The 55363-nt window shown below is 58.2% G+C and carries 54 protein-coding genes and 1 riboswitch (2 of these 55 running past the window's edge); of the genes, 32 read left to right on the top strand and 22 right to left on the bottom strand.

Features of this window, described 5'->3' with window-relative positions:
• Window positions 1-27, top strand: partial view of a DUF294 nucleotidyltransferase-like domain-containing protein gene (locus C5F52_RS17005; RefSeq protein ID WP_104799541.1) — the 3' end only. Its footprint begins 1794 nt before the window's first position; the window shows 27 of its 1821 coding nt (coding positions 1795-1821); its start codon lies beyond the left edge, outside the window; it ends in the stop codon at window positions 25-27.
• On the top strand, window positions 27-683 hold the full coding sequence (locus C5F52_RS17000) for a 3'-5' exonuclease (protein ID WP_104799540.1): 657 nt from the start codon (window positions 27-29) through the stop codon (window positions 681-683). The genes C5F52_RS17005 and C5F52_RS17000 overlap by 1 nt, the downstream gene beginning before the upstream one ends.
• 91 nt (window positions 684-774) lie before the next feature.
• On the opposite strand, the gene C5F52_RS16995 is transcribed toward C5F52_RS17000, so the two are convergent.
• Both C5F52_RS16995 and C5F52_RS16990 read right to left on the bottom strand, forming a co-directional pair.
• Window positions 775-2502, bottom strand: coding sequence for a cation acetate symporter (locus tag C5F52_RS16995; protein WP_104799539.1), 1728 nt, complete (start codon window positions 2500-2502; stop codon window positions 775-777).
• Window positions 2499-2807, bottom strand: a complete 309-nt coding sequence (locus tag C5F52_RS16990) for a DUF485 domain-containing protein (RefSeq protein ID WP_104799538.1) — start codon at window positions 2805-2807, stop codon at window positions 2499-2501. The genes C5F52_RS16995 and C5F52_RS16990 overlap by 4 nt, the downstream gene beginning before the upstream one ends.
• A gap of 392 nt (window positions 2808-3199) precedes the next feature.
• Between C5F52_RS16990 and C5F52_RS16985 the strand changes: the two genes are divergently transcribed.
• From C5F52_RS16985 to C5F52_RS16975, 3 genes are all read left to right on the top strand, one after another.
• Entirely contained in the window at window positions 3200-4858 is a 1659-nt protein-coding gene (locus C5F52_RS16985) for an MFS transporter (protein ID WP_104799537.1), read from the top strand.
• Window positions 4859-4944: 86 nt separating this feature from the next.
• Entirely contained in the window at window positions 4945-5127 is a 183-nt protein-coding gene (locus C5F52_RS16980) for a hypothetical protein (RefSeq protein WP_104799536.1), read from the top strand.
• A 154-nt stretch (window positions 5128-5281) separates the two neighbouring features.
• Window positions 5282-11185: an excinuclease ABC subunit UvrA gene (locus tag C5F52_RS16975; RefSeq protein WP_104799535.1), complete on the top strand. Its 5904-nt coding sequence runs from the start codon at window positions 5282-5284 to the stop codon at window positions 11183-11185.
• Between the two features lie 50 nt (window positions 11186-11235).
• Here C5F52_RS16975 and C5F52_RS16970 read toward each other — a convergent pair whose 3' ends face one another.
• The gene (locus tag C5F52_RS16970; protein ID WP_104799534.1) at window positions 11236-12867 is read right to left on the bottom strand and encodes a peptide chain release factor 3; all 1632 of its coding nucleotides are present in this window, start codon (window positions 12865-12867) and stop codon (window positions 11236-11238) included.
• A gap of 39 nt (window positions 12868-12906) precedes the next feature.
• The gene (locus tag C5F52_RS16965) at window positions 12907-14751 is read right to left on the bottom strand and encodes an ATP-binding protein (RefSeq protein WP_161499719.1); all 1845 of its coding nucleotides are present in this window, start codon (window positions 14749-14751) and stop codon (window positions 12907-12909) included.
• Between the two features lie 63 nt (window positions 14752-14814).
• A riboswitch (S-adenosyl-L-homocysteine riboswitch) is annotated at window positions 14815-14941 on the top strand.
• A 95-nt stretch (window positions 14942-15036) separates the two neighbouring features.
• Here C5F52_RS16965 and ahcY point away from each other — a divergent pair.
• From ahcY to C5F52_RS16945, 4 genes are all read left to right on the top strand, one after another.
• Window positions 15037-16470, top strand: a complete 1434-nt coding sequence (ahcY, locus tag C5F52_RS16960; RefSeq protein WP_104799594.1) for an adenosylhomocysteinase — start codon at window positions 15037-15039, stop codon at window positions 16468-16470.
• A gap of 18 nt (window positions 16471-16488) precedes the next feature.
• Window positions 16489-17244, top strand: coding sequence for a TlyA family RNA methyltransferase (locus C5F52_RS16955; protein ID WP_104799532.1), 756 nt, complete (start codon window positions 16489-16491; stop codon window positions 17242-17244).
• Between the two features lie 22 nt (window positions 17245-17266).
• Complete coding sequence (metF, locus tag C5F52_RS16950) at window positions 17267-18106, top strand: methylenetetrahydrofolate reductase [NAD(P)H] (RefSeq protein WP_104799531.1); 840 nt, start codon at window positions 17267-17269, stop codon at window positions 18104-18106.
• Window positions 18107-18232: 126 nt separating this feature from the next.
• Entirely contained in the window at window positions 18233-18826 is a 594-nt protein-coding gene (locus C5F52_RS16945) for an OmpW family protein (protein ID WP_104799530.1), read from the top strand.
• A 79-nt stretch (window positions 18827-18905) separates the two neighbouring features.
• Here the strand turns inward: C5F52_RS16945 and paaE are convergent, their stop codons facing one another.
• From paaE to paaA, 5 genes are read right to left on the bottom strand one after another with little or no spacing between them, the layout of a single operon-like run.
• Entirely contained in the window at window positions 18906-19994 is a 1089-nt protein-coding gene (gene paaE, locus C5F52_RS16940; RefSeq protein ID WP_104799529.1) for a 1,2-phenylacetyl-CoA epoxidase subunit PaaE, read from the bottom strand.
• Window positions 19995-20014: 20 nt separating this feature from the next.
• Window positions 20015-20593: a 1,2-phenylacetyl-CoA epoxidase subunit PaaD gene (paaD, locus tag C5F52_RS16935; protein ID WP_104799593.1), complete on the bottom strand. Its 579-nt coding sequence runs from the start codon at window positions 20591-20593 to the stop codon at window positions 20015-20017.
• A 38-nt stretch (window positions 20594-20631) separates the two neighbouring features.
• Complete coding sequence (gene paaC, locus C5F52_RS16930) at window positions 20632-21414, bottom strand: 1,2-phenylacetyl-CoA epoxidase subunit PaaC (protein ID WP_104799528.1); 783 nt, start codon at window positions 21412-21414, stop codon at window positions 20632-20634.
• A complete protein-coding gene (gene paaB / locus C5F52_RS16925; protein ID WP_104799527.1) occupies window positions 21414-21719 on the bottom strand; it encodes a 1,2-phenylacetyl-CoA epoxidase subunit PaaB in 306 nt (101 codons plus the stop codon). Before paaB ends, paaC begins: the two co-directional genes overlap by 1 nt.
• A complete protein-coding gene (gene paaA / locus C5F52_RS16920) occupies window positions 21716-22747 on the bottom strand; it encodes a 1,2-phenylacetyl-CoA epoxidase subunit PaaA (RefSeq protein ID WP_104799592.1) in 1032 nt (343 codons plus the stop codon). The genes paaB and paaA overlap by 4 nt, the downstream gene beginning before the upstream one ends.
• A 140-nt stretch (window positions 22748-22887) precedes the next feature.
• Between paaA and C5F52_RS16915 the strand changes: the two genes are divergently transcribed.
• Window positions 22888-23589 carry a haloacid dehalogenase type II gene (locus C5F52_RS16915; RefSeq protein ID WP_104799526.1) on the top strand — a complete coding sequence of 234 codons (702 nt, stop codon included), beginning with the start codon at window positions 22888-22890 and terminating at the stop codon, window positions 23587-23589.
• A 43-nt stretch (window positions 23590-23632) separates the two neighbouring features.
• Here the strand turns inward: C5F52_RS16915 and C5F52_RS16910 are convergent, their stop codons facing one another.
• Window positions 23633-24520 carry a 23S rRNA (adenine(2030)-N(6))-methyltransferase RlmJ gene (locus tag C5F52_RS16910; RefSeq protein WP_104799525.1) on the bottom strand — a complete coding sequence of 296 codons (888 nt, stop codon included), beginning with the start codon at window positions 24518-24520 and terminating at the stop codon, window positions 23633-23635.
• Between the two features lie 209 nt (window positions 24521-24729).
• Here C5F52_RS16910 and rplM point away from each other — a divergent pair, with 209 nt between their 5' ends.
• The 3 genes from rplM (at window position 24730) to erpA (ending at window position 26100) form a co-directional block, all read left to right on the top strand.
• A complete protein-coding gene (gene rplM / locus C5F52_RS16905; RefSeq protein WP_104799524.1) occupies window positions 24730-25158 on the top strand; it encodes a 50S ribosomal protein L13 in 429 nt (142 codons plus the stop codon).
• Window positions 25159-25167: 9 nt separating this feature from the next.
• Window positions 25168-25560, top strand: a complete 393-nt coding sequence (rpsI, locus tag C5F52_RS16900) for a 30S ribosomal protein S9 (protein ID WP_100131730.1) — start codon at window positions 25168-25170, stop codon at window positions 25558-25560.
• A gap of 174 nt (window positions 25561-25734) precedes the next feature.
• Window positions 25735-26100, top strand: coding sequence for an iron-sulfur cluster insertion protein ErpA (gene erpA, locus C5F52_RS16895; RefSeq protein ID WP_104799523.1), 366 nt, complete (start codon window positions 25735-25737; stop codon window positions 26098-26100).
• Window positions 26101-26125: 25 nt separating this feature from the next.
• Here erpA and C5F52_RS16890 read toward each other — a convergent pair whose 3' ends face one another.
• The gene (locus tag C5F52_RS16890) at window positions 26126-27241 is read right to left on the bottom strand and encodes an anhydro-N-acetylmuramic acid kinase (RefSeq protein WP_104799522.1); all 1116 of its coding nucleotides are present in this window, start codon (window positions 27239-27241) and stop codon (window positions 26126-26128) included.
• Entirely contained in the window at window positions 27242-28510 is a 1269-nt protein-coding gene (locus tag C5F52_RS16885) for a M23 family metallopeptidase (RefSeq protein WP_104799521.1), read from the bottom strand. It abuts the gene before it with no gap.
• A 190-nt stretch (window positions 28511-28700) separates the two neighbouring features.
• Between C5F52_RS16885 and tyrS the strand changes: the two genes are divergently transcribed.
• From tyrS to dbpA, 4 genes are read left to right on the top strand one after another with little or no spacing between them, the layout of a single operon-like run.
• Window positions 28701-29933, top strand: coding sequence for a tyrosine--tRNA ligase (gene tyrS, locus C5F52_RS16880; protein WP_104799520.1), 1233 nt, complete (start codon window positions 28701-28703; stop codon window positions 29931-29933).
• A gap of 9 nt (window positions 29934-29942) precedes the next feature.
• Window positions 29943-30902 (top strand): cation diffusion facilitator family transporter, encoded by a 960-nt coding sequence (locus tag C5F52_RS16875; protein ID WP_104799519.1) that lies wholly within the window; start codon window positions 29943-29945, stop codon window positions 30900-30902.
• A gap of 34 nt (window positions 30903-30936) precedes the next feature.
• Window positions 30937-31383, top strand: coding sequence for a D-aminoacyl-tRNA deacylase (gene dtd / locus C5F52_RS16870; protein WP_104799518.1), 447 nt, complete (start codon window positions 30937-30939; stop codon window positions 31381-31383).
• Window positions 31380-32792 carry an ATP-dependent RNA helicase DbpA gene (gene dbpA, locus C5F52_RS16865; protein ID WP_104799517.1) on the top strand — a complete coding sequence of 471 codons (1413 nt, stop codon included), beginning with the start codon at window positions 31380-31382 and terminating at the stop codon, window positions 32790-32792. The genes dtd and dbpA overlap by 4 nt, the downstream gene beginning before the upstream one ends.
• Window positions 32793-32855: 63 nt before the next feature.
• Here the strand turns inward: dbpA and ybeY are convergent, their stop codons facing one another.
• Together ybeY and C5F52_RS16855 are read right to left on the bottom strand one after the other, a co-directional pair.
• On the bottom strand, window positions 32856-33314 hold the full coding sequence (gene ybeY / locus C5F52_RS16860) for an rRNA maturation RNase YbeY (RefSeq protein ID WP_104799516.1): 459 nt from the start codon (window positions 33312-33314) through the stop codon (window positions 32856-32858).
• Window positions 33315-33381: 67 nt separating this feature from the next.
• A complete protein-coding gene (locus tag C5F52_RS16855) occupies window positions 33382-34341 on the bottom strand; it encodes a PhoH family protein (protein ID WP_104799515.1) in 960 nt (319 codons plus the stop codon).
• 27 nt (window positions 34342-34368) lie between these two features.
• Here C5F52_RS16855 and ruvA point away from each other — a divergent pair, with 27 nt between their 5' ends.
• Both ruvA and ruvB read left to right on the top strand, forming a co-directional pair.
• Window positions 34369-34941: a Holliday junction branch migration protein RuvA gene (gene ruvA / locus C5F52_RS16850; RefSeq protein WP_104799514.1), complete on the top strand. Its 573-nt coding sequence runs from the start codon at window positions 34369-34371 to the stop codon at window positions 34939-34941.
• 3 nt (window positions 34942-34944) lie between these two features.
• Window positions 34945-36006 carry a Holliday junction branch migration DNA helicase RuvB gene (gene ruvB / locus C5F52_RS16845; protein ID WP_104799513.1) on the top strand — a complete coding sequence of 354 codons (1062 nt, stop codon included), beginning with the start codon at window positions 34945-34947 and terminating at the stop codon, window positions 36004-36006.
• Window positions 36007-36044: 38 nt separating this feature from the next.
• On the opposite strand, the gene C5F52_RS16840 is transcribed toward ruvB, so the two are convergent.
• Window positions 36045-36722: a histidine phosphatase family protein gene (locus tag C5F52_RS16840; protein WP_104799512.1), complete on the bottom strand. Its 678-nt coding sequence runs from the start codon at window positions 36720-36722 to the stop codon at window positions 36045-36047.
• A 56-nt stretch (window positions 36723-36778) separates the two neighbouring features.
• Between C5F52_RS16840 and C5F52_RS16835 the strand changes: the two genes are divergently transcribed.
• From C5F52_RS16835 to C5F52_RS16815, 5 genes are read left to right on the top strand one after another with little or no spacing between them, the layout of a single operon-like run.
• Window positions 36779-37492 carry a TetR/AcrR family transcriptional regulator gene (locus C5F52_RS16835; protein ID WP_104799511.1) on the top strand — a complete coding sequence of 238 codons (714 nt, stop codon included), beginning with the start codon at window positions 36779-36781 and terminating at the stop codon, window positions 37490-37492.
• 10 nt (window positions 37493-37502) lie between these two features.
• A complete protein-coding gene (locus tag C5F52_RS16830; RefSeq protein WP_104799510.1) occupies window positions 37503-39299 on the top strand; it encodes an acyl-CoA dehydrogenase C-terminal domain-containing protein in 1797 nt (598 codons plus the stop codon).
• Window positions 39300-39336: 37 nt separating this feature from the next.
• Entirely contained in the window at window positions 39337-39786 is a 450-nt protein-coding gene (locus tag C5F52_RS16825) for a DUF2147 domain-containing protein (RefSeq protein ID WP_104799509.1), read from the top strand.
• 11 nt (window positions 39787-39797) lie between these two features.
• Window positions 39798-40562, top strand: a complete 765-nt coding sequence (locus tag C5F52_RS16820) for an enoyl-CoA hydratase (protein ID WP_104799508.1) — start codon at window positions 39798-39800, stop codon at window positions 40560-40562.
• A 31-nt stretch (window positions 40563-40593) separates the two neighbouring features.
• A complete protein-coding gene (locus tag C5F52_RS16815; protein ID WP_104799507.1) occupies window positions 40594-41076 on the top strand; it encodes a thioesterase family protein in 483 nt (160 codons plus the stop codon).
• A gap of 3 nt (window positions 41077-41079) precedes the next feature.
• Here the strand turns inward: C5F52_RS16815 and C5F52_RS16810 are convergent, their stop codons facing one another.
• Window positions 41080-41490: an acyl-CoA thioesterase gene (locus tag C5F52_RS16810; RefSeq protein WP_104799506.1), complete on the bottom strand. Its 411-nt coding sequence runs from the start codon at window positions 41488-41490 to the stop codon at window positions 41080-41082.
• A gap of 38 nt (window positions 41491-41528) precedes the next feature.
• Between C5F52_RS16810 and C5F52_RS16805 the strand changes: the two genes are divergently transcribed.
• Window positions 41529-43343: an ABC transporter ATP-binding protein/permease gene (locus tag C5F52_RS16805; protein ID WP_104799505.1), complete on the top strand. Its 1815-nt coding sequence runs from the start codon at window positions 41529-41531 to the stop codon at window positions 43341-43343.
• Between the two features lie 66 nt (window positions 43344-43409).
• On the opposite strand, the gene metK is transcribed toward C5F52_RS16805, so the two are convergent.
• The gene (gene metK / locus C5F52_RS16800; RefSeq protein ID WP_104799504.1) at window positions 43410-44594 is read right to left on the bottom strand and encodes a methionine adenosyltransferase; all 1185 of its coding nucleotides are present in this window, start codon (window positions 44592-44594) and stop codon (window positions 43410-43412) included.
• 187 nt (window positions 44595-44781) lie between these two features.
• Between metK and C5F52_RS16795 the strand changes: the two genes are divergently transcribed.
• Window positions 44782-45648 (top strand): lysophospholipid acyltransferase family protein, encoded by an 867-nt coding sequence (locus C5F52_RS16795; RefSeq protein WP_369952799.1) that lies wholly within the window; start codon window positions 44782-44784, stop codon window positions 45646-45648.
• Window positions 45649-45651: 3 nt separating this feature from the next.
• Entirely contained in the window at window positions 45652-46518 is an 867-nt protein-coding gene (locus tag C5F52_RS16790) for a lysophospholipid acyltransferase family protein (protein ID WP_104799503.1), read from the top strand.
• A 1-nt stretch (window position 46519) separates the two neighbouring features.
• Here the strand turns inward: C5F52_RS16790 and C5F52_RS16785 are convergent, their stop codons facing one another.
• Both C5F52_RS16785 and yihA read right to left on the bottom strand, forming a co-directional pair.
• A complete protein-coding gene (locus C5F52_RS16785; protein ID WP_236657896.1) occupies window positions 46520-47527 on the bottom strand; it encodes an alpha/beta fold hydrolase in 1008 nt (335 codons plus the stop codon).
• On the bottom strand, window positions 47524-48126 hold the full coding sequence (gene yihA / locus C5F52_RS16780) for a ribosome biogenesis GTP-binding protein YihA/YsxC (RefSeq protein WP_104799589.1): 603 nt from the start codon (window positions 48124-48126) through the stop codon (window positions 47524-47526). The genes C5F52_RS16785 and yihA overlap by 4 nt, the downstream gene beginning before the upstream one ends.
• Before the next feature lie 216 nt (window positions 48127-48342).
• Here yihA and C5F52_RS16775 point away from each other — a divergent pair, with 216 nt between their 5' ends.
• From C5F52_RS16775 to C5F52_RS16765, 3 genes are all read left to right on the top strand, one after another.
• Window positions 48343-48972, top strand: a complete 630-nt coding sequence (locus C5F52_RS16775; protein WP_104799502.1) for a cytochrome c — start codon at window positions 48343-48345, stop codon at window positions 48970-48972.
• A gap of 172 nt (window positions 48973-49144) precedes the next feature.
• Complete coding sequence (msrP, locus tag C5F52_RS16770; protein ID WP_104799501.1) at window positions 49145-50167, top strand: protein-methionine-sulfoxide reductase catalytic subunit MsrP; 1023 nt, start codon at window positions 49145-49147, stop codon at window positions 50165-50167.
• 49 nt (window positions 50168-50216) lie between these two features.
• On the top strand, window positions 50217-50783 hold the full coding sequence (locus C5F52_RS16765; protein ID WP_104799588.1) for a sulfite oxidase heme-binding subunit YedZ: 567 nt from the start codon (window positions 50217-50219) through the stop codon (window positions 50781-50783).
• A 22-nt stretch (window positions 50784-50805) separates the two neighbouring features.
• Here C5F52_RS16765 and lysA read toward each other — a convergent pair whose 3' ends face one another.
• Both lysA and C5F52_RS16755 read right to left on the bottom strand, forming a co-directional pair.
• A complete protein-coding gene (gene lysA / locus C5F52_RS16760) occupies window positions 50806-52083 on the bottom strand; it encodes a diaminopimelate decarboxylase (protein ID WP_104799500.1) in 1278 nt (425 codons plus the stop codon).
• 29 nt (window positions 52084-52112) lie between these two features.
• Complete coding sequence (locus C5F52_RS16755) at window positions 52113-52373, bottom strand: lipoprotein (protein WP_104799499.1); 261 nt, start codon at window positions 52371-52373, stop codon at window positions 52113-52115.
• Window positions 52374-52386: 13 nt separating this feature from the next.
• Between C5F52_RS16755 and cyaY the strand changes: the two genes are divergently transcribed.
• A complete protein-coding gene (gene cyaY, locus C5F52_RS16750; RefSeq protein ID WP_104799587.1) occupies window positions 52387-52716 on the top strand; it encodes an iron donor protein CyaY in 330 nt (109 codons plus the stop codon).
• A 62-nt stretch (window positions 52717-52778) separates the two neighbouring features.
• Here cyaY and C5F52_RS16745 read toward each other — a convergent pair whose 3' ends face one another.
• Window positions 52779-55151 carry a penicillin-binding protein 1A gene (locus C5F52_RS16745; protein WP_104799498.1) on the bottom strand — a complete coding sequence of 791 codons (2373 nt, stop codon included), beginning with the start codon at window positions 55149-55151 and terminating at the stop codon, window positions 52779-52781.
• Between the two features lie 125 nt (window positions 55152-55276).
• On the opposite strand from C5F52_RS16745, the gene C5F52_RS16740 reads away from it, so the two are divergent.
• A protein-coding gene (locus C5F52_RS16740) for a PilN domain-containing protein (RefSeq protein ID WP_146100103.1) crosses the window boundary here: on the top strand, window positions 55277-55363 show its beginning. 1149 nt of this gene lie beyond the right edge of the window; only the first 87 of its 1236 coding nucleotides appear in the window; its start codon is at window positions 55277-55279; its stop codon lies off the right edge, out of view.

Below are 55363 nucleotides of genomic sequence, written 5' to 3'. Positions count from 1 at the left end.
AGCCGCTTCAAGTTGGACGCCCTGTGATGCTGTCGGTGTTGTCTCCGCAGCATTGGTGGGGGGCGCTCAAGCGCGAGTGGCTGATTTACCACTTGGGCTTGCCCGAGTTTCGTTTCATGTTCGACGCACCACCGCCCAACGAGTGGGTGTCTCTGGATTGCGAAACCACAGGCTTGAACGTGGGCACGGACGAGATCATTTCGATTGGTGCGGTGCGCATTGTGGGCAACCGCATCATGACCAGCGAGCGCTTGGAGTTGTTGGTGCGTCCCGAACGCGGGGTGTCCGCGGACAGCGTGCGCATTCACCGGTTGCGTGAACAAGATGTGGCGCAAGGCTTGCCTTTGGATGAGGCCATGAAGCAACTCATGCGCTTCATTGGCAGTCGTCCGTTGGTGGGCTATTTTTTAGAGTTCGATGTGGCCATGCTCAACCGCGCCATTTGGCCTTTGCTGGGGCAGGGCTTGCCGCAAACCAAGATCGAAGTGTCGGGCTTGTATTACGAACACAAGTTTCGCCAAATGCTGCCTTATGAGCAGCAAACCAACCCCGACATTGATTTGCGTTTTGCCACGCTGATGGCCGATTTGAAGTTGCCCGTGCGTGATGCGCATGATGCGTTGAACGATGCGGTGATGGCCGCCATGGCCTTCATCAAGCTCAGGCAGTTGCGCGGCGATTGAGATTTGTTGAGACGAAAAAAACCGGGCATGAAGCCCGGTTTTTTGTGTCCCCCATTGCGTCGTCAAGCGCGCTGGGGTTGCACGGTTTGGATCAGTGACCCGAAGCGCCCGAGGCGCCAAAACCTGTTTCCGAACGCACTTGCTGAGCCGCAAATGCGGCACGCTCGTTCTTGGCGTCGTCGCTGCGATCGAGGATCGAGAACAACCAGATGCCCACGAAACCAATGGTCATCGAGAACAACGCAGGCGAGGCGTAAGGGAACAAGGCCGAGCCTTTGGGGTTGCCCAGCGTGGCTTCCCACACCGAAGGCGACACCACGGTCAAAGCGACCGAAGAGATCAGGCCCAAGAAGCCACCAATCACTGCGCCGCGTGTGGTGCAGTCTTTCCACAGCACCGACATGAACAACACAGGGAAGTTGGCAGACGCCGCAATCGCGAAGGCCAAGGCCACCATGAAGGCGATGTTTTGCTTCTCGAACGCAATGCCCAAGGCCACAGCGATGACGCCCAAGGCCAAGGTGGTCATGCGTGACACGCGCAACTCAGCAGCGCTGTCGGCGTTGCCCTTCTTGAACACCGTGGCGTACAAGTCGTGCGACACCGCAGATGCGCCCGACAAGGTCAAGCCAGCCACCACCGCCAAGATCGTGGCGAAAGCCACTGCAGAGATGAAGCCGTAGAACACGTCGCCACCGACCGACTTGGCCACCAACACAGCAGCCATGTTGGCCGTACCCGCGCCGCCTTTGATAACGCCTTTGGCGACATCAGCCATTTCGGGGTTGGTCAAGACCAAGGTGATTGCGCCGAAACCGATGATGAAAATCAGCACGTAGAAGTAGCCAATCCATGTGGTCGCCCAGAACACCGATTTGCGAGCTTCTTTGGCGTCAGGCACCGTGAAGAAGCGCATCAAGATGTGTGGCAAGCCAGCGGTACCAAACATCAAAGCCATGCCGAAAGAGATGGCAGAGATGGGGTCTTTGATGAAGCCGCCAGGTCCCATCAAAGCCAAGCCAACGGCTTGTGCTTCTTCAGGGGTTTTGCCGCCTGCTTCAGCGATGGCAGCTTTCACAGCCACGCCTTGTGCAAACAGGGCTTCAGGGCTGAAGTGGAATTGCGCCAAGACCATGAAGGCCATGAACGTCACGCCAGCGAGCAACAAGCACGCCTTGATGATCTGCACCCATGTGGTGGCGGTCATGCCGCCAAACAACACGTACACCATCATCAGCGCGCCGACGATGACCACGGCCATCCAGTAGTCCAAACCAAACAACAACTTAATGAGTTGACCGGCGCCGACCATCTGAGCGATCAGATAGAACGCGACCACGACCAAGGTGCCAGACGCTGCAAACGCGCGAATGGGCGTTTGCTTGAAGCGGTAACCGGCCACGTCGGCGAAGGTGAACTTGCCCAAGTTACGCAGACGTTCAGCCATCAAGAACGTGATGACGGGCCAGCCCACCAAAAAGCCGATGGAGTAGATCAGGCCGTCGTAGCCCGATGCCATCACGGCCGCGGAAATACCGAGGAACGAAGCGGCAGACATGTAGTCGCCCGCAATCGCCAAGCCGTTTTGGAAACCGGTGATGCCGCCACCGCCGGTGTAGAAGTCAGCGGCAGATTTGGTTTTAGCCGCAGCCCATTTGGTGATCCACAAGGTGCCAGCGACGAAGGCGCCGAACATGCCGATGGCCGTCCAGTTGGTGCTTTGTTTCGCGGTGTCGCCCACGTCGCCACCCGCGGCCATGACCGCACCGCTCGCGACAAGCGCCAACAGGGCTGTCAAAAGTGTTGAAAACTTCATCATTTGGTAGCATCTTTCAAAATTTCTTTGGTCAATGCGTCGTATTCGCTGTTAGCGCGACGCACATACAGACCGGTGATCACGATGGTGAAAATGATCACGCCCAAACCAATGGGAATACCCAGCGAGGTCACGCCAGCGCCAATAGGCTGTGCGAGAAAGGGTTTGTTAAATGCAATCAAAGCGATGTAGCCGTAATAGACGACCATCATCAAAATGGTGAGCAGCACACCGAAGCTGTTGCGCTTGGAGCGCAACTCAAGGTACTTCGGGTGACTTTGGATCTTGTCGACCACTGGATCACTCATGGTTTATCTCCCTAGGGGTTGTAAAAGAACAGGAAGGAAAAGCCTTCATGACCGGGCGGATTCTGCGCAGAGGGACTGACCAAGCCCTTACGTAACGGGGGTGGGAAAACCCTCGGCTTGGAACTTAATGGTTAGAGACTCGTTTTAATTTTGTCAGTGAATACCCGAACGTTTCAGTCGATGTTTGGCACTGTTTTGGTGCGAAATTGACGCCGTATCTTGCATTGGGAAAAAAGTGCAAAGGGTTTTTGCTGATTTTTCCTGTTTTTACCTATTTTGGGTATGAATTCAGGTGCTTTGATTGTCAGAATGTGGTCAGCAAATCCACAGATAGTCGCCTCGCGCAGCACTCCCATCGGAGCGTTGAATTTCAAGCTAAGGAGACTGATTTAATGTCAAAACTAGATGTCAACCGACCTATGTCGGCCGAAGAGAAGAAGGTCATCTTCGCCTCTTCTTTGGGTACCGTTTTCGAGTGGTACGACTTTTACCTATACGGTTCACTCGCTGCGATCATTGCGAAGCAGTTTTTCAGCGGTTTAGATGAGGGCTCTGCGTTCATCTTTGCGTTGCTGGCGTTTGCTGCTGGTTTCATCGTGCGTCCTTTTGGCGCGATCTTCTTTGGCCGTTTGGGCGACATGATCGGCCGCAAATACACCTTCTTGGTGACCATTTTGATCATGGGCTTGTCCACGTTCATCGTGGGTATCTTGCCGAACTACGCCAGCATTGGTGTGGCGGCTCCCGTCATCCTGATCTGTTTGCGTTTGCTGCAAGGTCTGGCTTTGGGCGGTGAGTATGGCGGTGCTGCTACATATGTGGCTGAGCACGCACCTCACGACAAGCGTGGCGCTTACACCTCTTGGATTCAAACCACCGCAACTTTGGGCTTGTTCCTGTCGTTGATGGTGATTTTGGGTACACGTACAGCCATCGGCGAAGAAGCATTTGCCGAGTGGGGCTGGCGCGTTCCGTTCATTGTGTCTATCGCTTTGTTGGCTGTGTCGGTCTACATCCGCTTGTCCATGAACGAATCACCTGCTTTCGTGAAAATGAAAGCTGAAGGCAAAACTTCTAAGGCGCCTTTGACCGAATCCTTCGGCCAATGGAAAAACTTGAAGATCGTGATCTTGGCCTTGATCGGTTTGACTGCAGGTCAAGCTGTGGTGTGGTATTCGGGTCAGTTCTACGCGTTGTTCTTCTTGACACAAGCGTTGAAAGTTGACGGCGCAACCGCCAACATTTTGGTGGCTGTGTCCTTGTTGATCGGCACACCGTTCTTCATCATCTTCGGCTCGTTGTCTGACAAGATTGGCCGCAAGCCCATCATCATGTTGGGTTGCTTGTTGGCTGTGTTGACTTACTTCCCCGTGTTCGAAGCGCTGACCAAAGCTGCTAACCCAGATTTGTATGCAGCACAGCAGAAGAACAAAGTGGTGGTCACTTCTGACGTGAACGAATGTTCATTCCAGTTCAACCCCACAGGTACTGTGAAGTTCACCAGCTCATGCGATATCGCTAAGCAAGTGTTGGCTTCTAGCTCGGTGAGCTACGAAAATGCCGCAGGCGCAGCAGGTACACCTGCCTCCATCAAAATTGGTGAAGTCGAAATCGCCAGCTACAGCTCCAAAGGCTTGCCTGCTGACGAAGCCAAGGCCAAGTCTGCTGAGTTCCGCAAGGCTGTTTCTGATGCTTTGAAAGCTGCTGGCTACCCTGCCAAAGCTGACCCAGCTAAAGTGGACAAAGTCAAGATCACCATCATCCTCACTTACTTGGTGATTTTGGTGACCATGGTTTACGGACCTATCGCAGCGATGTTGGTGGAAATGTTCCCAACACGTATCCGTTACACCTCTATGTCTCTGCCTTATCACATCGGTAACGGCTGGTTCGGCGGCTTGCTGCCCACCACTGCCTTTGCGATCGTGGCGCAGACTGGCAATATGTACAACGGCTTGTGGTACCCCATCATCATTGCTGGTATGACCTTCGTCATCGGCATGATCTTTGTGAAAGAAACCAAAGACGTAGACATCTACGCGGATGACTAAGCCCATGTAAGCAACCTAGGGGAACCTAGGTGCTACATTCGAGCCCTCCCTTGTGGAGGGCTTTTTACTGATTTCGGAGATTTGATATGTTGAAAATTTTCTTGGGTTTTGTGATCTTCGCCGCCTTGGCACTCTTTGTGATCATGAAGGGTGGCGACAGCTTGGACATGGGCGGCGAGAAGCATGGCGACGAAGCGATTCATGCCCCCGCTGAGGCTGCGTCTGGCCCTGCCTCCGCACCCGCGACAGAGGCCTCTGCCGCCAAATAAGCGCGGTATTTCAATGCCCCAGCTTGGGGCTTGACGCACGCCACGGATTCCCGTGGCGTTTTGCTTTTGGGCTGGTGTTGTGCCAATGCCCTGAGTCATGGCTGGGGTGCTGGTGAGTCCCTAGAATGTTGGGCTTACTTCAAAAGGCCCCGCCATGTCAGGCACCATCCGCATCCGTGGCGCACGCCAACACAACCTCAAGAATTTAGACCTCGACATTCGCACGGGCGAACTGACGGTGGTCACGGGGCCCAGCGGGTCCGGCAAATCCAGTCTGGTGTTTGACACCTTGTACGCCGAAGGCCAGCGCCGCTATGTCGAAACCTTCAGCGCCTACGCCCGCCAGTTCTTAGACCGCATGGACCGTCCTGCCGTCGACAAGGTGGAAGGCGTGCCACCCGCAATTGCGATTGATCAAACCAATCCCGTGCGGAGTTCGCGTTCCACCGTGGGCACGATGACGGAGCTGAACGATCACTTGAAATTGTTGATCGCCCGTGCGGGCCAGTTGTTTGACCGTCAAACCGCGCAAGCCGTGCAGCACGACACGCCGCAAACCATTTACGCCGAGTTGCAGCGCCGCTGCGCTGCCCAAGCGCAAGACCCGCGCTTGATCATGACTTTTCCGGTCGAACTGCCCGCCAACACCACGGCGGCTGAAGTGGAGCAGTGGCTGAGTGCCAGCGGCTTCACGCGCGTGCATGCCGAGCGCGAAGTGGCGACGCCCACAGGCCCGCGCAAATTGCTCGATGTGGTGGCTGACCGGTTCAAGTTGGGCAACACCGAACAAGCGCGCGTGTTGGAGGCGATTGAGTTGGCCATCAAACGCGGCGGCGGTCGCTTGAATGTGTATTGGTCCTTGGACGCGGAGTCCACACCCGAACTGTGGCGCTTTTCGACCGGTTTGCATTGCCCCGACAGCGACCTGCGCTACAGCGACCCCATCCCCTCCATGTTCTCGTTCAACTCAGCGGTGGGCGCATGCGAGACCTGCCGCGGATTTGGCCGTGTGATTGGGGTGGACTATGGGCTGGTCATCCCCAACGAGAAACTCACTTTGCGTGCGGGGGCCATCAAAACCATTCAAACCCCTGCTTGGGCTGAAACCCAAGACGACCTCATGCGGCATGCGGAAGCCGAAGGCATTCCCCGCGACACGCCTTGGACCAAGTTGACCCAAGAGCAAAAAGATTGGGTCATTCACGGTTCGCGGCTGTGGAAAGGCAAATGGAACCACCAGTGGTACGGCGTGAAACGGTTCTTTGAATATTTGGAGAGCAAGTCCTACAAGATGCACATCCGTGTGCTGCTCTCGAAGTACCGCAGCTACACCCCCTGTGGCGTGTGCGCGGGCGCGCGACTCAAAACCGACAGCTTGCTGTGGCGCATTGGCAGCAAAGAAAACGCCGATGCCGTGTTGCCGCCCGCCAAGCGTTTCATGCCGCAAGGCGTGCAGTGGACCCGCGCGCAACTCGAAGCCATGCCTGGGCTGTGTTTGCACGATTTGATGCTGTTGCCCATCGACAAACTGCACCGCTTTTTCAACGCCACCGAAGTCGATGTGGCCGGCGCCGATGCCCAAGCGCTGCACTTGCTGATGGATGAAATTCGCACGCGCATGAAGTACCTCAGCGACGTGGGCATTGGCTACCTCACGCTCGACCGTCAAAGCCGCACCTTGAGTGGCGGCGAGGTGCAGCGCATCAACCTCACCACGGCGCTCGGCACCTCCTTGGTCAACACCTTGTTTGTGTTGGATGAGCCCAGCATTGGCTTGCATCCGCGTGACATGAACCGCATCAACCAAGCCATGCTGCGTCTGCGCGATGCGGGCAACACCTTGGTGGTGGTGGAGCACGACCCGGCCGTCATGCTGTGCGCCGACCGCATCATTGACATGGGGCCAGGCCCCGGCGTCAAGGGCGGCGAAATTGTGTTTGACGGCACCACCGAAGATTTGAAGTCGGCCGACACCTTGACGGGGGCTTATTTGGGGGCGCGCAAAAGCATTGGATTGGGCCTTAAGCGCTTGGTCACCGACAGCACGCCACGTTTGATTTTGGAAGGCGCACGCGAGCACAACTTGCAAAACCTCAGCATCGAGTTTCCTCTGCAGCGCTTGGTCTGCATCACGGGTGTGAGTGGCTCGGGTAAGTCCACGCTCATCCAAGATGTGTTGACGCCGGCCTTGATGCGCCACTTCGGTCGCGCCACCGAAACGCCGGGCGCACATGACCGCTTGTTGGGCGCTGATCATTTGAGCGACGTGGTGTTTGTGGACCAATCGCCCATCGGCAAAACGGCGCGTTCCAACCCCGCCAGCTACGTGGGCGCGTGGGATGCGGTGCGTGAAATTTTTGCCGTCGCACCCATGTCCAAGCAGCACGGCTACACCGCCTCAAAGTTCAGCTTCAACAGCGGCGATGGTCGTTGCGCGACCTGCGGCGGTTCAGGTTTTGAGCATGTGGAAATGCAATTTTTGAGCGACGTGTATTTGCGTTGTCAAGATTGCAACGGCAAACGTTACCGACCAGAAATTCTGGAAATCACCATCGAGCGCGAGCTTCGCGGCGTGGCTGCGGGGGCGGCGGCGCAGCGACATTCTGAGCGAAGCGAAGACGAGCAAGACGCTGCACCCGCAGTCGCGACGCGAAGAGTCTTGAACGTGGCTGACGTGCTTGAGTTGACAGTGGGCGAAGCGTTAGAAATTTTCGCCAACGACCGCGAGGTCGTACGCACCCTGCAACCCATCGTCGATGTGGGCCTCGACTACGTCAAACTCGGCCAGCCCGTGCCCACCTTGAGTGGCGGTGAAGCGCAGCGTTTGAAGCTGGCGGGTTTCTTGGCCGAAGCGGCCAAAGCCAAAACATCCAGCCGTCAAGCCTTGGCCAAAAAGGGCGTGCTGTTCATGTTCGACGAGCCCACTACGGGCCTGCATTTTGACGACATCGCCAAGCTCATGCGCGCCATGCGCCGCTTGCTGGAAGACGGCAACTCGCTCATCGTGATTGAGCACAACCTTGACGTGATTCGTGCCAGCGATTGGTTGATCGACCTCGGGCCTGAAGGCGGAGAGGCGGGCGGCTTGCTGGTGGCCGAAGGGCCGCCTGAAGTGGTGCGTTTGCACCCGACCTCGCACACGGGGCTGGCGCTGCGTGAGTATGCGGAGTCTATGGGGTCGATTTATGCGGTGGCTAAGGCTTCTGTGGGGCTTCTTGCTGCGGAAGGTTCGCTTCGTTTCTCTAGCGCTGCTGCTGGAACAGCCGGTGTGCCGGGCGCCTCAGACGCAGGCTCAACATCGTTGCCCGGCACACCGACTGCTCCAGCAGCGGTGAGTGGCTTGCGACATGCTTCTAGCGATGCTGGCGCTATTCAAATCATCAACGCGAAAGAGCACAACCTCAAGAGCTTGAGTGTGAACATTCCTCGCGGCAAGTTCAACGTCATCACGGGTGTGTCGGGTTCGGGCAAGTCGACGTTGGCGTTTGACATTTTGTTCAACGAGGGGCAGCGCCGTTATTTGGAAAGCCTAAACGCGTACGCGCGCAGCATCGTGCAGCCTGCGGGACGTCCTGAGGTGGATGCGGTGTACGGCATTCCGCCGACGGTGGCGATTGAGCAGCGCTTGAGTCGCGGTGGCCGCAAGTCCACGGTGGGCACGACCACCGAGGTGTGGCATTTCTTGCGCTTGTTGTACGTCAAGTTGGGCACGCAGCATTGCATCCACGACGGTGCAGCGGTGCAGCCGCAAACGCCTGACCGCATTGCCGCGCAGTTGATGCGCGAGTTCAAGGGGCAGCTCATTGGTTTGCTGAGCCCTTTGGTGATGAACCGCAAAGGCGTGTACACCGAGTTGGCCGATTGGGCGCGCCCGCGTGGCTACACCCACTTGCGCGTGGACGGACACTTCTTGCCGACCACGGGCTTTCCGCGTTTGGACCGATTCAAAGAGCACACCATTGAGTTGCCCGTGGCCAGTCTTGAGGTCTCCGCGCAGAACGAAGCCGCGCTGCGCGAGGCTTTGGCCACCGCGCTGGAGCATGGCAAAGGCGTGGTGCATGTGTTGAGCCAACTCGATGGTTTGCGTGAGGCGATGGAGGTTGGCGCTGACACCAACAGCATTGGCCGCTTGGATGTGTACTCCACCAAACGCGCTTGCCCAGTGTGCGACACCTCGTACACCGAGTTGGACCCGCGTTTGTTCTCGTACAACAGCAAACACGGTTGGTGCCCTGACTGTGTGGGCACAGGCGTGAAACTGGACAAAGATCAGCGCAAAGTGCTGGACGATTCGGTGCGTGATGACAAAGACAAAGGTCGCGAACAAACCTTCGCTGAGCCCGATGTGGACGACTTGGCCGACACCGCCTGCCCCAGCTGTGAAGGCACCCGTTTGAATGCCACGGCACGCGCCGTGAAGTTTGCAGGCGTGGGCATCACCGACATCGCGCGTTTGAGCGTGACCGACATTCGCAAGTGGGCCGAAACCTTAACCTTGAGTGGCCGTGAGGCAGACATCGCCCGCGACCTGTTGCCTGAGATCAAGAGCCGTTTGGAGTTCTTAGAGCAAGTGGGTTTGAACTACCTCACGCTGGACCGTGGTGCACCCACGCTCAGCGGTGGCGAGGCGCAACGCATTCGCTTGGCCGCGCAACTGGGCAGTAATTTGCAAGGCGTGTGCTACGTGTTGGACGAGCCCACCATTGGCTTGCATGCGCGTGACAACCAAATCTTGTTGAACGCTTTGCATTTGCTCAGCGACAAAGGCAACACCTTGGTGGTGGTGGAGCACGACGAAGACACCATTCGCCGCGCCGACCACATCATCGACATTGGGCCTAGCGCGGGCAAGCGCGGTGGTCGTTTGATGGGTGAGGGCTCGGTGAAAGACATCACCGATCAAGCGGATTCGCAAACGGGGCGCTACTTGTTGCACGCGATGCGGCATCCGTTGCAGGCGCGGCGTTCTGTTAGCTCCTCCGATGCACTGTCACTCAACTGGCTTTCTCTCGAAGGCGCCTCGCTGCACAACCTGAACGACGTGAGCGTGGACGTTCCTCTCAAGCGTTTGGTGGCGGTGACGGGCGTGTCGGGCTCGGGCAAATCCACGCTCGCGCGCGATGTGCTGCTGCACAACGTGGCCGCAGCGGTGGCCCAGCGCGCCACACAAGCAGGCCGCAAACTCGATGAAGAAGGCAAGCATCCTGCCTGGGTGGGCTGCACGGGCTTGGATGGTTACCAGACCATCGACCGCGTGTTGGAAGTCGACCAAACGCCGATTGGCAAAACTCCGCGCAGCTGCCCCGCAACCTACATTGGTTTTTGGGACACGATTCGCAAACTGTTTGCAGAAACACTCGAAGCCAAAGCCCGTGGCTACGGCGCAGGGCGTTTCAGCTTCAACACCGGTGAAGGCCGTTGCCACACCTGCGAAGGCCAAGGCTTGCGCACCATTGAGATGAGCTTTTTGCCTGACGTGAAAGTGCCGTGCGAAACCTGTCACGGCGCACGCTTCAATCCCGAGACTTTGGCGGTGAGCTGGCGCGGCAAAAGCATTGGCGATGTGTTGCAAATGGAAGTCGACGAGGCGGTGGACTTTTTCGCCACCATGCCCAATATTGCGCACCCCTTGCAGCTGCTCAAAGACGTGGGCTTGGGCTACCTCACCTTGGGCCAACCTTCACCCACGCTCAGCGGCGGCGAAGCGCAGCGCATCAAGCTGGTGACAGAGCTGAGCAAAGTGCGCGACGACGTGACACGTCGTGGCAACAAAGCACCGCACACGCTCTATGTGTTGGACGAGCCGACGGTGGGTTTGCACATGGCCGACGTGGACAAGCTGATTCGCGTGCTGCACCGTTTGGTGGATGGCGGACACAGCGTGGTGGTGATTGAGCACGACCTCGATGTGATTGCCGAAGCCGATTGGATCATCGACCTCGGCCCCGAAGGCGGCAACGGCGGCGGCTTGATTGTCGCTGCAGACACACCGGAGGCGGTGGTCGAACTGGGCACACACACAGGTGTGGCGCTCAAGCCTGTATTGGCTAGATCGTGAGGTGAAGAGAGGCTCAGTGACCGAGCCTCTTTTTACGACAAAAGCGAGGATTACCCCGCCGTAGAAAGCGCAAGTCCCGCGTGCTCGCGCAGCGGGTGAAAATGAATCTTCGGAAACCGCTCTTGCGCCAACCGCACGTCATAAGGCGACGTGCACAAATACGCCAACGTATTGGCCGCATCCAAAGCCATACGCTGCGGATACGCGTAGGTGAATTCGCGCAGCTCAGCAGGCGTGTCTGCCGTGATCCAACGCGCGCCGGTGTACTGGCAGCTCTCTAGCTTCACATCGCAGTCGTATTCGGCTTTCAAGCGGTGTTGCACCACTTCAAACTGCAACTGACCCACAGCGCCCAGCAGCATCGCGCCGCCTGCCTCGGGTTTGAACACCTGAATGGCGCCTTCTTCACCCAACTGGTCTAAGCCTTGTTGTAGCTGCTTGGTGCGCAATGGGTTTTTCAAAATCACCGTCATGAACAATTCGGGCGCGAAGAACGGCAAGCCTGTGAATTGCAAGGCTTGCCCGTCGGTGATGGTGTCGCCCAGCTGCACGCCGCCGTGGGTGGTGAAGCCGATGATGTCGCCCGCATAGGCCTCTTCCACCGCTTCGCGGCGTTGCGACATGAAGGTCACCACGCTGGTGGGGCGCAGCTCTTTGGCAGTGCGTTGCACCTTGAGCTTCATGCCTGGGGTGAACTTGCCTGAGGCCACGCGGACAAAGGCAATTCGGTCGCGGTGGTTGGCGTCCATGTTGGCTTGCACCTTGAACACCACACCGGCAAAACCTTCGTCTTCGGGTTGAATGGTTTTTTCAATGGCTTGCTTGTTGACGACAAGATGGCTCAGACGAGGGCGGGGCGAAGGCGCGAGGTCGACCAAAGCGTCGAGCACTTCCATCACACCGAAGTTGTTCACGCCTGAGCCAAAGAACACGGGGGTTTGCTTGCCGGCCAAGAAGGCTTCTTTGTCGAACTTGGGCGATGCGCCGGTGGCCAGCTCCATGCTTTCCATGGCGGCGGCCCATTCCAATCCAAAACGCTCAGCCAGCTTGGCTTGCTCGGTGAGTGGGTGTGTTTCAAAGTCTTGCGGCAAGCGCTCAGAGCCGGAGTCAAACACGGTCATGGCTTGCGTGCGCAAGTTGATGATGCCGCCGAACAACTTGCCTTGGCCCACAGGCCATGTCATGGGCACGCAGGGCATGCCGAGTTCGCGTTCGACTTCGTCGAGGATGTCGAGCGGGTCGCGCACTTCGCGGTCCATCTTGTTGACGAAGGTGATGATGGGCGTGTCACGCTGACGGCAGACCTCAATCAAGCGGCGGGTTTGGGCTTCCACACCGTTGGCCGCGTCAATCACCATCAGGGCCGAGTCCACGGCGGTGAGCACGCGGTAGGTGTCTTCCGAGAAGTCTTTGTGGCCGGGGGTGTCGAGCAGGTTGATGACGTGGTCGCGGTACAGCATTTGCATGACCGACGAGGCCACCGAGATGCCGCGTTGCTTCTCAATCTCCATCCAGTCCGAGGTGGCGTGGCGGCTGGCTTTGCGGCCTTTCACAGCACCGGCAATTTGAATCGCACCCGAGAACAGCAACAGCTTTTCGGTCAGCGTGGTTTTACCCGCGTCAGGGTGAGAAATGATGGCAAAGGTGCGGCGACGGCGCACTTCGTTCAGAAAGGAGCTCATGGGGCGGTGCGTGTAAGCACGTCATGTCAAAGGGCAGAATCATAGCGCTCGGGGCTGCGCGCTTTGAGGTTGGGCATGCGTCAAGATGGCTTGCACCAAGATGTCGCGGTCAAAGGGCTTGGGCAGGACTTCGCGAAAACCGAGGGCCATGCATTCTTTGACGGCATCTTCCGCCACATTGGCGGTGAGGGCGATGACGGGCACGTCGCGGTAAGGGTGGTCCAGATCGTCACGAATGCGGCGAACGACTTCGGTGCCCGAAATGTCCGGCATGATCAAGTCCATCAGCACGAGGTCGTAGCGGTGTTCGCGCATTTTGTTCAAGGCATCGCTGCCGTTGATCGCGTGCTCGATGAGGGCGTTGGGCAAGCCGCGTTTGATGCTGGCGGTTGCGACCAATCGGTTGGTGACGTGGTCGTCGACCACCAAAATGTCGAGTTCAATCGGGTTGGCGCTGCTGGGGTCTGTGGGGCGACGTGCCATGGGCGGCTCGGCCACGTCGATGGGCAGTTTGACGGTAAAGGCACTGCCCATACCGAGCGTGCTTTCCACGCTGACGCTGCCTTTGTGGCTTTGCACCAAGCTGCGTGTGATGGCCAGCCCCAACCCGTTGCCATGCAAGGCGTTGCCCGCTTTCAAGTCGTTGTCGCTGATCTTGAGTTGCACAAAGGGTTTGAAGATGTTTTCGAGGGCCGACTCAGGCATGCCTGTGCCCGTGTCTTCAACGCGTATCGTGATGTTGCCGTGTTTGGGCGTGTTCGGCATCGCTTCAAAACGGATGTGCATACGCACTTGGCCTTGAGAGGTGAATTTCAAAGCATTGCCGAGCAGGTTCAAGATGATTTGAGCCATTCGATGCGCATCGACCAGCGCCCATTCGGGGACGTTGGGGTCAATGTCTAGCGGATATGCCACACCCAGTTGATCCGCCCGTGGTGACAGGGTTTGGTGGGTGCTGCTCAGCATCTCGCGCAGATTGACGGGCTGCAAGTTCAGCACCAATTTGCCTTGCTGGATTTGCGAAAAGTCCAACAAATCGTTGATCACCGTGACCAAATGTGCGGCTGAGTTGCGCGCACCTTTGACGTATTGATCTGCCGGTTCGGGCAGGTTCGCGTCGGAAGACAGCAGCCCCAAGTAACCCATGACGGCATTCAAAGGGGTTCGCATTTCGTGGCTCACCATCGCTAAAAATTGGTCTTTGTGCGCGCTGGCCACTTTGAGGTTTTTAGACAGGCTTTCGAGCCGTGTATTGGTTTGACGCAGGCGGCGCAGGTGCTGCTCGTTGGCCGTGTCATAAATTTGCACCAAGGCCAGTTGGGCCAGCAGCATGAGTATGAACATGCCCGCCGCAAACGACAGGGATTGCCAGGCGTTGTCGGCAAGCGGAGCGCCGTCGCCCAACGATTGCAATACAAATGGGTGTTCAAGTTGAGGCAGCATGCCTCGGGTTTGCAAAATATACAGACCCATCACGCTGGCCATAGACGCCAGCATGGCCAACAGGCCACCAACGCGTGAGCCCATGAACAAAGGCAGCAGGGGAATGATGGCCAACCACGTCAACACGGGGGAGGCGACGCCTCCCGTGATGGATGCATTGAAGAGCACCAGCGTCATGAGCGTGATTTGATAGATCACGCCGCCCCACTTCACGCCGCCACCATAGCGCCACACCAGCATGCCGACGAGCACGCAAGCCGCAGCCAAGGCGCAAGAGCTGGCGCTCGTCGTATGGCCAAGCCAATACAACCACGGGGTGAGACCCAGCAAGCCAGCCATGGCGGACACAGAAAACCAGACAAAGTACACGTTCGCACTTTGACGTAGGTGCGAGGCGAGTTGCCGTTTGATAAAAATGTGGATGTGGCGATGAACGTTCATGCCCAATGTTAAACCTTTAGATTTAATTTCAAGGGGCGTGTGCATCGCGGGTTAAAATAATGCCCATCCGAGGAGCGCTGCAGCCTGTACCCGTCATTTCTGAGGGTTCACAGGTGAGGCTCGGACACACAGGTCGATTCGCTGCTTTTTGCGGCATTGGGCCTCACGTTTCCAACCGCGCTCACCCACTGTCAACGTGAGGTGAGTCCTGCGGAAATTTCGGTTTCGGACTCCCACGCTTACCGCGCGTTGCCAGTGGCTTTGCCCACCTTTGGAGTCTCACCAATGAACGCTGTTCTCAAAACCAACCCCGCCACCGATTACATCGTGGCCGACATGTCGCTGGCCGCTTGGGGCCGCAAAGAAATCAAAATCGCCGAAACCGAAATGCCCGGTTTGATGGCCATCCGCGAAGAGTTCGCCAAAGCGCAACCTTTGAAGGGCGCTCGCGTGACCGGCTCTTTGCACATGACCATCCAAACGGCTGTGTTGATCGAAACCTTGAAGTCTTTGGGCGCTGACGTGCGTTGGGCTTCTTGCAACATCTTCTCCACCCAAGACCATGCTGCTGCTGCCATCGCAGAAGCGGGCACGCCCGTGTTCGCCACCAAAGGCGAAACCTTGGCCGAGTACTGGGACTACACCCACCGCATTTTTGAATTCGGTGCAGCAGGCACCCAAGGCGAAGGCCCCAACATGATCTTGGACGATGGCGGCGATGCCACGTTGTTGATGCACTTGGGCAAGCGCGCTGAAACCGACGCTTCGTTGATCGCCAACCCCACCAGCGAAGAAGAAACTTGTTTGTTCAACGCCATCAAAGCCAAATTGGCTGTTGACCCCACTTGGTACAGCCGCAAAGGTGCGCACATCATCGGCGTGACCGAAGAGACCACCACCGGCGTGTTGCGCTTGAACGAAATGGCCGCCAAAGGCAGTTTGATGTTCCGCGCCATCAACGTGAACGACTCTGTCACCAAGAGCAAGTTTGACAACCTGTACGGCTGCCGCGAATCGTTGGTGGACTCCATCAAGCGCGCGACGGACGTGATGATCGCTGGCAAAGTGGCGTGCGTGGCCGGTTACGGCGACGTGGGCAAGGGCTCTGCCCAAGCCTTGCGCGCTTTGAGCGCCCAAGTGTGGGTGACCGAGATCGACCCGATCAACGCCCTGCAAGCTGCAATGGAAGGCTACAAAGTGGTCACCATGGAATACGCTGCTGACAAGTGCGACATTTTCGTGTCGGCCACCGGTAACAAAAACGTGATCCGCTACGAGCACATGGCCGCCATGAAAGACGAAGCCATCGTTTGCAACATCGGTCACTTCGACAACGAGATCGACGTCGCTTCGCTCGAAAAGCTGCAGTGGGACGAGATCAAGCCGCAAGTCGACCACGTCATCTTCCCTGATGGCAAAAAGATCACCCTGCTGGCCAAAGGCCGCCTGGTGAACCTGGGTTGCGCCACCGGCCACCCCAGCTTTGTGATGAGCTCCAGCTTTGCGAACCAAACGATCGCTCAGATCGAGTTGTTCACCAAGCAAGACCAATACGAAGCAGGCAAGGTGTATGTGTTGCCTAAGCACCTCGACGAAAAAGTGGCGCGTTTGCACCTCAAGAAAGTTGGCGCAATGTTGACGGAACTGAGCGACGAGCAAGCCGCCTACATCGGCGTGTCTAAGAACGGCCCTTATAAAGCCAACACCTACCGCTACTAAGCCCTTTGGCTTTTGTCCATGCGCGCAGACCAACTTCTCGTCGACCGTGGCTTGGCCGCTTCGCGCTCACAAGCGCAGCGGCTCATTGCCTCGGGCGTCGAGTGGCGCTTGGGCACCAAGCCGTGGCAACGCGTGACCAAAAACGGTGACGAGTTGCCATTGCCCAGCGAGCTGCGCTTGCTGGACAACGCAGAGGCGCGCTATGTGTCTCGCGGCGGTTTGAAGCTGGAAGGTGCGCTGCTCAGCAGTGGCCTGACCGTCCAAGGTTTGCGTTGCCTCGATGTGGGGCAAAGCACAGGTGGCTTTACTGACTGCTTGTTGCAGCAAGGCGCTGCGCAAGTTGTGGGGCTCGATGTGGGGCACGGCCAATTGCATCCGCGTTTGCGTGACGATGCGCGTGTGGTGTGTGTGGAGCGTATCAACGCCCGCGAGCTAGAAGCGGACGATGTGCGCGTGCCTGATGCGCGTGATGGTTTTGATTTGGTTGTGGGTGATTTGTCTTTCATCTCGCTCACCCTTGTATTACCCGCGTTGTTGCCTTTGTTGAAACAGGGCGGCGCGCTGCTGATGTTGGTGAAGCCGCAATTTGAATTGCAGCCCAGCGACATTGGCAAAGGTGGCTTGGTCAAAGACCCCGCCAGCTATGTGCAGGTGGAGGCGCGATTGCGTGAAGCCTGTGCGAGTTTGAATTTAGAGGTGTTGGGCTATTGGCCCAGCGCCATTGCCGGTGGTGATGGCAACCAAGAGTTTTGGATCGGTGCCCGTCGCGCCTGACGCGCCAAGAAGAGAGATAGAGATGATCGTCAACAACAGTTTGAGCATTGAGTTTTTTCCACCCAAAACGCCAGAGGGGGCCGACAAGTTGCGCACTGTGCGCCAAGCGCTGTACCCCCTCAAGCCCCAGTTTTGCTCGGTCACCTACGGTGCGGGCGGATCGACGCAGGCCGGTACGCTTTTGACCTTGAAAGAAATCTTGAGCGAAGGCATGGCGGCGGCCTCGCACTTCTCGTGCATTGGCGCCACGCGCGACAGCGTGCGTCAGCAGTTGGCTGAATTCAAAGCCATGGGCGTGAAGCGCTTGGTGGCTTTGCGTGGTGATTTGCCCAGCGGCTATGGCGCGGGCGGTGAGTTTCAATACGCCAGCGATTTGGTGGCCTTCATCCGCGCTGAGACGGGCGACGATTTCGGCATCGAAGTCGCGGCCTACCCCGAGATTCATCCACAAGCCAAATCGGCAGAAACCGACTTGCAAGCCTTTGCGACCAAGGTCAAGGCCGGCGCGGACTCGGCCATCACGCAATACTTTTACAACAGTGATGCGTATTTCCGTTTCGTGGACGATGTGCAAAAACTCGGCGTTGAGATTCCCATCGTGCCGGGCATCATGCCCATTACCAGTTCGTCGCAACTGTTGCGTTTCTCCGATGCCTGTGGCGCAGAGATTCCACGTTGGATTCGCTTGCGTTTGCAAGGCTACGGTGACGACATGGCCTCCATCAAAGCCTTTGGTTTAGAGGTAGTGACCGACTTGTGCGATCAGCTGCGCAGCGCTGGCGCACCGGGTTTGCATTTCTACAGCATGAACCAAAGCGCAGCGACCTTGTCCATTTGTGAAAACCTAGGTTTGATCGCTTAGGCTGCGTTTGTTTGACCTGGGTCAAATGCCGCAGCGTGCGGCTTTGATGCGCATCAATGGCGGCAGATCTTTCTTGATTTGAAATAGATCTCACGGGAATAGCCCGGAGTCTAAGAAAGAAAAATCATGAAAAAAATAATCATCGCCGCCGCTGTTGGCATGTTGGTCGCCGGTCAAGTCGCCGCACAAGAATCGCCTTGGTTGGTGCGTGTGCGTGCCGCTCATTTGGACATGGCCAACAAAGGCGCCACCAATCCTGACCTCGCTTTGAGTGTCAACGACAAGACCATTCCTGAATTAGACGTGAGCTATTTCTTCAACAAAAACGTGGCTGCTGAGTTGGTTTTGGCGGTGCCACAAAAGCAAGTCGTGTCTGCGGGCGGTGCTGCGATTGGTATCTTTAACCACTTGCCCCCCACCTTGACCTTGCAATACCACTTCACCGATTTGAAGGGTTACAAGCCTTACGTGGGCGCAGGTTTGAACTACACAAAGATCACCAACGTGAACTTGACGACTGGCCATACCTTGGACAACGACACTTGGGGCACGGCGTTCCAAGCGGGCGTGGACATTCCATTGACCAAGCAAATTTCTTTTAACTTGGATGTGAAAAAAGTGCACATCAAAACCAATGTGTATGCCAGCAATGGTGCCAATGGTGGCGTCTTGAAACTCGACCCCGTGATCGTGGGTGTGGGCGTGGGCTACCGCTTCTAAGCACCTCACGAAGTATCAAGGCTTTCACAAAAATGCCCTGCAATGCAGGGCATTTTTCATGGGCGATCAACGCGATAACTTAGCGCTCATCAAAACTCACCACCACGCTGGCCGTGGTCGGGCGTGCTTGGCAACTCAGCACAAAGCCTTGTTCCATTTCCCACGGTTCGAGGGTGAAGTTTTTGCTCATCTCCACCTTGCCTTCCATCACCTTGGCGCGACAGGTGCAGCACACGCCACCTTTGCAGGAATAGGGCAAGTCCAAGCCGTGGTTGAGGGCCACGTCCAGCACATGGTCGTCGGGGCCCATGGTCATGTCGTAAGGTTTGCCATCTAAGACGATGCGCAGTTGGATCGCATTTTTTGACGGGTCTGTTTGCGTGGTGCTGCTCTTGCGGGGCGCTGTCGGTGTGCTGGAGGTGAAGCGCTCTGAATGCACGCGTTTGGCAGACACGCCCGCATCAATCAGCGCGGCTTCGGTGGCTTCGATCATGGCTTCGGGGCCACACACAAACACTTCGTCCATACTTTTCACGGGCAGCAATGCCGTGATGATGGCGCGTACTTTGCCGCCATCAATGCGCCCTTCCAGCAAGGGCACTTCTTGGGCTTGGCGCGACAAGATATGGATCAAGGTCAAGCGGTCGGGGTAGCGGTCTTTCAGGTCCTGCAGCGCCTCGTTGAACATCACGCTGGCCATGTGCCGGTTGCCATAGACCAAGGTGAATTTCGATTCAGCTTGACTTTCCAGCGTGCTGGCCATGATCGACAAGATGGGCGTGATGCCCGAGCCCGCGGCAAAGCCCACGCGATGCAAAGCGCGCGCACGTTGCACGCCAAAGCGGCCTTGTGGCGGCATGACTTGCAGGGTGTCGCCCGCTTTGAGTTGTGTGGTGGCCCAGTTAGAGAACAGGCCGCCGTCGACCGCGCGGATTCCCACTTGCAACACGCCATCGCGTGTCAGCGTTTGTGGGGTGGAGCAGATGGAATAGCTGCGGCGTACATCTTGACCCTCGATGGTGGCGCGCAGGGTCAAAAACTGACCGGGTTCAAACGCGAACGTGCTTTGCAAATCCGCAGGGATGTGAAAGCTGAGCGCCACGGCGTTGGCGGCTTCGGCGTCGACGTGCGACACGGTGAGGGTATGGAATTGAGGGGCTGCAGACATGGGGCTGGCCTGTTCAAAAATTAGTAGGGTTTGAAGTAGTCAAACGGCTCCATGCATGACAAGCACTTGTAAAGCGCTTTGCAGGCGGTGGAGCCAAAGTGAGAGGTCTCGGTGGTGTCGTGCGAACCGCAATGGGGGCAAGGCACCACGTCAAGTGTGTGGCGACGTGCCGCAAATTGCATCACGGTGGAGGTCGCGTCGGTGTCGCTGCGCACGCCACAGCGTGCCGGTGGCGCGATGCCATACGCGCGCAGTTTGTCGCGTGCGGCTTGGTTCATCCAGTCGGTGGTCCATGCAGGCGCCAGTTGGGTTTGCACACGGGCGTTCACGCCCAGCGTGGCTAAGGTGGCGCGCACGTCGTCTTCAATTTGGCCCATGGCGGGGCAGCCGCTGTAGGTCGGGGTGATGACCACAGTCCAGCTGCCATCGCTTTGACACACCACGTCACGCAAGATGCCCATGTCACGCAGGGTGACGACCGGAATTTCTGGGTCGCTCAAAGTGTCGAGCGCCGCCCAAATGCGAGCCAGTAACGCGGCCTGATCGGGGGGCGTCGGTGCGGTTGGCACAACAGGTGCCGACGCCACAGATGACGCCATGGCCGCCCATGCCACTTGTGCGTTTGAAATGGGGGGGGTCACCACACGCCTTGTGGGTGCGCGCGTGCCAAGCTTTGCATTTCGGCCAACAAAAAGCCCAAATGCTCCGAGTGCAAGCCGTGCTTGCCGGTGTGCACAAACCCGTCCGTGGACGGCTGCTGCAAGGTGGCCTCAGCGATGCCGTTGCGCACCAAGGTTTGCCAGTCGTCGCGCACGGTGGCGGTGTCGATGCCAATGCCCGCAGCGGCAGCTTGCGTTTCAAAATCACTGGCGGACCAAAACTCTTGCGTGTACGGCAGCAGGTGGTTCAGCGCTGCTTGTGTTTTGGCGTGCGAGACCTCGGTGCCGTCGCCCAAACGCACCAGCCAGTCGTGTGAGTGACGGAGGTGATAACGCACTTCTTTGAGTGATTTGGCTGCAATGGCCGCCAAATGCGCGTCTTGTGAGGTCTGCAGTTTTTCCCACACCAAAGCCATCAAGCTGCTGTACAAAAAATTGCGCACGATGGTGACGGCGTAGTCGCGGTTGTCCACGGCGTAGCCCACCAAGGCGGCGTGATGCGGCAGCTCTAGCAAGGTGTAGTTGCGAAAGTCGGGCACGTCACGGAAATACGCCAAGCTGTCTTCGGTGGCGCCGTCGCCTTTGAGCGTGGCCGCGTGCTGGTAAAGCATGCGGGCTTGTCCGATCAGGTCCAGGCTGATGTTGGCCATGGCAATGTCTTCTTCCAAGATGGGGCCGTGGCCACACCATTCGGCATTGCGCTGGCCCAGCACCAAGGCGTTGTCGGCCAAGTGCAGCACGTAGTCCAAGTGCGCCGTCATCACATGTGCCCCACTTCGTCGGGGATGACGTAGAAGGTGGGGTGGCGGTAAATCTTGTCGCTGGCGGGCTCGAAGAACTCGGCTTTGTCGTCAGGGGCGCTGGCGGTGATGGTGTTGGAGGGAACCACCCAAATGCTCACGCCTTCTTGGCGGCGTGTGTACACGTCGCGTGCCATTTGCAGGGCGTGTTGCGCGTCACTGGCGTGCAGGCTGCCACAGTGCTTGTGCTCCAAGCCTTGTTTGCTGCGCACAAAGACTTCCCACAGGGGCCACTCGTTCAATGCTTTGGGGGTTGCTTGGCTCATGCGGCCTCCTTCAAGGTGTGTTGTTTGCGGGCGTGGGCCAAGGCAGCGTCGCGCACCCATTGGCCGTCGTTCCAGGCTTTCACGCGGGTGCCCAAGCGTTCTTTGTTGCAGGGGCCGTTGCCGTTGACGGTGGCCCAGAACTCGGCCCAGTCGATTTGGCCGTAGTCATGGTGGCCGCGTGCCTCGTTCCACTTCAGGTCGGGGTCGGGCAGGGTGACGCCCAGTACCTTGGCTTGCGGCACGGTGGCGTCCACAAACTTTTGACGCAGGTCGTCGTTGCTGATGCGTTTGATGCCCCAGCGCATGCCCTGCACGCTGTTGGGGCTGTCGGCGTCGGGCGGGCCAAACATGGCCAAGCACTTCCACCACCAGCGGTTGACGGCGTCTTGCACCATGGCTTTTTGCTCGGCGGTGCCTTGCATCATCACCAGCAGGGCTTCGTAGCCCTGGCGCTGGTGGAAACTTTCTTCTTTGCACACGCGCACCATGGCGCGGGCGTAGGGGCCGTAAGAGCAGCGGCACAGCGGGATCTGGTTCATGATGGCCGCCCCATCGACCAGCCAGCCCACCACGCCCACGTCGGCCCAGGTGAGGGTGGGGTAGTTGAAGATGGAGCTGTATTTGGCTTTGCCAGTGTGCAGCGCGTCGAGCATTTGGTCGCGGCTGGTGCCCAAGGTTTCGGCGGCGCTGTACAGGTACAGACCGTGGCCGCCTTCGTCTTGCACTTTGGCGATCAGGATGGCTTTGCGCTTGAGGCTGGGGGCGCGGCTGATCCAGTTGCCTTCGGGCAGCATGCCGACGATTTCGCTGTGTGCGTGTTGGCTGATTTGGCGCACCAAGGTTTTGCGGTAGGCCTCGGGCATCCAGTCTTGCGGTTCGATGCGGCCGTCGGCATCAATCCGCACGTCAAAGCCCTCTTGCAAGGCCGCTTCTGACGCGCTGACGGGTTTGGCCACGGCTTTGAGCTGCGCGCCTTGGGGTGCTGACGTATCGGCGGCGTCGGGCACGTTGAACGATTGGGTGTACATGAACCACTCCTGCACCAGCGACATGCGGTGCGCAAGCGAAAGTATAGAGAATTAGCCGACCGACTGGTCGGTTAATTGTCTAGGGGTTTTTCCGAGCCTAAAAACCCGACAATGGGCGTTTAAAAAAAGGGGACAGCGCCATGGCCATTCAAGCCGTCGTTTTCGATGCCTACGGCACCTTGTTTGATGTGTATTCGATTGGGGCCTTGGCGGAGCGCTTGTACCCCGGTCAAGGCGCAGCCATTTCGGTGCTGTGGCGTGACAAGCAAATTGAATATTCACGCTTGATCACGATGTCAGACCCGCATGCGACGGGTGGCAGCAAGCACTACCAGTCGTTTTTCGAGGTCACACGGGCCGCATTGCAGTACACCTTGGCGCGTTTGCACTTGGCCCAGTCGGCGGCCAATGAAGGCGCGTTGATGCGCCAATATGCGCATCTCACCGCATTTCCTGAAAACGTGGGCGTGTTGGAAACGCTCAAAGCGCAGGGCATTCCGACCGCGATTTTGTCCAATGGCAGCCCCGACATGCTGAATGTGGCGGTGACCCATGCGGGCATGTCCACCTTGATTGACCACATCATTTCGGTCGACAGCGTGCGCCAATTCAAAACTTCGCCCGAAAGCTATGGCTTGGTGCAGCAGGTGCTGCCGTATCGGTTGGACGAGATTTTGTTTGCGTCAAGCAACGCTTGGGATGCGTTGGGCGCCACTTGGTTTGGCTTTCAAACGCTGTGGGTCAATCGTCAAAGCTTGCCGCATGAAACCATCGGGCCTAAGCCCACGGTGACAGGTCGCGATTTGACCGACGTCTTGGCGTTTTTGAAGCCAATGCGGTAAGCCGGCACCGCGTTCGGTGCCGCTGCTGGCGCGGAGCGGGTGTTTAGCCGCCCGACTCCACGGCCCAGCTCTGGCCGGGGCCACGCGCCAAGGCTTTGGCCACGATGGGCAAGGCCTCGTTGAGCAGGGGCTTCAAGGTGTAGGGCGGGTTGATCAAGAACATGCCGCTGGCGCTCAAGCCCGTATCGTCGCCGCCGGTGGCCCGACCAATGGCCAAAGTGGCGTGCAACCAAGGCTTCTTGAGTTGGGTGCACATGGTTTTGAGTTTGCGTGGCAAATCATGCGCCTCAGGGCGAGGAATGATGGGATACCACACGATGTACGTGCCCGTGGCAAAGCGCTTCAAGCTGTCTTGAATGCAGTCGATGACGCGGTAGTAGTCGTTCTTGATCTCGTAGCTGGGGTCAATCAGCACACAGGTACGGCGTGAACCACTGGTCGAGACGGGCGGCGGCAGCAGGGCTTTGAGTGATTCAAAACCGTCAGCGCGCGTCACGCTGACCGTGCGGCCCGCGTTGAGTTGCTCAATGTTTCCCGTCAACGATTTGTGGTCGGTGGGGTGCATCTCGAACAGCTTGAGGCGGTCACGGGCTTCGTAACGCAACAAGCGGTGCATGATGAAGGGCGATCCGGGGTAGATGCGGGTGCTGCCCCCTGAATTGAAGCCGGCCACCATGTCGAGGTAATCCTGCAACGCGGGGATTTTGGCCAAATCTTTGGTCGCCAGCAATTTCAAGATGCCGTCAGCGGCTTCGCCACTTTTTTCAGCGTAGTCGCCATCGAGGCGATACAGGCCCGCACCGGCGTGGGTGTCCACAAACTGAATGCCGGGATCTTTGTGCATCAAGTGCTTCAAAGTCGCGATCAGCGTCAAATGTTTGAGGACGTCGGCATGGTTTCCGGCGTGAAAGGCGTGGCGATAACTGAACATGGGCCGGATGGTAACCCGCCATTTCTGGTGGTTTTGGCCTGACTTGCTTTAAGTCCTTGATTTTTCGTATAATTTCAGGCTCTGCAGCGCTTGAGTGGTCCCGCGGCAGAGGTTTCGCAAGAAGCACATCCCACCTAAGAGGTTCTCAACAGAAGAACGCCGACCGTGGAAAAGGGCCCTACAAACCTCTCTCCTTTTAGGATTTAACTATGTCTACATTCAGCGCAAAACCCGCTGACGTGGTGCATGAGTGGTTTGTGATTGACGCCACCGATAAGGTGCTCGGACGAGTAGCCAGCGAAGTTGCTCTCCGTTTGCGCGGCAAACACAAAGCCATTTACACACCCCACGTCGATACAGGTGACTTCATCGTCATCATCAACGCTTCCAAGATCAAGGTCACAGGTACCAAGTCTTTGGATAAGGTGTACTACCGTCACTCGGGTTACCCCGGCGGTATCACTGCAACAAATTTCCGCGATCTGCAAGCCAAACACCCTGGCCGCGCGATTGAGAAGGCTGTCAAGGGCATGTTGCCCAAAGGCCCACTCGGTTACGCCATGATCAAAAAGCTCAAGGTGTATGGCGGTGCTGAGCACCCACACACCGCACAACAGCCTAAAGTGCTGGACATCTAAGGAGCTGAAATGATTGGTGAATGGAATAACGGCACCGGCCGTCGCAAATCAAGCGTCGCTCGCGTGTTTCTGAAAAAAGGCTCCGGCAAAATCACGATCAACGGTAAAGACATCGCCGCATATTTCGGCCGTCAAACCTCGATCATGATTTCGAAGCAACCCTTGATGCTGACCAACAACGGCGAAGCGTTTGACATTCAAGTCAACGTGCACGGCGGTGGTGAGTCTGGCCAAGCTGGTGCAGTGCGTCACGGTATCACCCGCGCTTTGATCGACTACGACGCAGCTTTGAAGCCCGTCCTGTCACAAGCCGGTTTCGTGACTCGCGATGCTCGCGAAGTGGAACGTAAAAAGGTTGGCTTGCACTCTGCTCGCCGCCGCAAGCAGTTCAGCAAGCGTTAATCCGCTTTCTGTTTTGCCAAAAGCCGCATGGGTTCGCCCTTGCGGCTTTTTTGTTGTCGGCCGTGTTTTGTGCGATCCATCAAAGCCCATGCTGCAAGCAGCGTTACTCTGGGCGCTGCGCTTAATTCCCGAGTAAACCGATATACTTTAGCGATTGAATTTGGAGAGTAAACCATGAGCGCAGTTGCCGAAAACATTGAAACCGAAATGCCTGAACCGATCAACTTCACCGACAGCGCCGCTGCCAAGGTGGCGGATTTGATCGCTGAAGAAGGCAACCCAGAGTTGAAGTTGCGCGTGTTTGTGCAAGGTGGCGGATGTTCTGGTTTTCAATACGGCTTCACGTTTGACGAAGTGACCAACGAAGACGACACCACCATGACCAAAAATGGCGTGTCCTTGTTGATTGATGCCATGAGCTACCAATACTTGTTGGGCGCAGAGATTGACTACAAAGAAGACTTGCAGGGCGCGCAGTTCGTCATCAAGAACCCCAACGCCACCACAACCTGTGGTTGCGGTTCTTCGTTCTCGGTCTAATTCTTCGACCCGCTAAGACGCAACGTCAGGCGGGGAAGATGCCACCCAAGATGCGGGCGCCTTTGGCGCCCGTTACTTTTGGTGCATTACCAGGCTGTGCCAGCACGGTTTGGCGTGCGAGCCATGCGAACGCTGTGGCCTCCACCTGTAACGCAGGCATGCCGCGCTCTGCCGATGACACCACTTGGCACGAGGTAGAAGATAAACCCGCTTGTAAACGTGCCATCAACAAGCCGTTCAGTGCGCCGCCACCGCACACGATCAATTCGCACGCATCTGGCGCATGACGCAGCACATCGTTCGCGCACGCTTGTGCCGTGAATTCGGTCAACGTGGCTTGGACATCGGCCGGTGACGCATGCTCAAAGCGGGTCAGATGGGCGGTTAACCACGCAGGATGAAACAAATCACGCCCCGTGCTTTTCGGTGGGGGTTGCTGCAAAAACGGTTCTTGCATAAACGCGTGCAGCAAGGGGGCCATGACTCGCCCACTACGCCCCCATTGGCCGTTGTCATCGTAAGGCTGGCCTGTGTGTTGTTGGCACCAGAAGTCCATCAACGCGTTGCCAGGGCCGCAATCAAAGCCGAGCACATCGCCTTGGGCGGACAGCACGCTCACATTGGCAATGCCGCCGATGTTGAGTACCGCGACGGTTTGCGCAGCCTTGCCAAACACACCTTGATGAAACACCGGCACCAGAGGTGCGCCTTGGCCACCTGCGGCCACATCGCGGCTGCGAAAGTCGGCGACGACAGCGATGCCCGTTAACTCCGCCAAAAGCGAGGGATTGTTGAGTTGCAGGGTGTAGCCCACGCCGTCGAACAGGCCGGGTTGATGGCGCACCGTTTGCCCGTGTGCGCCGATCGCTCGAATGGTGGATACGGTTTGACCTGTGGCCGTCAAGAGCGCTTGCACCACTTGGGCATACACCTGCACCAAAGCGTTGGCCGCCAACGCACCTCGGTGCAGCTCGTTGGCCCCAGCGGTATTCAAGGCCATCAATTCGGCTTTGAGTGTGTCGTCAAAAGCGAGCGTTTGGTGCGACAAGACCCGAGGCGTGCCTTGACTGAAATCGACCAGCACACCATCGACACCGTCGAGCGATGTGCCCGACATCAAGCCGATGTAATGGCCCGACATTTATTCAGATTGACTTGGCTGAGCGTTTGCAGCGGCGGCAAGGTCAACCTTGGCGGCCGTGGCGTGACGCATGAACTCTGTGCGTGCCGCTGCCGACACTTCCACCACGTCACTTTGGCGCGCCATGGTGAGTGGGTCTTTGTGTTGGCCGTTCACACGGAATTCAAAGTGCAAATGCGGACCGGTCGCCCAGCCCGTGGCACCGACAGCGCCCAAGGTTTCGCCTTGGGCCACGCGTTGTCCAACGCGTACCGCAATGCGGCTCAGATGGGCGTACACGGTGGTTTGGCCGTTGGCATGCTTGACGATCACCACGTTGCCAAAGCCATTTTGAACGCCTGCGACGTCCACCACGCCTTGGCCCACGCTGCGCACAGGCGTGCCAGTAGGGGCTGCGTAATCGACGCCCAAATGTGCGCGCCACGTTTGCAAAATCGGGTGAAAGCGCATTTTGAAGCCGCTGCTCACACGTGAAAACGCCAAGGGCGATGCCAAATAAGAGCGGCGCAGACTGACGCCTTCTGCGTTGAAGTAACCACCTTCTTTGGCGCGGGCTTCTTTGAACCAAAACGCTTGGTGCGTCTTGCCGTTGTTCACAAACTCTGCCGACACCACGCGGCCCGAGCGCAAGGTTTCGCCATCGGCTTCGAAGGTTTCGTAGACCACCGCAAATCGATCGCCTTTGCGTAGCGCACGGTGAAAGTCGATGTCGCCTGCAAAAATATCGGCCAATTGGCTGGCCACGTTGTCTGGAATGTCGGCGGCGTCGGTGGCCGCAAACAAGGAGCTTTGAATCGCGCCATTGGCGTGGCGCGTACTCACGTTCAGCGGGGCCGATTCCAAACGTTCGGTAAAGCCAGTTGCGGTGCGCTCCATCACCCAGCGCGAAAAATCGGTCGCGTTGTCAGGAGCCCAGCGCACGGTCAAGCGTTTGAGATTGCGCGACTCGTCGCCCTCCACGGTGACCAAGCGACCATTGCGCGCCAAAATTTGGCTGCGTGCCACGCGCGCATTGCGCAGGTAAGCACTGGCTTCGGCATCGCTCACGCCAAGGCGGCTGAGCAGGCTGTCTGCGGTGTCGCTGGAGCGCGTGACGTCCGAGCGAAAGAGCATCAACGAGGGGTCTGTGGCGGTGTTGCTGGGCAGCGACAAGGTGGACACACTTTCCACCACTTGGTTCAGCGACGTGCCGCTGATACTCGTCGACAAATTGCCGACCGCAAATGCGCCGCCGCCAATGACGCACAGGCTCAAGGCAAAGCCAGCCATGGTGCGATGGGGATGTGTCTTTTGTAAATTTTGCAGGCGCTGTGCCCACTGGAAAAAGAGTTGCAGCAAGGGTGAGGTCTCCGGCTGTCGGTGGGGGCGGGGATTGTGTCCAAGGCCCTACGTCTGCGGCCTCTAAAATCAGCTGCAAACACCAAAGCGTCAAGTATACCTTGCGCATCAAAAAATCCTTATGAATCAAGCCTCTTTACATACTTACCCTATCTCTGATCGTGTGCGCGACGCCTTGGCTGTCACCCAGCGCGGCTGCGAGGAGCTGATTCCCGCCGACGATTGGTTGAAAAAGCTGGCCCGCTCAGAAGCCACAGGTCAACCTCTGCGCATCAAATTGGGCCTGGACCCCACAGCGCCCGACATTCACATCGGCCACACCGTGGTGCTCAACAAAATGCGCCAGTTGCAAGACTTGGGGCATCAAGTCATCTTTTTGATTGGCGACTTCACCAGTTTGATTGGCGACCCATCGGGCCGTAACAGCACGCGCCCACCGCTCACGCCGGAGCAAATCAAGGTGAACGCTGAGACGTATTACAAGCAAGCCTCGTTGGTGCTCGACCCCGCCAAAACCGAAATTCGCTACAACAGCGAATGGTGTATTCCGCTGGGCTCGATGGGCATGATTCAGCTCGCGTCCAAGTACACCGTGGCGCGCATGATGGAGCGCAACGACTTCCATGACCGCTTCCATGCCAACACGCCCATCAGCGTGCACGAGTTTTTGTACCCGTTGATGCAGGGCTACGACTCGGTGGCCTTGAAGTCTGATTTGGAGCTGGGCGGTACCGACCAAAAATTCAACTTGTTGATGGGCCGCCATTTGCAAGCCGAGTACGGCCAAGAAGCGCAATGCATCTTGACCATGCCCTTGCTCGAAGGTTTGGACGGCGTTGAAAAAATGTCCAAGTCCAAGAACAACTACATCGGCATCAGCGAAGCACCCAACACCATGTTTGCCAAGGTGTTGTCCATCTCTGACGTGCTCATGTGGCGTTGGTACACCTTGTTGTCATTCAAGTCGATGGCCGACATTGAGGCGCTGAAAAAAGAAATCGAAGGCGGGCGCAACCCCAAAGATGCCAAGGTGGCCTTGGCCAAAGAAATCACCTCTCGTTTTCACGGCGCCGCAGCGGCCGAGGCCGCGGAGCAAGACTTCATCAATCGCAGCAAAGGCGGCGTGCCCGATGAAATTCCAGAGGTCTCGCTCAGCGGCGCGCCCATGGGCATTGGTGCGTTGCTCAAAGCAGCAGGCTTGGCGCCTTCTAGCAGCGAAGCCAATCGCTTGATCGACGGCGGTGGCGTGCGTGTGGATTCCAGCGTCGTCAGCGACAAAGGCTTGAAGCTCGATGCCGGTACCTTCGTGGTGCAAGTGGGCAAGCGCAAATTCGCGCGTGTCACGCTCAGCTGATCGCCAGGCATGAACAACCAAACACCTCCATCGAAATGGCTTTCCCCTCAAGGCTTGCTGTGGGTGTCGGTGCTCGTGGCCTGCATCACCATCGGTCTGAAAACTTTGGCGTGGTGGCTGACCGACTCGGTCGGTTTGTTGTCGGACGCCATGGAGTCGTTGGTGAACTTGGCGAGTGCTGTGTTCGGCTTGATGATGGTCACCATTGCGGCTCGACCTGCTGACGAGGATCATCCGTATGGTCATCACAAGGCGGAGTACTTTTCGTCAGGCTTTGAGGGCATCCTCATCGTGGTGGCGGCGTTGGGCATCGTGTGGGCGGCCAGTCATCGTATTTTTGACCCACAACCGCTGGAACAAGTCGGTTTGGGCTTGGCGTTGTCAGTGGCCAGTTCGGCGCTCAATGGCGTGTTGGCATGGGTCATGTTTCGTGCCGCCAAGACGCATCGCTCCATCGCGCTTGAGGCCGATGCCCGCCATTTGGTCACCGATGTTTGGACCTCTGCGGGCGTGGTGATCGGCATTGGCTTGGTCAGCTGGACGGGTTGGCTGTGGCTGGATGCTGTGGTCGCGATAGGTGTGGCTTTGAATATTTTGAAAGAAGGCTGGCACCTCATTTGGAGCGCTTCGCAAGGCTTGATGGACGAGGCGGTGGAGCCTGATGTGCTGGCTCAAATCCAAGAGGTGCTGCACGATTTTTCGCACAGCCGCCATGGCCGCGGCGCAGCGTCGGGTGAGACGGTGCACATCGTGCGTTTTGACCATGTGACCACCCGCAAAGCCGGGCAGCGTCGGTTTGTGGACATGCACATGCACATGCCTGCGGAGTGGTCGCTGGGCCGTGCCGCCGCTTTGCGTGCCAGTGTGGAGCAAGCCTTGATGAGCACCGTGCCTGGTTTGCGCGCCACGATTCAGCTGTTGCCCAGTGATGTGGAAGCCCATTTTGATGACCCGCGCGATTTAATTTAACCCACGTCAGACACAAACAAAGGTTGTTGAAACGATGAAAGCGGTATTGCAACGGGTGAGTGAGGCCCGTGTGGTGATCGACGGCCAAACGGTGGGCGAAATTGGCCAAGGTTTGATGGTGTTGTTGTGCGCAGAAAAGGGCGACACAGAAGCCGTGGGCCAGAAAATGCTCGACAAAATTTTGAAGCTGCGCGTCTTCTATGACGAGACGGGCAAGATGAACCACAGCGTCAACGATGTGGCGGGCGGCTTGCTGGTGGTGAGCCAATTCACCTTGGCCGCAGACACCCGCAGTGGCACCCGCCCCAGTTTCACCAGCGCGGCCTCTGCCGACGAGGGACGTCGCTTGTACGACGCCTTTGTGGCGCAAGCCAAAGTGCAGCACGCGAACGTGCAAACAGGCGTCTTTGGCGCGGATATGAAAGTGCATTTGGTCAACGATGGCCCTGTGACCATCCCGATCACGATAATCGGTGCATGACCGATTCAAAAAACACAGCTTCCTCTTTTGCCGCCTTGAGCCTCGCGGCCGCAACGCTCGATAACCTCACGCAGCTGGGCTACACCCAGATGACCCCCATTCAAGCCGCCAGCTTGCCCCTGACCTTGGCTGGCCGGGACCTGATCGCGCAAGCCAGCACCGGCAGCGGCAAGACCGCCGCATTTGGCATTCCCTTGGTCGAAAAACTCGACGCCGCCCAGTTCGATGCCCAAGCCTTGGTGCTGTGTCCCACGCGGGAGTTGGCTGACCAAGTCACGCAAGAGCTGCGTCGTTTGGCGCGCGCGGTGGGCAACATCAAAGTGGTGACTTTGTGTGGCGGCGTGGCCCTGCGCGGTCAAACGCTGAGTCTTGAGCACGGTGCGCATGTGGTGGTGGGCACCCCCGGCCGCATCATGGACCATTTGGAGCGTGGCTCTTTGAGCCTGCAGGGCGTGAAAACCTTGGTGCTGGACGAGGCCGACCGCATGCTGGACATGGGCTTTTTTGAGGACATCGTCAAAGTGGTCCGTCAATGCCCGAAAGACCGCCAAACGCTGTTGTTTTCGGCCACGTACCCCGAAGGCATTGCCAAGCTGTCCGCGCAGTTCATGCGTGAGCCCCAAACCGTCAAGGTGCAGGCGCAGCACGATGCGCAAAAAATCAAACAAATCTTTTACGAAGTGTCCAACAGCGAGCGCTTGCACGCGGTGTCCTTGCTGCTGAACCACTTTCGCCCTGAGTCCACCCTGGCGTTTTGCAACACCAAGCAGCAATGCCGCGATTTGGTGGCCGTGTTGCAAGCCCAAGGCTTCAGTGCCTTGGCCTTGTTTGGCGAGTTGGAGCAACGCGAACGTGACCAAGTGCTGGTGCAATTTGCCAACCGCAGCTGTTCGGTGTTGGTGGCCACCGACGTGGCTGCGCGCGGCTTGGACGTGGCCAACTTAGAGGCCGTGATCAACGTCGATGTGACGCCTGATTCAGAAATTCACATCCACCGCATTGGCCGTACCGGTCGCGGCGACGCCGAAGGTTTGGCGCTGTCGCTGGCCAGCATGGACGAAATGGGCAGCGTGGGCAAGATTGAGCAGTTGCAGGGCCGCGAGTCCACTTGGGCGCCGCTCAACAGCTTGACGCCTGCTGCGGGCGGCGTCTTGCAGCCCCCGATGGCGACGCTGCAAATTGTGGGTGGTCGCAAAGAAAAAATTCGCGCGGGCGACGTATTGGGCGCGCTCACGGGCGATGCCGGTTTCACCAAAGACCAAGTGGGCAAGATCAACGTGAACGAGTTTTCAACTTACGTGGCCGTGGAGCGCAGCATTGCGCGTGAAGCCGTCAAGCGTTTGAGCGCAGGCCGCGTCAAAGGCAAGACCGTGCGCGTGCGCTTGCTGGAAGACACGGCAGGGCGCTAAGCCGCGTTTAGCCGCGCTAAGCGCGATGGGCATCAGATTCTCGCTTGGCTGACTGGCGCGCATTCAGGATTTATAAGGGTTTTTGAACCCCAGTCCAGCCAAGATGTCGATCTCGTAGGCTTCCATCTCTTCGGCGTCTTGGGTGCTGGTTTCGTGGTCCCAGCCTTGGGCGTGCAAGGCACCATGCACCAGCAAGTGCGCGTAGTGCGCTTGCAGGGTTTTGCCTTGCTCTTTGGCTTCTTGGGCCACCACGGGCGCGCACAGCACCAAGTCCGCCATGACCACGGGCTCTTGCGCGTAGTCAAAGGTCAGCACGTTGGTGGCGTAATCTTTTTTGCGATAGCTGCTGTTGAGGGCTTGGCCCTCTTCGGCGTTGACGATGCGCACGGTGATTTCTGCATCGTCGACCAGCGCATGGCGGATGCAGCGGGCCACAAAGTGACGCGGCAGCGCGGCACGGTGGCGCGCGGCGTAAGGCACGTCGCCAAATTGCAAAGAGAGTTGAAGGTGTTTGAGCGCCATGGTGAAGTTTGCGTGAAGGGCTGACAGGTTGAATGGCTGCGGGGTTGAAGATCCGCTGCTTCAAAAATTAAGAGCGTTTGCGCACCGGCGCGCCGGTGGTGGTGCCGCGCGATGCATCGTATGCATCGACGATGCGCGCCACCAAGGGGTGACGCACCACATCGGCGCTGGTGAAGTGGGTGACCGAAATGCCCTTCACCCGCTTGAGCACGCGCTCGGCATCGATCAAGCCGCTGAGTTGGCCCTTGGGCAGGTCGATTTGACTCACATCGCCCGTCACCACCGCCTTGGCACCAAAGCCCACGCGGGTCAGGAACATTTTCATTTGCTCGGGCGTGGTGTTTTGCGCCTCATCCAAGATGACAAACGCGTTGTTCAGCGTGCGCCCGCGCATGAAGGCCAACGGCGCAATTTCAATCGCATTGCGCTCGAAGGCTTTTTGCACGCGGTCGTAGCCCATCAGGTCGTACAGCGCGTCGTACAAGGGACGCAAATAGGGGTCCACCTTTTGGCCCAAATCGCCGGGCAAGAAGCCTAGCTTTTCGCCCGCTTCCACGGCGGGGCGGGTCAGCACAATGCGTTGCACCGCGCTGCGTTCCAGTGCGTCCACCGCGCAAGCCACCGCCAAATAGGTTTTGCCGGTGCCGGCTGGGCCAATGCCAAACGTGATGTCGTGCGCTGCAATGTTGTCCAAGTACATGGCTTGATTGGGCGTGCGCGCGCGCAAGTCGGTGCGACGGGTGTTGAGGGCTGGGCTGTTGTCTTCGTCCATCGCCGCGTCGCCCGCGAGCATGAGTTGCACCTGCTCGGCCGGAATGGGGCGCTCGGCTCGCTCGTACAGGGCTTGCAGCACTTCCATGGCGCGGGTGGCTTTGGCCTTGTGGCCATCCACTTTGAACTGCTCGTGACGGTGGGCAATCTTGACGTTCAGCGCCAACTCAATGGTGCGCAAATGTTCGTCAACGGGACCGCACAAGTGCGAGAGGAAGGTGTTGTTGTGCGGGGTGAAGGTGTGGCGAAGAATCAAGTCGATAATCCCTAAAAAGGTCCCCCAATGATAGGCAAATTAACAGGCATCCTCAGCGAGAAAAACCCACCCCAAGTTTTGGTGGATTGCAATGGCGTGGGCTACGAAGTCGATGTGCCCATGAGCACTTTCTACAACCTGCCCGCGACCGGCGAACGTGTGTCCTTGTTGACGCACTTTGTGGTGCGCGAAGACGCCCAAATTTTGTTTGGCTTTGGCACCGCATCGGAGCGGGCCACGTTTCGCTTGCTGATCAAAATTTCAGGCGTGGGCCCGCGCATGGCGCTTGGCATCTTGAGTGGTTTGAGTGCCGACGAGTTGGCGCGTGCCGTGTCTGATCAAAACGCGGGCCGACTCACCAAAGTGCCAGGCATTGGCAAGAAGACGGCAGAGCGTTTGTTGCTGGAGCTCAAAGGCAAATTGGGTGCAGACCTCGGGCCCAATATGTTCTCCACGCCCGACCACCAAAGCGACATCTTGCAAGCTTTGCTGGCGCTGGGTTACAGCGACAAAGAAGCGTCTGCCGCCCTCAAGTTGTTGCCCGCGGATGTGGGTGTGAGTGACGGCATCAAGCTAGCCCTCAAGTCACTGGCGAAATAAAGCATGAGCATTCAAACTGACGACTTCGCCCCCACCCCCGTGCCTGCGCGCGTGGTGTCTGCCGCCCCCGTCTCGCCCAACGAAGAGGCGATTGAACGCGCCTTGCGGCCCAAGCTGCTGCAAGAGTACGTGGGGCAGATGAAGGTGCGCGAGCAGTTGGAGATTTTCATTGGCGCAGCCCGCAAGCGCGGCGAGGCCTTGGACCATGTGTTGTTGTTTGGCCCGCCCGGTTTGGGCAAGACCACGTTGAGCCACATCATTGCGCAAGAGTTGGGCGTGAACCTGCGCTCCACCAGCGGCCCCGTGCTGGAAAAACCCAAAGATTTGGCGGCTTTGCTGACCGGCCTTGAGAAAAACGATGTGCTCTTCATCGATGAGATTCACCGTTTGTCACCCGTGGTGGAAGAGATTTTGTACCCCGCGTTGGAGGACTACCAAATCGACATCATGATTGGCGAAGGCCCTGCGGCGCGCAGCATCAAACTCGATTTGCAGCCCTTCACTTTGGTGGGGGCGACCACGCGTGCGGGCATGTTGACCAACCCGTTGCGTGACCGTTTTGGCATCGTGTCGCGCTTGGAGTTTTACACCGCCGAAGAGTTGCAGCGCATCGTCATTCGCAGCGCTGGCTTGTTGAACACGCCGATGGATGTGGATGGCGGGTTCGAGATCGCCCGTCGCTCACGCGGCACGCCGCGCATTGCCAACCGTTTGTTGCGCCGCGTGCGTGACTACGCCGATGTGAAGGGCAATGGCCGCATCACCCAAGACATGGCCAACAAAGCGCTGGCGATGTTGGATGTGGACCCGCAAGGGTTTGATTTGATGGACCGCAAGCTGCTTGAAGCGGTGATTCACCGTTTCGATGGTGGTCCTGTGGGCTTGGACAACATTGCCGCCAGCATCGGTGAGGAGCGCGACACGATTGAGGATGTGATCGAACCGTTCTTGATTCAGCAGGGCTATTTGCAGCGCACCCCGCGTGGCCGCATCGCCACCTTGGCGGCGTATCGGCATTTGGGTGTCACGCCGCCCAAATCGCACTCGGGCTTGTCTGACGACTGATGCGCGCAGGTGAGGCTCGGCGCTTGCCACCTTACCGCTTAGGCTGTTGTTTCGTCGCGAGGCCCTGTGGCACTTTCGTCAAAGTGCGACACATCGCCCCAGCCCACCAAGCTCAAACCCTGTGGCGTCCACAGCAAGCGGTTGATGGCGGCGTTGCCCAAATGCCAAGTGCGCGGGGTTTGCGTGTCTTGATTGGTGGCCAATCGGTACAGCACATCCATCACGCCGCCGTGCGCCACCAACACAATTTGCTCCCCCACATGTTGACTGGCCAGTTCGTCGACACATTGCGCAATGCGTGCGCGTAACGCGATCAATGACTCGCCACCTTCCGGCGCCCAATGCGGGTCGCGGCTGCGCCAGAGCTTGGCGTCCTCTGGCCAGCCGGTTTCGATTTGAGTCCATGTTTGCGCTTGCAGATGACCAAAGTGACGCTCCCGCAAGCCTGTGTGCGCGGTCACATTTAACGCTGAGGCGGTGCTGTTGAGGGCCAAGCGGGCGGGCGATTCGGCAATCGCTCGGGCTGTTTCAAACGCGCGTTTCAAGTCGCTGCTGTACACGGCGGCAATGGGCTCTTGCGCCAAAGCGTGGCCGACGCGCTGGGCTTGCCAGCGACCGGTGTCATTGAGGTCGATGTCGAGTTGACCTTGGATGCGGGTGTCCACGTTCCAGGTGGTTTCCCCGTGGCGGATGGCGAGTATTCGGGTGGCAGTCATGGGAAGAGTTTAATTTCATGCAAAATAGCACGGTCGTTCTTTTTAAGTGGTCTGTCATGACTGTTACCCACAAAGCCCAGCCGGTCGAAAACCGGGCCTTGCAAAAAGGCCAGCAAACCAAAGCCGCCATTGTGGATGCCGCTTTGGGCTTGGCCACGCAAATTGGTTTGGAAGGTTTGAGCATTGGCGCTTTGGCCGAAGTGGCGCGCATGAGCAAGTCGGGTGTGTTTGCCCACTTTGGCTCGCGCGAAGAACTGCAATTGTCGGTGGTGCGTGAGTACCACGAGCGCTTTGAGGCCGAGGTGTTCTACCCCGCGCTCAAGGCAGAACGCGGTTTGCCGCGCTTGCGTCAACTGTTTGCCAATTGGACCAAACGCACCTCCGCTGAAATTGACACCGGTTGTCTCTACATCAGCGGTGCCGCTGAGTTTGACGATCGACCCGGCCCCGTGCGCGATGCCTTGGCCAGTTCGGTCAAAACCTGGTTGGCTGCGGTGTACCGCGCTGTTGTGCAGGCGTGTGAGGAAGGTCATTTGGCGGCCCACATTGATGCCGAACAAATGGTGTTTGAAGTGCACGGTTTGATTTTGGCGCTGCAATACGAGGCCAGATTTTTGCGCTCCTCCAAATCATTGGAGCGCACCACGCGCGGCTTCGAAAACATCTTGCAACGCTACGGCGCACAAACCCCTCTCGCGGCCCCAGAGCCCGCTATCCCTTCCGTGTCTCCACCCGCTGCCAAGCGCAGCCGAACCCCCGCTAAAAAGTAAGGAGTTTTTCATGCCCAGCTACACCCCACCTCTGCGCGATATGCAATTTGTGCTGCACGATGTGCTGCATGTCACCGACGATTTCAAAGCCATGCCCAAGCATGCCGAGATCGATGCCGACACGATTGCTGCGGTGCTCGAAGAGGGCGGCAAATTCGCCTCTGAAGTACTGTTCCCGCTCAATCAAATTGGCGATGCCCAAGGCTGCACGCTGGACCGTGACACGCATGAAGTGAGCACGCCCGATGGTTTCAAAGCGGCGTTTGACCAATATGTGCAAGGCGGCTGGCCTGCTTTGAGTTGCGACCCCGCTTATGGCGGTCAAGGCTTGCCGATTGTGGTGAACCAATGTTTTTACGAAATGCTCAACAGCGCCAACCAAGCGTGGACCATGTACCCCGGCCTCTCGCACGGTGCTTACGAAGCCCTGCACGCGCACGGCACAGACGCGCAAAAAGCCCTGTACTTGCCCAAGCTCACCAGTGGCGAATGGACGGGCACCATGTGCCTGACCGAGCCGCATTGCGGCACCGATCTTGGACTTTTGCGCACCAAGGCGGAGCCGCAGGCGGACGGCACGTACCGCATCACGGGCAACAAAATTTTCATCAGCGCCGGAGAGCACAACATGGTGAGCAACATCGTTCACTTGGTGTTGGCACGCTTGCCCGATGCGCCCGCGGGCAGCAAAGGCATCAGCCTGTTTGTGGTGCCCAAGTTCAACGTCAACAGCGATGGGAGCGTGGGCGAGCGCAACGGCATTTACTGTGGCGGCTTGGAGCACAAGATGGGCATTCACGGAAACGCCACGTGCCAAATGGTGCTCGACGGAGCGGTGGGCACGATGGTGGGTCAGCCCAACAAAGGTTTGGCGGCGATGTTTGTGATGATGAACGCCGCTCGCATTGGCGTGGGCATGCAATCGCTGGGCTTGACCGAAGTGGCCTATCAAAACGCGGTGGCCTATGCCAAAGACCGCATTCAATCGCGCAGCTTGACGGGCCCCAAAGACATCAGCAAACCCGCAGACAGCATCTTGGTTCACCCCGACGTCCGCAAGATGCTGCTCACGGCCAAGGCCTATGCCGAAGGCGGTCGTGCCTTGAGTTTGTATTGCGCTTTGTTGATTGACCGTGAGTTGAACCACCCCGATGCCGCCGTGCGTGCCGACTCGGCAGAGATGGTGGCCTTGCTCACACCCATCGTCAAAGCCTTCATCACCGACAACGCGTGGACATCCACGTCGGCGTGCATGCAAGTGTTTGGTGGCCACGGCTTTATCCGTGAATGGGGCATGGAGCAATACGTGCGCGATGCCCGCATCAACATGATTTACGAAGGCACCAACACCATCCAAAGTCTGGACTTGTTGGGCCGCAAAGTTTTGGGCAACCAAGGCGCCACTTTAAAGAAGTTTGGCGCACACATCACCGAGCTGGTGATGGCCGAGCAGGGCAACGAAGACATGGCCGAGTTCATCAACCCATTGGCCAAGTTGGGCCAGCAAATGACGCAGTTCACAGGCGAGATTGGTTACAAAGCCTTGCAAAACGCGGACGAAGTGGGCGCCGCTGCGGTCGACTACTTGCGCGTGGCTGGGCACTTGGTGTTTGGTTATTTCTGGGCACGCATGGCCCAAGTGGCTTTGCAAAAAATTGCAGAAGGCAACCGCGACACGTTCTACCAAGCCAAGCTGCAAACCGCGCGCTTTTACTTTGCCAAGCTGTTCCCCGAGACCGCATCGCTCATGGCGACTGCGCGCGCAGGCTCGGCTGTGCTGATGGAGACAGACGCGGTGTTCGCCTAATTTTGGCGTCACGACAATGTTGTAAATTCACCTGCTTATGAAACGACAAAACTTCAAATGCTTGCTGGCCTTTGCCTTCTTCGGTGCAGCCAGCAGCTTCGCTCAAATGACGCCCGTGGGCACGTGGCACACCATCGATGACAACACGGGTGAGGCCAAGGCCGAAATCCAAATTGTGGATAAGGGTGGTGTGTTGAGTGGTCGCGTGGTCAAGTCACTGCGTCAAGATCCCCATGCCAAAAAAACCTGCGAAGACTGCAAGGACGATCGCAAAGGCCAAGACATCATCGGCATGGAGATCATCCGTGGCGTCAAGCCTGAACCCTTGGCCGAGCACTTGTGGGCTGGCGGCGGAAAAATCTTAGACCCCGAAAACGGCAAAGACTACACCGTGAAAATGGTGCCGAAAGAGGGCGGTAAAAAACTGCAGGTGCGTGGCTACATTGGCCCGTTCTACCGCACACAAACTTGGCTGCGTCAGCCTTAATGGAGCGAACGATGACCGATATCCTGAACCACATTGACCAAGGCGTGATGACGCTCACCTTCAACCGCGTCGATAAAAAGAACTCCATCACCTCGGCCATGTACGCGGCTTTGGCCGATGCCATCGAACAGGCCGAGCAAGATGCCGCCGTGCGCGTGGTGGTCATTCAGGGCCACGAAACCATCTTCAGTGCAGGCAACGACATTGCTGACTTTTTGAACAACCCGCCGGCAGGCCAAGACTCGCCGGTGTTCCGCTTTTTGCGCAACATTGCGTCGTTCCCCAAGCCCGTCATTGCGGCGGTGGCGGGACCTGCGGTGGGCATTGGCACCACCTTGTTGTTCCATTGCGATTTGGTGTATGCCGGTGACAACGCCGCGTTCTCCATGCCCTTTGTGAATTTGGGCTTGTGTCCCGAGGCTGCTTCCAGTCTGTTGGTGCCGCAGATGATGGGTTACCACCGTGCCGCTGAAGCGCTGTTGATGGGCGAGCCCTTCATGGCGGAAGCGGCGCAAGAAGTGGGCTTGGTCAACCGCGTGGTGCCGCCGTTGGAGTTGAACAACTACGCGCAAGCACAGGCCCGCAAATTGGCGGCTAAGCCGATCACGTCGCTCGTCGAGACCAAGCGCTTGATGAAGCAAGGCCAAGCCGCGCAAATCAAAGCGCAAATGGCAGAAGAGGGCGTTTCTTTTGGCCGTATGTTGCGTGAGCCTGCCGCCAAAGAAGCCTTTGGTGCCTTCATGGAAAAACGCAAGCCTGATTTTTCCAAACTCTAAGCACGACCTGCACCCAAGAAAGTCAACCGGCATGCCGCAACGTCCTGAGATTCCCGTGGTCCTTGAGCCTGAGTACCTAGAAGGCTTTCGTCAAATTTATGAAGAAAAGATTGTCTTCAACAAAACCTTGGGGCTCAAGTTGGTCAGCGTTACCCCTGAAGAGGTGGTGGCGCGCATTGACATGAAGCCCGAGTTGGTGGGGCATTACGGCTACAACCGCATCCACGGCGGCGTCATCAGCGCCGTGCTCGATGCGATTGGCAGCGCCGCCGTCATGGCTGCGTTGGCCGCCAAGCACATGAACGAAGCGCCTGAGCAACGTCTGCAGCGCTTCACCAAGTTGGGAACCATCGACTTGCGTGTGGATTATTTGCGCCCCGGCATTGGTGAGCACTTCACCATCCACGCCCATGCCTTGCGCGTGGGCTCGCGTGTGGGGTCATCACGCATGGAGTTTCGCGGGCCTGATGGCACGCTGATGTCGACGGGCGCAGCCGCCTACATCGTTTCTTAACGCTCAGCCTTTGGGGATTTGGCGAGGTTTGCCTTGCTCGTCAATCGCGACGTAAGTGAGCATGGCCTGCGTGACCTTCATGTATTCCCCTTGTGTGTGAAAGCGTTCGGCAAACACTTCGACGCTGACGGTGATCGAGGTGTTGCCAATGCGCTGCACGCGTGAGAAGAAACTCAAAATATCGCCCACTTTCACCGGCTGCTTGAAGATGAACTCGTTCACCGCCACCGTGGCCATGCGTCCGCGCACATAGCGGGCGGGCAGCACGGCCCCAGCCAAGTCGACTTGTGCCATCACCCAGCCACCAAAAATATCGCCGTTGGCATTGCAGTCAGCGGGCATAGGAATGACTTTGAGCACCAATTCTTGATCAGTGGGCAAAGGCACGGCGTGGGGATTGACAGGTGAGGACATAGGCACAATTGAAAGATAACTCTTGGTCATTGTGCAACATGCGTCATCACGCCCACTCTTCTAGCGCGCCGCAAGGCGTTACCACCGTCAAACAGCGCCCAGATCGCGAAACGCTGAAACGGCTTTTCCCCTATTTGTGGCAATACAAATGGCGTGTCTTGATGGCGCTGACGTTCATGATTGGCGCTAAGGTGGCCAACGTCAGCGTGCCGATTTTGTTGAAGAACTTGATCGATGACATGTCCATCAAGCCGGGCGATCCGCAGGCGGTGTTGGTGGTGCCCGTGGCTTTGTTGCTGGTCTACGGCGCGCTGCGTTTGTCGGTGTCTGCCTTCACCGAGTTGCGTGAATTGGTGTTTGCCAAAGCCACCCAAGGCGCGGCACGGCAAATTGCATTGGAGACGTTTCAGCACTTGCATGCTTTGAGTCTGCGTTTTCATTTGGAGCGTCAAACGGGGGGCATGACGCGCGACATCGAGCGCGGCGTGCGGGGCATTGAATCGCTCATTTCGTATTCGCTTTACAGCGTGGTGCCCACGCTGATTGAGGTGGCCTTGGTGCTCAGCATCTTGGCGGTGAAGTTTGATGTGTGGTTCGCGGGCATCACGCTGGCGGCGTTGGCGCTGTACATCGTCTTCACCATCAGCGTGACCGAATGGCGTACCCAATACCGCCGTCAAGCCAACGAGTTTGATTCGGCGGCGCACACCAAAGCCGTGGACTCGCTGCTCAATTACGAAACCGTCAAATACTTCAACAACGAAGCCTTCGAGGCTTCGCGTTACGACAAGAGCCTAGAGGCTTTGCGCCGTGCGCGGCTGAAAGCGCAAACCTCGTTGTCGTTGCTCAACACGGGGCAGCAGCTCATCATCGCCGTGGCCTTGGTGGGCATGCTGTGGCGTGCCACGCAAGGCGTGGTGGAGGGCCGCATGACCTTGGGCGACTTGGTGATGATCAACGCCTTCATGATTCAGCTCTACATCCCATTGAACTTTTTGGGCGTGCTGTACCGCGAAATCAAACAAAGCTTGACCGACCTTGACCGCATGTTCACCTTGCTCGAAAAAGAGCGCGAAGTGGCAGATGCGCCCAGTGCGCCTGGCTTGCAGTTGAGCGGGCCGCCGTCGGTGAAGTTTGAGTCGGTGGTGTTCGCCTACGAGGCATCGCGCCCTATCTTGCACGGCATCAGCTTTGAGATCCCTGCGGGCAAAACGGTGGCAGTGGTGGGGCCGTCTGGCTCGGGTAAGTCCACCTTGGCGCGCTTGCTGTTTCGCTTTTATGACGTGGGGTCGGGCGCGATCACCATCGACGGTCAAGACATTCGCCACGTCACACAAGGCAGTGTGCGCCGCGCCATGGGCATCGTGCCGCAAGACACCGTGCTGTTCAACGACACCGTGCGCTACAACATTGCCTATGGCCGCACCGATGCGACCGAGGCCGAGGTGGTGCAAGCCGCACGCGCCGCGCACATTCACGACTTCATCGCGGCCACGCCCAAAGGCTACGACACGATGGTGGGTGAGCGTGGCTTGAAGTTGTCGGGCGGTGAAAAGCAGCGCGTGGCGATTGCCCGCACCTTGCTGAAGAACCCACCGATTGTGATTTTTGACGAAGCCACCTCAGCGCTGGACAGCGCCAACGAACGCGCCATTCAGGCCGAGTTGCAAAGTGCGGCGCAAAACAAAACCACCTTGGTCATCGCCCACCGTTTGTCCACCGTGGTCGATGCGCACGAAATTTTGGTGATGGATGCGGGCCGCATTGTGGAGCGAGGTTCGCATGGGGTGCTGTTGGCGCTGAACGGACGCTATGCGCAGATGTGGGCGTTGCAGCAGTCGTCTGAATCGTGATGGACTTCAAAGAAAAAGGCCCCTCGTCAAAAACGAAGGGCCTTTTTGTTTCTGCGCGCTGTGTGCTTACTTCAAACCAGCCGCTGCTTTCAAGACCGCAGCCTTGTCCGTGCGCTCCCAAGTGAACTCAGGTTCTTCACGGCCGAAGTGGCCGTACGCTGCGGTCTTGCTGTAAATCGGGCGCAGCAGGTCGAGCATTTGGATGATGCCTTTGGGGCGCAGGTCAAAGTGCTCGGCCACTAAGGCGGCGATTTTGTCGTCAGCGATCACGCCCGTGCCTTCGGTGTTCACCGTGATGTTCATGGGGCGCGCCACGCCAATCGCGTAGGCCACTTGAATTTGGCACTTCGTGGCCAAGCCTGCCGCCACGATGTTTTTGGCCACATAGCGTGCTGCGTAGGCGGCTGAGCGGTCCACCTTGGTGGGGTCTTTGCCAGAGAAAGCACCGCCGCCGTGGGGGCAAGTGCCGCCGTAGGTGTCCACAATGATTTTGCGACCGGTCAAGCCGCAGTCGCCTTGTGGGCCGCCGATGACGAATCGGCCGGTGGGGTTGATCAAATACTTGGTGTCTTGCAACCACGCTTTGGGCAACACGGGCTTGATGATTTCTTCAATCACCGCCTCAATGAAGCTGTCCTTCATTTGGGTGGGCGATTGCGATTGGTCGGGGCTGTGCTGGGTCGACAACACCACGGTGTCAATGCTGTGGGGCTTGCCGTCCACATAGCGCATGGTCACTTGGCTCTTGGCGTCAGGGCGCAAAAAGGGCAAACGGCCGTCTTTGCGCAACTGGGCTTGACGCTCGACCAAACGGTGGGCGTAGTAAATGGGGGCGGGCATCAGCTCAGGCGTTTCGCTGCAGGCGTAGCCAAACATCAGGCCTTGGTCGCCCGCGCCGATGTTGAGGTAGTCGTCCGATGCGCGGTCCACGCCTTGGGCGATGTCGTTGGACTGTTTGTCGTAAGCCACCAAAACCGCACAGCCTTTGTAGTCAATGCCGTAGTCGGTGTTGTCGTAGCCGATGCGCTTGATGGTGTCGCGTGCCACTTGGATGTAGTCCACGTTGGCTTGCGTGGTGATCTCGCCCGCCAAGACGACCAAGCCGGTGTTGGTCAGTGTTTCGGCGGCCACGCGTGAGAGCGGGTCTTGCTCAAAGATGGCGTCGAGGATGGCGTCTGAGATTTGATCCGCGACTTTGTCGGGATGGCCTTCCGAGACGGACTCGGAGGTGAAGAGGTAGTCGTGAGACATGAAAAAAGCTCCAATCAGTTGATGTTGGCGTTGCCAACTCTGAGGGGAGCCCGGCGAACGCTTTAGCAGTGGGTTGGGCTTTGGCCCGACCGTCACACCTGGGTGTGGTGTCGCCCTGCAAGTAGTTCTTTAACTCAGCGACAATGGGTATTCTATTTGAACTTCCACCCGTGCTGAAAATAGCCCCATGGCCCCTGTGACACGACTTTTCCATTGGCTTGCCCGCCTGCCCCTGCCGTTGATGCAACGCATCGGTGCGGTTTTGGGTTGGGTCGTTTGGTGGATGTCGCCGAGTTACCGTCGCCATTTCAAAGCCAATGTGCAGGCCGCGGGCGTGGCGTGGCGTGACGCACGCCCCGCGGTGGCCGCGATTGGCATGATGGTGGCTGAGTTGCCTTGGGTCTGGATGCGCCCGCACAGCGCCACCTTGAATGACGTCGTTCAGTGGGACGGCGCCGAGCACTTTGAAGCCGCGATGCAGGCGGGGCAAGGTGTCATCATTTTGTCGCCGCATTTGGGCAGCTGGGAAATCGGCGCGCAAGCGATTGCCGAAAAATTTGGTCCTCGTTTCGGGCCTCTGGTGGCCTTGTTTCGTCCGGCGCGCAAAGCGTGGCTGGAGCCCTTGGTGGCGAATGCCCGCACCCGTCCCTTTTTAGATTCCGCGCCCACGTCATTGGCGGGCGTACGCACGCTGATTCGTACCTTGCGCAAGGGCGGTTACACCGCCATCTTGCCCGACCAAGTGCCGCCCTTGGGCCAAGGTGTGTGGGCGCCTTTCTTTGGTCGCGATGTGTACACCATGACGCTGCTGGGCAAATTGGCCCAACAAACCGGCGCGCAAGTGATCTTGACGTGGTGCGAGCGACTGGCGCCTGGCCAAGGTTTTTGCATGCACATGCGCCCGTTTGATGCCCCAGAGTTGCGCGATGCGACGGTGTCGCCCGAGTTGGTGGCCGCCGCCGTGAACCGTGGCGTCGAGGCGATGGTGCGCCACGCGCCAGGCCAGTATTTGTGGGGCTATGCCCGCGACAAACAACCCCGTTCGGAAGGCTGAGCGATGTTCAGTGTGTTGGGTTTGTGGTTGCTGCGCGGGCTGAGTTATTTGCCACTGTCGTGGCTGCGCGCCTTGGGCGCAGGGTTGGGCGCTTTGCTTTACCGTGTGGTGCGTTCGCGTCGCCATGTGGTGCTGACCAATTTACGGGTGTGCTTCCCGCATTTGAGTGACGCAGAGCGTGAAGCCTTGGCCCGTCAGACCTTTGTGCACTTCGCGCAAGCTTGGCTGGACCGCAGTTGGCTTTGGCACCGCAGTGCGGCGTGCATTCAGTCGCGTGTGCCATTGACCGGTGAGGTGCAAGCTTTGTCGGCCGACGAGCCTACGGTCTTGTTTGCGCCGCACTTCGTGGGCTTGGATGTGGGGTGGACCTTGCTCACCTTGCGCTTGCCACTGCACTTCACCACCATTTTTACGCCGCAGTCCAACGCCACGGTGGATGCATGGGTGGCGCAAGGCCGGCAGCGTTTTGGCCAGGTGCGTTTGTTCCGCCGTGAAGATGGGGTGAAGCCCATCGTCAGCGCCTTGCGTAAAAACGAGTTGCTGTACCTGTTGCCCGATATGAACTTTGGGCCCAGTGAGTCGATTTTTGTGCCGTTTTATGGTGAGCTGGCCGCCACGGTGCCTTCGTTGTCGCGCTTTGCCAAGTTGGGTCGCGCGCGCGTGGTGCCTGTGATCACCCGCATGACGGATACGGGGTACGAGGTGGTGGTGCATCCCGCTTGGACCGATTTCCCGACCGACGACCCAGCGGCCGATACAGCGCTGATGAATCAGCGTTTAGAGGGCTTCATCAACGCCATGCCCGCGCAGTATTTTTGGGTGCACAAGCGCTTCAAAACAAGGCCTGTGGGCGCACCTGACATTTACTGATTCAGCGGCGACGGTCACCGCTGGGGCGGCCTGTGCTGCTGCGATCGTGGGTGCGCGCGCTGATGGTCACGGTGCGCTCTTTGGCCGAGCGTCCCGATTTGTCTTCGTGCAAAAAGTCACCGAGTAAACCTGCGACTAAGGCGGGTTGTTCATGCACCAGCCAATGTGTGCCGTCGGCCACTTTTTGCAGGGTGAGCTTGGGCACAAAAGCGTCCAAACCTTCAATCAAGCCCGCTGGCAGGGCGATGTCTTGCATGGCCCAGATCACGCAAGTGGGCACGTTCACGGTCAACATGCTGTGGGGCAAATGCAGTGCTGCAGCGGCTGGATCGCCTGGGCGTGCAGGACGCATGGGCGACGCGCGGTAATAGTTGAGCGGGCCGGTCAAGCCCTGTTGCCACACATCGCGGTAGTGGGCTTTGATGTCGTCGGTCAGCCACGCGTGTGGGCCGTCGGCGGCGCCCATGTGGGTGAAAAATTCCCACAGGCGGCGGTAGTCGTCTTCGGCCAGCAAGTCTTCTGCATCAGGCCGGATCAAAAAGTTCATGTAGGCGCTGGCCGCCTGTTGTTCGGGGCTGTTTTGCAGCTCGCGCAAAAACGTGCCGGGATGCGGCGAGTTGATGATGGTCAAGCGGCGCATCAGGTCGGGGTGTTGGTTGGCCACGTTCCAAGCCACGGCACCGCCCCAGTCGTGCGCGATTAGCCCAGCCAGTGGCGCGTTTGGGCTTTCGATCGCAGCCAAGGCCACGATGTCTTGCACCAAGTGTTTGGCGCGGTAGGCGGCCACATCGGCAGGGGCGCTGGAGTGCTCATAGCCGCGCAGGTTGGGCGCGACGCATCGGTAACCGCCGTGCTCGGGTTGCGCAAAAAACGTCAGCAATTCATCCCACACAAATGCCGCCTCGGGAAATCCGTGCAAAAACATCAGCACGGGGCGTCCCACGTCGCCGCTGACGCGGCAACTCAAAGAGATGCCGTGTGGCAGGGCGTGTGTGAGGTGTTGAATCAAGGATGCATCCAGTCGTAGAGGGTGGCGGCGACTTCGTTCACGCCTTGTTTCTTGAGGGCCGAGAACAGGCGCACTTCGCCACCACCGGCTTGCAGCTTGGCAATCGACAGGGCTTTGGCACCTTCGGCGCGGTTGAGCTTGTCGGACTTGGTGAGGAGCACCATGAATTTCAGGCCTTCTTCGACGCGAGGGCGAATGACATCGAGCAAGATGTCGTCCAAGTCGGTCAAGCCGTGGCGGGGGTCACACATCAGCACCACGGCGCGCAAGTTGTCGCGGGTGAGCAAATAGTTGGCCATCACCTGTTGCCAGCGGATCTTGTCTTGTTTGGGCACCGCGGCGTAGCCGTAGCCAGGCAAGTCGGCCAGCACGGCGTCGGTTTGCCCCTTGCGGCCCATGGCAAATAAGTTGATGTGCTGGGTGCGACCGGGGGTTTTGGAGGCGTAGGCCAAGCGTTTTTGCTGGGTCAGCACGTTGATGCAGGTGGATTTACCGGCATTGGAGCGGCCCACAAATGCAATTTCTGGCAAATCGTAGGCGGGCAAATGGTGCAGCTGGGCGGCGGTGGTCAAAAATCGTGCGGTGTGCAGCCAGCCCATGGCAAACTTGGCTTGGTCGGCGGGGCTGAGCAGGGCGTACGCTGCTTTTGCAGCGGCTTTTTCGGCTTCTTTTTCGGCGTCCAAGACCGTTGTATCGGGCACCTCGGGCATGTCAATCGGGGCTTGGGTGTCGTGTGGGTCTGGCAGGTTCATACGGCATTGTAGAATCTGCCGAGTTTTTCGACGTTTCTGCGCGCCATTTAACAAAGAATTCATATGAAACTGTTTGCCTCTTTGCTGATCGCTGCCGCTTTGGTAGCCCCCGTTTTCTCTGCTCACGCCAATGAGCCAGCCGCTAAAGCCGCCAAGCCTGACTTGGTCAAAGGCGAAGCCAGTTACACAGCGGTTTGCGCTGCTTGTCACGGCGCTGATGGCAATTCAGGATCGCCTGCCAACCCCAAGTTGGCCCAGCAGCACCCTGACTACATCGTCAAGCAACTCCAAGAGTTCAAGTCGGGCAAGCGTGCCAACGCCATCATGAGCGGTATGGTTGCTGCCTTGTCAGAGGACGACATGAAGAACATCGCCGCTTGGGTGGGTTCTAAGACCGCCAAAACTGGCTTCGCCAAAGACAAAGAGTTGGTCACCTTGGGTGAGCGCATTTACCGCGGTGGCATTGCCGATCGTCAAATCCCAGCTTGCGCAGGTTGCCACGCACCCAACGGCGCAGGCATTCCTTCACAGTACCCACGTTTGTCGGGCCAACACGCTGAATACGCGGTGGCTCAGCTGATCAGCTTCCGTGACGGCGGCCGCAAAAACAGCCTGCAAATGACGCAAGTCGCTGCCAAGATGAACGACCGCGAGATCAAAGCCGTGGCCGACTACATCGCCGGTTTGCGTTGATCTGAGTTTTTAACTCCATAAGAAAAGCTGGCGCTTCGCCAGCTTTTTTTTCGTCTTCAAGTTTGCCCGCTCAATTCAAGTCCGTTTGTCAGGAATGCCTTTCTTCTGCGACTCTGCATCAACGATCCATCTCGCTCACAATGCTTGGCAACGCCATCAGAAAGTAGTCCCCATGCGACACAACGCCTACACCCCCCTCAGTGACACAGGTTTTACGCACGCCGTCAGCAGCGACATCACGCCGCAATCGGTGTACCTGCAGCGGCGTGATTGGCTCAAGCAGATCGCAGCAGGGGCTGCGGGCGTGTCGATGGCCGCATGGGCGGGACGAGAGGCCATGGCCCAAGCGGCAGCGCCTGCAGGCGCACGCCCCGGCAAGCTGGCGCCTTTGGCGGGCGCGCCCAGCCGCATCAGTGGCGGCCATGTGATGGAAAAAATCACGTCTTACACCGACGCCAGCACGTACAACAACTATTACGAATTTGGCACCGACAAAGCCGATCCCGCGCAATACGCGCACACCTTGCCAACCAAGCCTTGGACGGTCGAGGTGGAGGGCTTGGTGAAAAAACCGACCCGTTTTGATCTGGGTGATTTGCTCAAACTCAGCCCCATGGAAGAACGCATTTACCGCTTGCGTTGCGTGGAAGGCTGGTCGATGGTGATCCCATGGGTGGGTTATTCGCTGGCAGAGCTCATCAAACGCGTGGAGCCCTTGGGCAGCGCGAAGTACATCGAGTTCACCACCTTGGCCGATCCCAAAACCATGCCCGGTGTGCGCTCGCATGTGCTCGATTGGCCGTACGTAGAAGGCTTGCGCTTGGACGAGGCCATGCACCCGCTCACGCTGCTGTCGTTTGGCATGTACGGCGAAGTGCTGCCGAACCAAAACGGCGCGCCTGTGCGTTTGGTGGTGCCTTGGAAGTACGGTTTCAAAAGCGCCAAGAGCTTGGTCAAAATTCGGTTCGTTGAAAAGCAGCCTGTGAACTCTTGGGGCCGCTCAGCGCCGCAGGAATATGGCTTTTATTCCAACGTCAACCCTTTGGTCGATCACCCGCGCTGGAGCCAAGCGGCAGAGCGGCGCATTGGCGAAGACGGCCTCTTTGCGAAAAAACGCAAAACCCTCATGCTCAACGGCTACGAAGCGCAAGTCGGTCAGCTGTATGCGGGCATGGATTTGAAGAAGTTTTTCTGAGGTGAACCTCTTTTTGCGCAACGCGTTGAGGCATCGCAACGCCAAGCCCATGGCGTGGCTGCTGGGCTTGTTGCCTTTCATGTGGCTTGTGTGGGGCGCGAGCCACGATGCGCTGGGGGCCAACCCTGCTGAATATGTGATTCGCGCCACGGGCGACTGGACCTTGCGGCTGCTGTGCCTCACCCTCGCCGTGACGCCTTTGCGCGTGCAGTTTGGGCTCCCGGAGTTGGCCCGGTTCAGGCGCTTGCTCGGTCTGTTCACCTACTTTTATGTCGTGCTGCACTTGCTCTGTTACAGCTGGCTGGACATGGGGTTTGAGGTGGAAGACATCGCACACGACATCGCCAAACGCCCCTTCATTTGGGTGGGCTTCAGCGCATTTGTGTTGCTCACGCCGCTGGCGGCGACCTCGTTCAATGCGGCCATTCGCTGGCTAGGCGCCAAGCGTTGGCAGCGTTTGCACAAAGCGGTTTATGGCGTGGCGGCGTTGGCGGTGCTGCACTTCTTTTGGATGCGCGCGGGCAAGAACAACTTCACCGAAGTGGGGGTGTATGCGGGCATCATGGCGCTGCTCTTAGGGTGGCGCGTGCGCCACGGCCTTCGATCGAAGGCTTAATTCGGCAGCTCAAATCGGCTGGTTAAGGAACCAGCGACTCCATCGCCATCTGATCTGCCGAGGTCTCGCGACGGCGAATGACATGCGCCTTGTCGCCGTCCACCAAAATTTCGGCCGCGCGGCCCCTTGTGTTGTAGTTGCTGGCCATGGCCATGCAATACGCGCCGGTGGACAGCACGGCCAAGGTGTCGCCCGTTTGCACGGTCAACGAACGGTCGCGGCCCAGCCAGTCACCGCTCTCGCAAATGGGGCCCACCACGTCGTACATCACGGTATCGCCGCTGCGTGGGGCCAAGGGCACGATTTGGTGAAACGCCTCGTACATGGCAGGGCGGGGCAAGTCGTTCATGGCGGCGTCGACGATGCAGAAGTTCTTTTGCTCGCCAGGCTTGAGGTACAGCACCTCGGTCAGGCACACGCCTGCGTTACCCACCAGCGAACGGCCAGGCTCAATCATCAATTGGCGTTGGCCGTAGCCGCGTGCGTCGAGCTTGGTCAGCAGTTGGGCCCACAGTGCATCGGCTTCGGGTGGGGTGTCGCCGTTGTAGTTGATGCCGAGGCCACCGCCGAAGTCGATGTGATGAATGGGAATGCCTGCGGCTTCAATGGCTTGCACCAAGTCGAGCACGCGGTCCATGGCGTCGAGGTAGGGCGTGGTTTCTGTGATTTGCGAGCCAATGTGGCAGTCAATGCCCGTCACTTGCAAGCCGGGCAGGCTGGCGGCGCGTTGGTAGGTTTGCAACGCACGTTCGTGGGCCACGCCAAATTTGTTGCCTTTCAAACCGGTCGAAATGTAGGGGTGCGTTTTGGCGTCCACGTTGGGGTTGACGCGAATGCTCACGGGCGCGCGTTGGCCCAAGCTCAGCGCCACGTCGCTCAACACTTCCAACTCGGCTTCGCTTTCCACGTTGAAGCAGGCAATGCCCGCTTGCAGTGCTTGGCGCATTTCGGCGCGGGTTTTGCCCACGCCTGAAAAAATCACTTTAGACACATCGCCGCCTGCGGCCACCACGCGGTCCAGTTCGCCGCCTGAGACGATGTCAAAACCGCAACCGGCTTGCGCAAACACTTGCAGCACGGCCAGCGAGGAGTTGGCTTTCATGGCGTAGCAAATGCGGGCGTTGCGTCCGGCAAAACCACGTTGGTAAGCCGCGAGGGCGCTGAGCATGGCCGCCTTGGAATACACAAACAAGGGCGTGCCGTGTGTGCGAGCGAGGTCGGCGAGTTTGACGCCTTCCAAGTACAGGTCGTTGTTTTGGTGGGCGACAAAAGGGGCACCGGCAAGCGTGGCGTGTGTCATCAAACGGCTCTTGAAAAACGTGAAAAGGGTCAGCGACCCGCAGGCGAAGACGCTGCAGGGGATGGTGTGTTGGGGGTTGGCGTGGTCGCGTTAGCGGGCGACGGGCTGCCTGGCAATTGACGGCGCACGATGTCGGGCAGCGTGGCGCGTTGTTTGAACTCGGGGTCATTGGGCAGCGTCAGCGGACCTTTTTGGCCGCAACCGCTCAGCAACGCCGCTGCGATGGCCGCAGAGGCCACGTTGGCGCAAAGGGCGCTGGCCCTGACTAGAATGATTTGCTCAATACCCATGGCGCAAATTGTAATGACCGATCTCGAATTTTTAGACCATGCCGAACTTCTGCTCAAAGCGGTGGAATTGGCGTGTGACCGTATCAACGACGATGGCGTGACCGACATCGACAACCAGCGCACGGGCGGCATGATCACGTTGACGTTTGAGAACCGCAGCCAGATCATCATCAACCTGCAAAAGCCGCTGCATGAGGTGTGGCTTGCTGCACGCTCGGGTGGCTATCACTTCCGCTTTGATGGCGCGCAGTGGATGGACACCAAAGGCCAAGGCGAGTTCTTTCAGCGCTTGAGTGACGACGCCAGTGTGCAAACTGCGCAGCCCTTGCGTTTCTCGGCGTGACCTTGAGGCGCGGAGCCCCAACGTTGGGGACATGAAAAAAGGAGGCCCAGAGGCCTCCTTTTTTAGTTTTTGAACAGATCGAGAATTCGTTTCTTCTCGTCGTTCGCGGGTAACTCGCTGGTGGTGGGTTTGCTGTCTGCGGTGCCTAAGCTGATCACCCCACCGCCTCGGCTGAACTCGGTGTAGGCCCAATCGCCGCTGTCGTGCGTCACGCCTTCAGGCGCGGTGGGCTCCATCACGGGCACGCCTTGCAAGGCGTGTTGCATGTAGCTGATCCACACGGGCAGGCTCAAACCGCCGCCGGTTTCGCGGTCGCCCAGTTTGCGTGGGGTGTCGTAGCCAATCCATGTGACGGCGGTGAGTGTGGGGTGGTAGCCCGCAAACCACGCATCCATCGAGTCGTTGGTGGTGCCAGTTTTGCCGTAAATGTCGGGGCGTTTGAGCGTGGCTTGCGCGCGCGCTGCCGTGCCGCTGCGCGTCACTTCTTGCAGCAAGCTGCTCATGACAAAGGCGTTGCGGGCGTCAATGCCGCGCACGGTTTCGTCCAAGGGCGGGGGCGTGAACTCAGACAGCACCTTGCCCGTTTGGTCGGTGACCTTGGTGATCAAGAAGGGGTTGATGCGGTAGCCACCGTTGGCAAACACCGAGTAGCCCGCGGCCATTTGCATGGGCGTGACCGAGCCTGCACCCAAAGCCATCGTCAGGTACGGGGGGTGTTTCTCGGGGTCAAAGCCAAAGTTACTGATCCAGTTTTGTGCGTTTTGCGCCCCCACGGCTTGCAGCACGCGGATGGAAATCATGTTTTTCGATTTCGCCAAACCGCGACGCAAGGTCATGGGGCCGTCAAAAGTACCGTCGTAGTTTTTGGGTTCCCACGGCTGGCCGCCGGTCACGCTGGCGTCAAAAAACAGCGGCGCGTCGTTCACCACCGTGGCGGGGGTGAAGCCTTTTTCCAATGCGGCCGAGTAGATGAATGGCTTGAAGCTAGAGCCCGGTTGACGCCACGCTTGGGTGACGTGGTTGAACTTGTTTTTGTCAAAGTCAAAGCCACCGACCAAGGCGTGGATGGCCCCGTCGCGTGGGTCCACGGACACAAATGCACCTTCCACTTCTGGGAGTTGGGTGATTTCCCAGGTGTTTTTGACGGTCTTGGTCACGCGAATCAAGGCGCCTGGGCGCAGCTTGATGTTGGGCGGCGCTTTGTCTGACAAGCCCGATTGCACGGGCTGCAGGCCGTCGCCGGTGACCTCAATCATTTCGCTGTTGCGGCGCACGGCACGCACTTTTTTGGGCGTGGCTTCTAGCACCACCGCGGCCAGCAAGTCACCTTTGTCGCCTTGGTCAATCAAGGCATCGTCGATGACGTCTTCTTGCTCAGCGGGGTTGGCGGGCAGGGTGATGAACTTCTCAGGGCCGCGGTAGTGTTGGCGGCGTTCGAAATCCATGATGCCGCGACGCAGCGCGAAGTAGGCGGCTTGTTGGTCGCTGGCGCGGATGGTGGTGTAGACGTTCAAGCCGCGTGTGTAGATGTCGCTGCCGTATTGCGCAAACATCAATTGGCGTGCCATTTCTGACACGTAGTCGGCATGCGTGTTGAGGCTGCTGGCAGCGGTGCGAATCTTGAGTTCTTCTTGCTTGGCCGCTGCGGCTTGTTCTTTGGTGATGAAGCCATGCTCTTCCATGCGCTCAATGATGTAGAGCTGGCGTGAGCGTGCACGCTTGGGGTTGACGATCGGGTTGTAGGCCGACGGTGCTTTGGGCAAGCCTGCCAACATGGCGGCTTCGGCAATGGTGATGTTTTTCAGGGGCTTGCCGAAATACGCTTCTGACGCGGCGGCAAAGCCGTAAGCGCGGTTGCCCAAGTAAATTTGGTTCAGGTAAATCTCAAAAATCTGGTCTTTGCTGAGCAGGTGCTCCAGCTTGCTGGTCAGCAAGATTTCGTAAATCTTGCGGGTGAAGGTTTTCTCTGACGACAGGTACACATTGCGCGCCACCTGCATGGTGATGGTGGATGCACCTTGGCTCTTGGCGCGGCCCAAGTTGGCCAAACTGGCACGCAGCAAACCGATGTAGTCCACGCCGCCGTGCTGGTAAAAGCGCGCGTCTTCAATGGCGAGCACCGCGTCTTTCATGACCTTGGGGATGTCTTTGAATGGCGTGAGGTTGCGGCGCTCTTCGCCAAACTCGCCAATTTGCGTGCCTTCCACCGAATACACCCGCATCGACTGCTTGGGACGGTAGTCCGCCAAGTCTGAAATATCGGGCAATTGCGGGTAGGCCATGGCCAAGGCGATTCCCACCAGCAGCGCCAAAGTCAGCAAGCCAGCGGCAGCAAGACCTGCACTCCAGAGCAGCAATTGGCGCACCAAGGATCGAGGAGCTGCAGGCGCAGCGGCTTGTTCGTTCGAACGGTCGGGGGTAGGAGTGGTCGCCATAAGTAAGAGTGATTATAAAAAGGTGGCATGCAGTCTGCCGAAGTTACAAATAAGCCGAGTCAAGGGCCCACGTTCACCTGAAGTCAGGCACTAAAACTGAGGCCATAAAAAAGAGGAGACATGCCATGGTTCGAACGATTTGGCCACGTCGCCGAAGTCTTCGCCTAGCGGTTGGCGGCTTTGATTTGCGGGACGATGCTGCGCATTGGGTG

The sequence above is a fragment of the Limnohabitans sp. TS-CS-82 genome, assembly GCF_002943475.1.
Note: the sequence above shows the minus strand (reverse complement) of the source record. Positions and strands in the feature narration are given on the sequence as shown.

What these genes read in the sequence shown, in the direction of transcription:
- C5F52_RS17000 (WP_104799540.1), top strand. Translation starts at nt 27, where the DNA reads ATGCTGTCGGTGTTGTCTCCGCAGCATTGGTGGGGGGCGCTCAAGCGC.
- C5F52_RS16995 (WP_104799539.1), bottom strand. Translation starts at nt 2,502, where the DNA reads ATGATGAAGTTTTCAACACTTTTGACAGCCCTGTTGGCGCTTGTCGCG.
- C5F52_RS16990 (WP_104799538.1), bottom strand. Translation starts at nt 2,807, where the DNA reads ATGAGTGATCCAGTGGTCGACAAGATCCAAAGTCACCCGAAGTACCTT.
- C5F52_RS16985 (WP_104799537.1), top strand. Translation starts at nt 3,200, where the DNA reads ATGTCAAAACTAGATGTCAACCGACCTATGTCGGCCGAAGAGAAGAAG.
- C5F52_RS16980 (WP_104799536.1), top strand. Translation starts at nt 4,945, where the DNA reads ATGTTGAAAATTTTCTTGGGTTTTGTGATCTTCGCCGCCTTGGCACTC.
- C5F52_RS16975 (WP_104799535.1), top strand. Translation starts at nt 5,282, where the DNA reads ATGTCAGGCACCATCCGCATCCGTGGCGCACGCCAACACAACCTCAAG.
- C5F52_RS16970 (WP_104799534.1), bottom strand. Translation starts at nt 12,867, where the DNA reads ATGAGCTCCTTTCTGAACGAAGTGCGCCGTCGCCGCACCTTTGCCATC.
- C5F52_RS16965 (WP_161499719.1), bottom strand. Translation starts at nt 14,751, where the DNA reads ATGAACGTTCATCGCCACATCCACATTTTTATCAAACGGCAACTCGCC.
- ahcY (WP_104799594.1), top strand. Translation starts at nt 15,037, where the DNA reads ATGAACGCTGTTCTCAAAACCAACCCCGCCACCGATTACATCGTGGCC.
- C5F52_RS16955 (WP_104799532.1), top strand. Translation starts at nt 16,489, where the DNA reads ATGCGCGCAGACCAACTTCTCGTCGACCGTGGCTTGGCCGCTTCGCGC.
- metF (WP_104799531.1), top strand. Translation starts at nt 17,267, where the DNA reads ATGATCGTCAACAACAGTTTGAGCATTGAGTTTTTTCCACCCAAAACG.
- C5F52_RS16945 (WP_104799530.1), top strand. Translation starts at nt 18,233, where the DNA reads ATGAAAAAAATAATCATCGCCGCCGCTGTTGGCATGTTGGTCGCCGGT.
- paaE (WP_104799529.1), bottom strand. Translation starts at nt 19,994, where the DNA reads ATGTCTGCAGCCCCTCAATTCCATACCCTCACCGTGTCGCACGTCGAC.
- paaD (WP_104799593.1), bottom strand. Translation starts at nt 20,593, where the DNA reads ATGGCGTCATCTGTGGCGTCGGCACCTGTTGTGCCAACCGCACCGACG.
- paaC (WP_104799528.1), bottom strand. Translation starts at nt 21,414, where the DNA reads ATGACGGCGCACTTGGACTACGTGCTGCACTTGGCCGACAACGCCTTG.
- paaB (WP_104799527.1), bottom strand. Translation starts at nt 21,719, where the DNA reads ATGAGCCAAGCAACCCCCAAAGCATTGAACGAGTGGCCCCTGTGGGAA.
- paaA (WP_104799592.1), bottom strand. Translation starts at nt 22,747, where the DNA reads ATGTACACCCAATCGTTCAACGTGCCCGACGCCGCCGATACGTCAGCA.
- C5F52_RS16915 (WP_104799526.1), top strand. Translation starts at nt 22,888, where the DNA reads ATGGCCATTCAAGCCGTCGTTTTCGATGCCTACGGCACCTTGTTTGAT.
- C5F52_RS16910 (WP_104799525.1), bottom strand. Translation starts at nt 24,520, where the DNA reads ATGTTCAGTTATCGCCACGCCTTTCACGCCGGAAACCATGCCGACGTC.
- rplM (WP_104799524.1), top strand. Translation starts at nt 24,730, where the DNA reads ATGTCTACATTCAGCGCAAAACCCGCTGACGTGGTGCATGAGTGGTTT.
- rpsI (WP_100131730.1), top strand. Translation starts at nt 25,168, where the DNA reads ATGATTGGTGAATGGAATAACGGCACCGGCCGTCGCAAATCAAGCGTC.
- erpA (WP_104799523.1), top strand. Translation starts at nt 25,735, where the DNA reads ATGAGCGCAGTTGCCGAAAACATTGAAACCGAAATGCCTGAACCGATC.
- C5F52_RS16890 (WP_104799522.1), bottom strand. Translation starts at nt 27,241, where the DNA reads ATGTCGGGCCATTACATCGGCTTGATGTCGGGCACATCGCTCGACGGT.
- C5F52_RS16885 (WP_104799521.1), bottom strand. Translation starts at nt 28,510, where the DNA reads ATGGCTGGCTTTGCCTTGAGCCTGTGCGTCATTGGCGGCGGCGCATTT.
- tyrS (WP_104799520.1), top strand. Translation starts at nt 28,701, where the DNA reads ATGAATCAAGCCTCTTTACATACTTACCCTATCTCTGATCGTGTGCGC.
- C5F52_RS16875 (WP_104799519.1), top strand. Translation starts at nt 29,943, where the DNA reads ATGAACAACCAAACACCTCCATCGAAATGGCTTTCCCCTCAAGGCTTG.
- dtd (WP_104799518.1), top strand. Translation starts at nt 30,937, where the DNA reads ATGAAAGCGGTATTGCAACGGGTGAGTGAGGCCCGTGTGGTGATCGAC.
- dbpA (WP_104799517.1), top strand. Translation starts at nt 31,380, where the DNA reads ATGACCGATTCAAAAAACACAGCTTCCTCTTTTGCCGCCTTGAGCCTC.
- ybeY (WP_104799516.1), bottom strand. Translation starts at nt 33,314, where the DNA reads ATGGCGCTCAAACACCTTCAACTCTCTTTGCAATTTGGCGACGTGCCT.
- ruvA (WP_104799514.1), top strand. Translation starts at nt 34,369, where the DNA reads ATGATAGGCAAATTAACAGGCATCCTCAGCGAGAAAAACCCACCCCAA.
- ruvB (WP_104799513.1), top strand. Translation starts at nt 34,945, where the DNA reads ATGAGCATTCAAACTGACGACTTCGCCCCCACCCCCGTGCCTGCGCGC.
- C5F52_RS16840 (WP_104799512.1), bottom strand. Translation starts at nt 36,722, where the DNA reads ATGACTGCCACCCGAATACTCGCCATCCGCCACGGGGAAACCACCTGG.
- C5F52_RS16835 (WP_104799511.1), top strand. Translation starts at nt 36,779, where the DNA reads ATGACTGTTACCCACAAAGCCCAGCCGGTCGAAAACCGGGCCTTGCAA.
- C5F52_RS16830 (WP_104799510.1), top strand. Translation starts at nt 37,503, where the DNA reads ATGCCCAGCTACACCCCACCTCTGCGCGATATGCAATTTGTGCTGCAC.
- C5F52_RS16825 (WP_104799509.1), top strand. Translation starts at nt 39,337, where the DNA reads ATGAAACGACAAAACTTCAAATGCTTGCTGGCCTTTGCCTTCTTCGGT.
- C5F52_RS16820 (WP_104799508.1), top strand. Translation starts at nt 39,798, where the DNA reads ATGACCGATATCCTGAACCACATTGACCAAGGCGTGATGACGCTCACC.
- C5F52_RS16815 (WP_104799507.1), top strand. Translation starts at nt 40,594, where the DNA reads ATGCCGCAACGTCCTGAGATTCCCGTGGTCCTTGAGCCTGAGTACCTA.
- C5F52_RS16810 (WP_104799506.1), bottom strand. Translation starts at nt 41,490, where the DNA reads ATGTCCTCACCTGTCAATCCCCACGCCGTGCCTTTGCCCACTGATCAA.
- C5F52_RS16805 (WP_104799505.1), top strand. Translation starts at nt 41,529, where the DNA reads ATGCGTCATCACGCCCACTCTTCTAGCGCGCCGCAAGGCGTTACCACC.
- metK (WP_104799504.1), bottom strand. Translation starts at nt 44,594, where the DNA reads ATGTCTCACGACTACCTCTTCACCTCCGAGTCCGTCTCGGAAGGCCAT.
- C5F52_RS16795 (WP_369952799.1), top strand. Translation starts at nt 44,782, where the DNA reads ATGGCCCCTGTGACACGACTTTTCCATTGGCTTGCCCGCCTGCCCCTG.
- C5F52_RS16790 (WP_104799503.1), top strand. Translation starts at nt 45,652, where the DNA reads ATGTTCAGTGTGTTGGGTTTGTGGTTGCTGCGCGGGCTGAGTTATTTG.
- yihA (WP_104799589.1), bottom strand. Translation starts at nt 48,126, where the DNA reads ATGGGCTGGCTGCACACCGCACGATTTTTGACCACCGCCGCCCAGCTG.
- C5F52_RS16775 (WP_104799502.1), top strand. Translation starts at nt 48,343, where the DNA reads ATGAAACTGTTTGCCTCTTTGCTGATCGCTGCCGCTTTGGTAGCCCCC.
- msrP (WP_104799501.1), top strand. Translation starts at nt 49,145, where the DNA reads ATGCGACACAACGCCTACACCCCCCTCAGTGACACAGGTTTTACGCAC.
- C5F52_RS16765 (WP_104799588.1), top strand. Translation starts at nt 50,217, where the DNA reads ATGGCGTGGCTGCTGGGCTTGTTGCCTTTCATGTGGCTTGTGTGGGGC.
- lysA (WP_104799500.1), bottom strand. Translation starts at nt 52,083, where the DNA reads ATGACACACGCCACGCTTGCCGGTGCCCCTTTTGTCGCCCACCAAAAC.
- C5F52_RS16755 (WP_104799499.1), bottom strand. Translation starts at nt 52,373, where the DNA reads ATGGGTATTGAGCAAATCATTCTAGTCAGGGCCAGCGCCCTTTGCGCC.
- cyaY (WP_104799587.1), top strand. Translation starts at nt 52,387, where the DNA reads ATGACCGATCTCGAATTTTTAGACCATGCCGAACTTCTGCTCAAAGCG.
- C5F52_RS16745 (WP_104799498.1), bottom strand. Translation starts at nt 55,151, where the DNA reads ATGGCGACCACTCCTACCCCCGACCGTTCGAACGAACAAGCCGCTGCG.